At 39.7% G+C, this 57,671-nt stretch carries 48 protein-coding genes, 3 tRNA genes and 2 rRNA genes; 30 read left to right on the top strand and 23 right to left on the bottom strand.

All coding sequences use genetic code 11. The features are described 5' to 3' along the window. Positions 1–10 precede the first annotated feature (10 nt). Both RMZ43_RS28085 and RMZ43_RS28080 read right to left on the bottom strand, forming a co-directional pair. Positions 11–400 (bottom strand): agenet domain-containing protein, encoded by a 390-nt coding sequence (locus RMZ43_RS28085; RefSeq protein WP_322649486.1) that lies wholly within the window; start codon positions 398–400, stop codon positions 11–13. 229 nt (positions 401–629) lie between these two features. Continuing rightward, a complete protein-coding gene (locus RMZ43_RS28080; RefSeq protein WP_322654248.1) occupies positions 630–1,580 on the bottom strand; it encodes a lysylphosphatidylglycerol synthase domain-containing protein in 951 nt (316 codons plus the stop codon). A gap of 128 nt (positions 1,581–1,708) precedes the next feature. On the opposite strand from RMZ43_RS28080, the gene RMZ43_RS28075 reads away from it, so the two are divergent. The 4 genes from RMZ43_RS28075 (at position 1,709) to RMZ43_RS28060 (ending at position 7,261) form a co-directional block, all read left to right on the top strand. Continuing rightward, positions 1,709–2,671: an alpha/beta hydrolase gene (locus tag RMZ43_RS28075; protein WP_322654220.1), complete on the top strand. Its 963-nt coding sequence runs from the start codon at positions 1,709–1,711 to the stop codon at positions 2,669–2,671. Between the two features lie 150 nt (positions 2,672–2,821). Next, positions 2,822–3,724 (top strand): alpha/beta hydrolase, encoded by a 903-nt coding sequence (locus tag RMZ43_RS28070; protein WP_322654221.1) that lies wholly within the window; start codon positions 2,822–2,824, stop codon positions 3,722–3,724. 103 nt (positions 3,725–3,827) lie between these two features. After that, positions 3,828–5,498: a phosphatidylglycerol lysyltransferase domain-containing protein gene (locus RMZ43_RS28065; RefSeq protein ID WP_322654222.1), complete on the top strand. Its 1,671-nt coding sequence runs from the start codon at positions 3,828–3,830 to the stop codon at positions 5,496–5,498. A 371-nt stretch (positions 5,499–5,869) separates the two neighbouring features. Further along, entirely contained in the window at positions 5,870–7,261 is a 1,392-nt protein-coding gene (locus RMZ43_RS28060) for a hypothetical protein (RefSeq protein WP_322654223.1), read from the top strand. 287 nt (positions 7,262–7,548) lie between these two features. Here RMZ43_RS28060 and RMZ43_RS28055 read toward each other — a convergent pair whose 3' ends face one another. After that, on the bottom strand, positions 7,549–8,157 hold the full coding sequence (locus RMZ43_RS28055; protein WP_322649481.1) for a site-2 protease family protein: 609 nt from the start codon (positions 8,155–8,157) through the stop codon (positions 7,549–7,551). 510 nt (positions 8,158–8,667) lie between these two features. Between RMZ43_RS28055 and RMZ43_RS28050 the strand changes: the two genes are divergently transcribed. Then, positions 8,668–8,943 carry a DUF485 domain-containing protein gene (locus RMZ43_RS28050; RefSeq protein WP_292719479.1) on the top strand — a complete coding sequence of 92 codons (276 nt, stop codon included), beginning with the start codon at positions 8,668–8,670 and terminating at the stop codon, positions 8,941–8,943. A 54-nt stretch (positions 8,944–8,997) separates the two neighbouring features. Beyond that, positions 8,998–10,566 (top strand): sodium:solute symporter family transporter, encoded by a 1,569-nt coding sequence (locus RMZ43_RS28045; RefSeq protein WP_322654224.1) that lies wholly within the window; start codon positions 8,998–9,000, stop codon positions 10,564–10,566. Positions 10,567–10,655: 89 nt separating this feature from the next. Here RMZ43_RS28045 and RMZ43_RS28040 read toward each other — a convergent pair whose 3' ends face one another. The 4 genes from RMZ43_RS28040 to RMZ43_RS28025 all read right to left on the bottom strand — a co-directional run bounded on the left by RMZ43_RS28040 (position 10,656) and on the right by RMZ43_RS28025 (position 14,698). Further along, complete coding sequence (locus RMZ43_RS28040) at positions 10,656–11,441, bottom strand: hypothetical protein (RefSeq protein WP_322654225.1); 786 nt, start codon at positions 11,439–11,441, stop codon at positions 10,656–10,658. A gap of 368 nt (positions 11,442–11,809) precedes the next feature. Next, positions 11,810–12,043, bottom strand: a complete 234-nt coding sequence (locus RMZ43_RS28035) for a hypothetical protein (protein ID WP_322654226.1) — start codon at positions 12,041–12,043, stop codon at positions 11,810–11,812. 528 nt (positions 12,044–12,571) lie between these two features. Beyond that, positions 12,572–13,414, bottom strand: a complete 843-nt coding sequence (locus tag RMZ43_RS28030) for a tetratricopeptide repeat protein (protein ID WP_322654227.1) — start codon at positions 13,412–13,414, stop codon at positions 12,572–12,574. 363 nt (positions 13,415–13,777) lie between these two features. Next, a complete protein-coding gene (locus RMZ43_RS28025) occupies positions 13,778–14,698 on the bottom strand; it encodes a ribonuclease D (RefSeq protein ID WP_322654228.1) in 921 nt (306 codons plus the stop codon). Positions 14,699–15,168: 470 nt separating this feature from the next. On the opposite strand from RMZ43_RS28025, the gene RMZ43_RS28020 reads away from it, so the two are divergent. Continuing rightward, complete coding sequence (locus RMZ43_RS28020; protein ID WP_322649475.1) at positions 15,169–15,642, top strand: BON domain-containing protein; 474 nt, start codon at positions 15,169–15,171, stop codon at positions 15,640–15,642. 450 nt (positions 15,643–16,092) lie between these two features. Here the strand turns inward: RMZ43_RS28020 and RMZ43_RS28015 are convergent, their stop codons facing one another. Then, complete coding sequence (locus RMZ43_RS28015; RefSeq protein WP_322649474.1) at positions 16,093–16,353, bottom strand: DUF5615 family PIN-like protein; 261 nt, start codon at positions 16,351–16,353, stop codon at positions 16,093–16,095. After that, positions 16,331–16,681 (bottom strand): DUF433 domain-containing protein, encoded by a 351-nt coding sequence (locus RMZ43_RS28010; RefSeq protein WP_322649473.1) that lies wholly within the window; start codon positions 16,679–16,681, stop codon positions 16,331–16,333. The genes RMZ43_RS28015 and RMZ43_RS28010 overlap by 23 nt, the downstream gene beginning before the upstream one ends. A 367-nt stretch (positions 16,682–17,048) precedes the next feature. Between RMZ43_RS28010 and smc the strand changes: the two genes are divergently transcribed. Together smc and RMZ43_RS28000 are read left to right on the top strand one after the other, a co-directional pair. Beyond that, a complete protein-coding gene (gene smc, locus RMZ43_RS28005; protein ID WP_322654229.1) occupies positions 17,049–20,684 on the top strand; it encodes a chromosome segregation protein SMC in 3,636 nt (1,211 codons plus the stop codon). Positions 20,685–20,883: 199 nt separating this feature from the next. Next, positions 20,884–21,879 carry a PRC-barrel domain-containing protein gene (locus RMZ43_RS28000; protein ID WP_322649470.1) on the top strand — a complete coding sequence of 332 codons (996 nt, stop codon included), beginning with the start codon at positions 20,884–20,886 and terminating at the stop codon, positions 21,877–21,879. A gap of 365 nt (positions 21,880–22,244) precedes the next feature. On the opposite strand, the gene RMZ43_RS27995 is transcribed toward RMZ43_RS28000, so the two are convergent. Then, positions 22,245–24,209 (bottom strand): putative bifunctional diguanylate cyclase/phosphodiesterase, encoded by a 1,965-nt coding sequence (locus tag RMZ43_RS27995; RefSeq protein ID WP_322654230.1) that lies wholly within the window; start codon positions 24,207–24,209, stop codon positions 22,245–22,247. Positions 24,210–24,598: 389 nt separating this feature from the next. On the opposite strand from RMZ43_RS27995, the gene RMZ43_RS27990 reads away from it, so the two are divergent. Continuing rightward, positions 24,599–26,323: an ABC transporter ATP-binding protein gene (locus tag RMZ43_RS27990; RefSeq protein WP_322654231.1), complete on the top strand. Its 1,725-nt coding sequence runs from the start codon at positions 24,599–24,601 to the stop codon at positions 26,321–26,323. A 210-nt stretch (positions 26,324–26,533) separates the two neighbouring features. On the opposite strand, the gene RMZ43_RS27985 is transcribed toward RMZ43_RS27990, so the two are convergent. Continuing rightward, positions 26,534–27,991 (bottom strand): protein adenylyltransferase SelO, encoded by a 1,458-nt coding sequence (locus tag RMZ43_RS27985; protein WP_322649465.1) that lies wholly within the window; start codon positions 27,989–27,991, stop codon positions 26,534–26,536. Positions 27,992–28,113: 122 nt separating this feature from the next. Between RMZ43_RS27985 and RMZ43_RS27980 the strand changes: the two genes are divergently transcribed. Beyond that, positions 28,114–28,791: an SMI1/KNR4 family protein gene (locus RMZ43_RS27980; protein ID WP_322654232.1), complete on the top strand. Its 678-nt coding sequence runs from the start codon at positions 28,114–28,116 to the stop codon at positions 28,789–28,791. Positions 28,792–28,815: 24 nt separating this feature from the next. On the opposite strand, the gene RMZ43_RS27975 is transcribed toward RMZ43_RS27980, so the two are convergent. After that, complete coding sequence (locus RMZ43_RS27975) at positions 28,816–29,271, bottom strand: hypothetical protein (RefSeq protein WP_322649463.1); 456 nt, start codon at positions 29,269–29,271, stop codon at positions 28,816–28,818. Positions 29,272–29,644: 373 nt separating this feature from the next. After that, positions 29,645–30,220 (bottom strand): GNAT family N-acetyltransferase, encoded by a 576-nt coding sequence (locus RMZ43_RS27970; protein ID WP_322649462.1) that lies wholly within the window; start codon positions 30,218–30,220, stop codon positions 29,645–29,647. A 346-nt stretch (positions 30,221–30,566) separates the two neighbouring features. Here RMZ43_RS27970 and bioB point away from each other — a divergent pair, with 346 nt between their 5' ends. Beyond that, entirely contained in the window at positions 30,567–31,574 is a 1,008-nt protein-coding gene (gene bioB, locus RMZ43_RS27965) for a biotin synthase BioB (RefSeq protein WP_322654233.1), read from the top strand. An 81-nt stretch (positions 31,575–31,655) separates the two neighbouring features. Here the strand turns inward: bioB and petL are convergent, their stop codons facing one another. Continuing rightward, positions 31,656–31,751 (bottom strand): cytochrome b6-f complex subunit PetL, encoded by a 96-nt coding sequence (gene petL / locus RMZ43_RS27960; protein WP_109007553.1) that lies wholly within the window; start codon positions 31,749–31,751, stop codon positions 31,656–31,658. A gap of 153 nt (positions 31,752–31,904) precedes the next feature. Here petL and aroB point away from each other — a divergent pair, with 153 nt between their 5' ends. Both aroB and RMZ43_RS27950 read left to right on the top strand, forming a co-directional pair. Then, positions 31,905–32,996, top strand: a complete 1,092-nt coding sequence (gene aroB, locus RMZ43_RS27955) for a 3-dehydroquinate synthase (RefSeq protein WP_322654234.1) — start codon at positions 31,905–31,907, stop codon at positions 32,994–32,996. An 81-nt stretch (positions 32,997–33,077) separates the two neighbouring features. Next, positions 33,078–33,656, top strand: coding sequence for a Uma2 family endonuclease (locus RMZ43_RS27950; RefSeq protein WP_322649459.1), 579 nt, complete (start codon positions 33,078–33,080; stop codon positions 33,654–33,656). Positions 33,657–33,758: 102 nt separating this feature from the next. Here RMZ43_RS27950 and RMZ43_RS27945 read toward each other — a convergent pair whose 3' ends face one another. Then, positions 33,759–34,073 (bottom strand): S-layer protein, encoded by a 315-nt coding sequence (locus RMZ43_RS27945; RefSeq protein WP_322654235.1) that lies wholly within the window; start codon positions 34,071–34,073, stop codon positions 33,759–33,761. Positions 34,074–34,716: 643 nt separating this feature from the next. Here RMZ43_RS27945 and RMZ43_RS27940 point away from each other — a divergent pair. The 4 genes from RMZ43_RS27940 (at position 34,717) to RMZ43_RS27925 (ending at position 36,134) form a co-directional block, all read left to right on the top strand. Beyond that, positions 34,717–34,965: a hypothetical protein gene (locus tag RMZ43_RS27940; RefSeq protein ID WP_322654236.1), complete on the top strand. Its 249-nt coding sequence runs from the start codon at positions 34,717–34,719 to the stop codon at positions 34,963–34,965. Positions 34,966–34,972: 7 nt separating this feature from the next. Next, positions 34,973–35,194, top strand: a complete 222-nt coding sequence (locus RMZ43_RS27935; protein ID WP_322649456.1) for a hypothetical protein — start codon at positions 34,973–34,975, stop codon at positions 35,192–35,194. A gap of 71 nt (positions 35,195–35,265) precedes the next feature. After that, positions 35,266–35,691 (top strand): acyl-CoA thioesterase, encoded by a 426-nt coding sequence (locus RMZ43_RS27930; RefSeq protein ID WP_196529058.1) that lies wholly within the window; start codon positions 35,266–35,268, stop codon positions 35,689–35,691. A 92-nt stretch (positions 35,692–35,783) separates the two neighbouring features. Beyond that, a complete protein-coding gene (locus tag RMZ43_RS27925; RefSeq protein WP_322654237.1) occupies positions 35,784–36,134 on the top strand; it encodes a hypothetical protein in 351 nt (116 codons plus the stop codon). 43 nt (positions 36,135–36,177) lie between these two features. On the opposite strand, the gene RMZ43_RS27920 is transcribed toward RMZ43_RS27925, so the two are convergent. Continuing rightward, positions 36,178–36,957: a TrmH family RNA methyltransferase gene (locus RMZ43_RS27920; RefSeq protein WP_322649454.1), complete on the bottom strand. Its 780-nt coding sequence runs from the start codon at positions 36,955–36,957 to the stop codon at positions 36,178–36,180. 42 nt (positions 36,958–36,999) lie between these two features. Then, positions 37,000–37,081 (bottom strand) — tRNA-Leu (locus RMZ43_RS27915). Between the two features lie 393 nt (positions 37,082–37,474). Here RMZ43_RS27915 and murA point away from each other — a divergent pair. The 11 genes from murA (at position 37,475) to RMZ43_RS27860 (ending at position 49,046) form a co-directional block, all read left to right on the top strand. Further along, positions 37,475–38,842 carry a UDP-N-acetylglucosamine 1-carboxyvinyltransferase gene (gene murA, locus RMZ43_RS27910; protein ID WP_322649570.1) on the top strand — a complete coding sequence of 456 codons (1,368 nt, stop codon included), beginning with the start codon at positions 37,475–37,477 and terminating at the stop codon, positions 38,840–38,842. Between the two features lie 324 nt (positions 38,843–39,166). After that, a complete protein-coding gene (locus RMZ43_RS27905) occupies positions 39,167–40,045 on the top strand; it encodes a M48 family metallopeptidase (protein WP_190733027.1) in 879 nt (292 codons plus the stop codon). A 189-nt stretch (positions 40,046–40,234) separates the two neighbouring features. Further along, the gene (locus tag RMZ43_RS27900; RefSeq protein ID WP_322654238.1) at positions 40,235–41,164 is read left to right on the top strand and encodes a hypothetical protein; all 930 of its coding nucleotides are present in this window, start codon (positions 40,235–40,237) and stop codon (positions 41,162–41,164) included. Between the two features lie 84 nt (positions 41,165–41,248). Beyond that, a complete protein-coding gene (locus RMZ43_RS27895; RefSeq protein WP_322649452.1) occupies positions 41,249–42,373 on the top strand; it encodes an alpha-hydroxy acid oxidase in 1,125 nt (374 codons plus the stop codon). 108 nt (positions 42,374–42,481) lie between these two features. Beyond that, a tRNA-Leu gene (locus RMZ43_RS27890) sits at positions 42,482–42,565 on the top strand. Positions 42,566–42,697: 132 nt separating this feature from the next. Further along, a complete protein-coding gene (locus RMZ43_RS27885; RefSeq protein ID WP_322654239.1) occupies positions 42,698–42,937 on the top strand; it encodes a hypothetical protein in 240 nt (79 codons plus the stop codon). A gap of 521 nt (positions 42,938–43,458) precedes the next feature. Then, entirely contained in the window at positions 43,459–44,256 is a 798-nt protein-coding gene (locus RMZ43_RS27880; RefSeq protein ID WP_322649450.1) for a WecB/TagA/CpsF family glycosyltransferase, read from the top strand. Between the two features lie 468 nt (positions 44,257–44,724). Continuing rightward, positions 44,725–46,206 (top strand): lipopolysaccharide biosynthesis protein, encoded by a 1,482-nt coding sequence (locus RMZ43_RS27875; protein WP_322649449.1) that lies wholly within the window; start codon positions 44,725–44,727, stop codon positions 46,204–46,206. A 129-nt stretch (positions 46,207–46,335) separates the two neighbouring features. Beyond that, the gene (locus tag RMZ43_RS27870; RefSeq protein WP_322654240.1) at positions 46,336–47,451 is read left to right on the top strand and encodes a polysaccharide pyruvyl transferase family protein; all 1,116 of its coding nucleotides are present in this window, start codon (positions 46,336–46,338) and stop codon (positions 47,449–47,451) included. A gap of 148 nt (positions 47,452–47,599) precedes the next feature. Beyond that, positions 47,600–48,445 carry an FAD-binding protein gene (locus tag RMZ43_RS27865; RefSeq protein ID WP_322649447.1) on the top strand — a complete coding sequence of 282 codons (846 nt, stop codon included), beginning with the start codon at positions 47,600–47,602 and terminating at the stop codon, positions 48,443–48,445. Positions 48,446–48,974: 529 nt separating this feature from the next. Further along, a tRNA-Gln gene (locus tag RMZ43_RS27860) sits at positions 48,975–49,046 on the top strand. 88 nt (positions 49,047–49,134) lie between these two features. Here the strand turns inward: RMZ43_RS27860 and RMZ43_RS27855 are convergent. Next, on the bottom strand, positions 49,135–49,614 hold the full coding sequence (locus tag RMZ43_RS27855) for a hypothetical protein (protein ID WP_322654241.1): 480 nt from the start codon (positions 49,612–49,614) through the stop codon (positions 49,135–49,137). A gap of 217 nt (positions 49,615–49,831) precedes the next feature. Between RMZ43_RS27855 and RMZ43_RS27850 the strand changes: the two genes are divergently transcribed. Further along, positions 49,832–51,130 carry a hypothetical protein gene (locus RMZ43_RS27850; RefSeq protein ID WP_322654242.1) on the top strand — a complete coding sequence of 433 codons (1,299 nt, stop codon included), beginning with the start codon at positions 49,832–49,834 and terminating at the stop codon, positions 51,128–51,130. A gap of 100 nt (positions 51,131–51,230) precedes the next feature. On the opposite strand, the gene RMZ43_RS27845 is transcribed toward RMZ43_RS27850, so the two are convergent. The 5 genes from RMZ43_RS27845 to RMZ43_RS27825 all read right to left on the bottom strand — a co-directional run. Next, the gene (locus tag RMZ43_RS27845; protein WP_322654243.1) at positions 51,231–52,376 is read right to left on the bottom strand and encodes a SpoIID/LytB domain-containing protein; all 1,146 of its coding nucleotides are present in this window, start codon (positions 52,374–52,376) and stop codon (positions 51,231–51,233) included. A 508-nt stretch (positions 52,377–52,884) separates the two neighbouring features. Next, the gene (locus RMZ43_RS27840; RefSeq protein WP_322654244.1) at positions 52,885–55,098 is read right to left on the bottom strand and encodes a GumC family protein; all 2,214 of its coding nucleotides are present in this window, start codon (positions 55,096–55,098) and stop codon (positions 52,885–52,887) included. A 548-nt stretch (positions 55,099–55,646) separates the two neighbouring features. Continuing rightward, positions 55,647–56,606, bottom strand: coding sequence for a ribonuclease Z (locus tag RMZ43_RS27835; RefSeq protein ID WP_322649442.1), 960 nt, complete (start codon positions 56,604–56,606; stop codon positions 55,647–55,649). Positions 56,607–57,176: 570 nt separating this feature from the next. Continuing rightward, positions 57,177–57,294, bottom strand: a 5S ribosomal RNA gene (rrf, locus tag RMZ43_RS27830). A gap of 59 nt (positions 57,295–57,353) precedes the next feature. Beyond that, positions 57,354–57,671 (bottom strand): 23S ribosomal RNA (locus RMZ43_RS27825); the annotation flags it as partial.

Here is a 57,671-nt window from a genome sequence, read left to right as displayed (position 1 = left end):
GAAATATTCCCTATCTACTTACCCTTGCAGGTTCAACCCACTCATCCCAAGAGCTATCGTAGCCATCATAAGTAATTTTATAAAGATCGTTACTAACTTCTAAAACCTGCCCTGGATACCATTTTCCTTTCCACAAAATTCTCACTGCATCGCCAACTTGAAATGATGCCCGAAAGCGTGTAGTGCCAACCCATTCATTCCAGGAACTATCATAACCATCGTAGGTAATATAGCATTTCTCATTATTAACCTTAAGTACCGTTGCCGGATACCATTTTTCCTTCCAAAGAACCTCAGCCTTTTGTCCTACAGAACAGGGTGAAGCAGCAAAAGCACTTGGAATCAATGTTCCTACCCAAGTTGCCATGAAAATAGCACCAAACAATACTTTATTTTTCATGATTCTTTCTATCCTCAAACAATAAAACGGGATTTTGATGATTTATGGAAATCTAGTTGAAAAATTTTCCCTAACTGTTACTATTGTTATGGGATTAAATTAGCGATCACCTCAGCAAAAATTATGATTTATCGCTATTCTTTGTGAAGATATCAAAAGGCTCAGATCCCCGACTTATTTGAGAAGTCGGGGATCTTGTTGTTCGTACTCATACTAAAACTGAAATTTACTATTTATCAATATTTTTTAAATTACCAACTCTAAATCTAATTTCATAAATTCCTAGTAACCCTGATGCTACTAGCAAAGGTAAAAAATAATAGATTCCCCGATAAGCTAACATTGATCCCAAAATTACCGCAGCCGAAATTTTAGATGAGAGAATCAGCAAAATTATAGTTTCAAATACTCCCAAACCACCAGGAACATTACTAACAACACCCGCAAACATTGCTAGTAAGTAGATTCCCAAGAAGTCTAAATAGGATAAAAATATATTGCTAGGAAGTAAAGCATAAAGAACTGCTGCTGCTAAAATCCAGTCAAAACTAGAAATTGCTATTTGAGCTAGGGATATTTTAAAGGCAGGAAATCGAAATTCTTGCCCACGAATTATTAACGGTTGTTTAATAAAAATACTTCCAATTAAATAAATAGAAACTAATAGCAAAAAAATCACACCGATGGGACGTACAGTGGTAAAAGGTAAATGTATTTGAGTAGGAATTTTGAGTGGATTGATGAGAAATAATAAACCTGCAACGGCAAACATCCCCAGCCAAAAAGTAAAATTAGCAAAAGCAATTACTTGAGCGATCGCAACTGCTGAAACTCCCCAACTAGCATAAAATCGATAACGGATAGCACTGCCAGTTAGCAAGGCAAAACCGATGGTATTACTAAATGCAGAGCTAATAAAGCTGGTTAGAGCAATCTTGTTCCAACTTAAGGAGCGATTAATGTAGCTAAAACCTAAGATATCGTAGCCAATCATCACAAGATAACCCAACGCTGTCAGCCAAATTGCCCAGCTTAAGCGACTTTTGGGAATTGTTGCAAGGGAGTTGAGGATATCACGATAATTATACTCATGCAATTCGTTAGCGATCGCCCACACGCAAAGCACCAGCAACAACAAGCCAAACAAAGAACTGAAATTGAGTCGCAGCTTTTTAAGCATCATGAAGAAACTTATCCTAACTCTTGACTTTTAATTTATAACCAGTCGTAAATTTTCCATCCTCTTGACACAGCATTGACATATCATTTGCATAAGCTTTTGTAAAGCAAATATCGGCTACCCAATAAATGAACTACAAACAATCTAAAATTCTCTTACTAGTTTTAGTATTAACTCTTGTTGGCTGTAATTTTTCCCAAAGTACCGTAGCAAAACCACCACAACAGGATTTACAAACAAAGCCTTCTGTTACTCCAACCCATTCCAATACTAGCGACTCAGCTACTCCCCTAACCTACAAAATTGAAACCTACGATAGTCAGGTAATGGGCGCAAGTCGCACCTACGGCGTTTCTTTACCCCCTGGTTATGAGCAAAACCCAAAACAAACCTATCCTGTAATATTTCTCCTCCACGGTGGACATGGTAATCCCAGTGATTGGTTTATTCAGAGTAAAGGACAAGCTCTTAAAACTGTAGAACAACTTTATACTAAAGGTAAGTTGCCACCCAGCATTATTATCACACCAGATGGCAACGACAAACGTGGCTCTAGCCCTTACCGAGATCCCGAATATATTGATGGCCCTAACGGTAAAGTCTCTACAGCCGTAGGGGATGAATTGGTAAAAGTTGTGCAAAGCCGTTATCGTACACTAAACAATCCAGATTTTTGGGCGATAGGTGGTTTATCTTCTGGTGGTTGGGGAGCAATGAATGTGGGATTACATAATCTAGATCATTTCTCGATTTTATTTAGTCATAGCGGTTATTTTCATGATAAAAGTGGCCCAATGAATAGCCCAATAAGTTATATCAAAACTATTCCTTTACAAACTCAAAAAAAATTGCGAATTTATCTAGATTCTGGTACATCAGATATTGAAGAAATCGATGAAGCTCAAAAGTTTAGCCAAGTACTAGATAAGCTAAAAGTTTATAATTTGTTTCGTCAGTTTCCTGGTAGCCACACTTGGAAATACTGGCGAGAACATTTATCCGATTCGTTGACATTTGTGGGAGAACAATTTCGAGTTTCTGAAATGGCGCATAGAACGGCCTTTGAGAAAGTCAAAAGTCAAAATCATTAGCAATTCGCAGTAAAAATCATATTGTATGTAGCATAGATTTTATAAATCCTTTGATATTTAAACATCAATGTGGAAAACTCAGCTGCAATTTTTCAGCAAATTAACTATAGTAAGTTCTAGTGGGGGTGATTTTTTAAACATTAAATTAATATGAAGATTTCTAAATTTTTAATTAGTTTAGTAGGAGCGATCGCACTCCTTACCACTGCTGGTTATTATTATGTATTCATCTTAGGTGCGCCACAATTAGACCCGCCTCAAGAAGAGGCAAATACTGGGCTAAAGTTTCAATTAGCCACCTTCAACTCCCAAGCGATGGGTGCAGTCCGCAACTATGGCGTGATTTTGCCGCCTGCTTATAATAAAAATCAGCAAAAGCGGTATCCAGTGATGTTTTTGCTACACGGTGGTCATGATGATGCCCGTGCTTACGCTGATAAATATGCAATTTTAGATGTATTGTATGAACTTTATAAAAGTGGGAAATTACCGCCATCGATTGTAATTACACCTGATGGCAATGATAATCGTGGTTCCAGCCCTTTATACGATCCTGATTATTTTGATGGGCCGAATGGCAAAGTGGGGACTTTAATTGGCTCAGAACTAGTGCAAGTTGTCAAGTCACGCTATCGCACTTTAGAAGAACCCCAATTTTGGGCCTTGGGAGGTCTTTCTTCTGGAGGATGGGGAGCTTTTAATATCGGGTTGCGCCATCTCAACAACTTCCACATTCTATTTAGTCATAGCGGTTATTTTACCGATAATAGCGGCCCGCAAAATAGCCCCCAACAAATCGTGCAACAGCTACCAATTGAAGATAGAAAGCGATTGCGTGTTTACTTAGATGCGGGTTTGAATGATACTAATTTGCTGTCTTCTACCAAAGATTTCAACGAAACCTTAAACAAATTAGGAATTGCTCACGTATTTTATGCGTTTCCAGGAGGTCATGGTTTGTCTGGTGCTGATATAGGCTGGAACTACTTCCACAAGCATCTTAAAGATTCCCTCTCTTATGTAGGGGAACAGTTTAAAAAAGTTAGGAATTAGGAGTTAGGAGACGCAATTAATCGCGTCTTTACAGGAGTTAGGAGTTAAAAGTTAAGAGTTTTAACGCCAAAACAAATGACAAATGACAAATGACAAATGACAAATGACTAATAATTTAAAAACTCAGATTGGACTTTGGAGTGCAGCTTTACTTACAGCTTTAGTTGGAGTAGTAAATTTGTTATCAGCAGTGACACCTAACCTATATGGGCGAAATCACTGGTTGAAGGAATTTTTACCATTTGAAATCCGAGCCAGTGGTCATATATTTGCAGCCCTGACTGGGTTTGTTTTACTAGCACTTGCGACTAATTTATTACGTCGTAAAAGAATAGCCTGGTTACTTACCATTGGTTTACTAGTGATTTCCATTTTCAGCCACTTGCTGAAGGGACTGGACTATGAAGAAAGTCTACTCTGTGGAGTTTTGCTGGTGCAATTAATCTTGATGCGCCATTATTTTACGGCGCAATCAGACCGTCCTTCGATCGCACGGGGAGTTCGAGCGCTGATAGGCGCTTTATTATTTACCCTGGCATACGGAACTATTGGATTTTACTTGTTAGACGGCAAGTTCTCAGAGAATTTTAACTGGCGTGAAGCCATAGTTCAGACTTTGGCGATGTTCTTCACTGAGGATAATTGGGGACTGCAACCAAAAAGCAAATTTGGAGAATTTTTTGCTAATTCGATATATGTTATAGCCGCAGTTACTATTACCTATGCAATGGTAATGCTCTTGCAACCTGTATTTTGGCGGAATCTAGCAACGCCAAATGAGCGAAAAAGAGCTAAAGAAATTGTTGAGCAATATGGATGTTCTTCTTTAGCAGCATTCACACTCTTAAATGATAAAAGTTATTATTTTAGTCCTTCCGGTAATAGTTTAATTGCTTATGTTCCCAAGGGAAGGGGTGCGATCGCATTAGGAGATCCCATCGGCCCCATTGAAGACCGCAAAGAGACAATTGTTGCTTTCCAACAGTTTTGTCAACGCAATGACTGGTATCCTGGTTTTTACCAAACTTTGCCAGATGGTGTTGAACTTTACAAGTCATTGGGGTTCAAGGTACTTAAGATTGGAGAAGAAGCGATAGTTGACCTGAAAAGTTTTACGTTACAAGGTAAAGCCGGTAAGAACTTTAGACCATCAATCAGTCGTTTAACTAAACTAGGATACCAAATCGAGTTTTACCAACCACCCATCGCCAATGATTTATTGCACCAACTCAAATCTGTAAGTGATGAATGGTTGAAGATGGTACAGGGTTCGGAAAAACATTTTTCTTTGGGTTGGTTTGACGAAGCTTACCTGCGAGAGTGTGAGATTGCTGTAGTGCATAATTCTGAAGGTAACATCAGCGCCTTTGCCAACATTCTCCGGGAGTACCAACTTAACGAAGCCACTATTGACATGATGCGACATCGCGCGTCCCTCGAAAATGGCACAATGGACTTTCTATTTATTTCCCTGCTTCAACATTTTAAAGAAGGTGGCTACGACAGCTTTAATTTTGGCCTTTCTGCGCTTGCGGGAGTTGGAGACAACCCAGAATCACGCCGCTTGGAGAAAGTATTGCACTATCTATACGGGCATTTGAATCGCTTCTACAATTTTAAGGGACTGCACGCCTACAGAGAGAAATTCCGCCCCCGTTGGGAACCACGTTATTTGGTTTACCCCAGTTTAACTGCCTTACCAGATGTAGTTGTAGCATTAATTCGCGCAGATTCAGGCGATCGCCTCTTCGATTATTTCAAACCCGGAGCCTAAATTTGAAAAAAATAATGGCTGCAAAGGTTAGAAAGCATCTATTCTGACCTTCAGCAATACCATACACCTCATTGCAGGGCGATGTCTATGACAGGCTACGCCTACACAGCTTGGAGTTTTTGTGATACAATTGTACTATCAAAGAATATCTAGTGAGTATGCAACGCAAAGTTTACTAGGCGATGCCCAAAGTTTGTAGTAGATAAACCCGATATTAGCTAGTTCGTGAATGCAATCACGAACACACAATAGTTGTGTGGTATGTGCCAAACTTAGCATTTTGGCATCAATTTATTGTGGGTTTGCCCTTCAATTTTGCACAGTTTAACAGCCTTTAAAAGATTCTTAACCTTTATATGGAAGGTAGCAATATGACGAATAATAAAATTTCTCTCGTAGAACTAATCCAAATTTTTGCACAGTATCGCGACAATATTATCGTCAATATCAAGCATCTACAAGAACATTATCAAAGAACAGGTATCAAGCGCGTTAAAGGTGTGAGAAACGAAAATGGAGAACTGCTTCAGCCTTGGTTACGAACAGAAAATATCGATAATGCTGAGTATGTTGGTATGGGCGAGTTTCAGTTTAATCGCAATACCGCTACTATCAATATGCTTATCAAACGTAAAGTCAAACTTGCAAAATTTGAAGACAAAACCCCCACTATTGAGGTAGCAGGTTTATTAGTAAATGACCTAAATAGCTTTAATAATTACACAATTGTTAGTGACGGCAAAATAAACGTCAAGTCCTTAAAAGTCAAAATCAGCAGTAAAAAAGCCTTTGATTTGCTCAAAGAAAAAGGTGTGTTGGATGCAGAAGATTTTGACTTCCGTGCTGAGTATAGCATTGAGTTAGATAACTTGCCGCTTGTAGCTGCAAATAGTCATTACAGCAGTATTGATGGACTATTCAATGAGCTTGCAGAAATTAAAATACTGACTAGTATTATTTCTGCTCACTTAAGAAAGGAGTCAGATGTATTTGTAGCAGAACAATTAGATGAGTTTAAAAAGCACTATCTGTCCAAGAACGTTTACATCAATTTTCCTACAACTAATGAATACACAGACATCCATGAAGCATTAGTTAATGGTACTCTTGAGTCAAAATTGAGCTATAAAATTGACATTGGTAGTCAAGATATTCTGAATTTAAGTAAGTTGCCTTCCGCTAACAAGTTTCTAAGTAAGATGTATCGTCTTTTTGACAAAGAGACTGGAGAAATTATCATCAAGCCTAGTTTTGCGATCGCATTGAATGAAAATCTCGCTGTTAGGCATAGGCTACTATCATCACGCACCAAGATTACAAAAGTTGACGAGTTGATGAAACCAATTTTTGATGATTTTCTGGGGCTTGAGCAAAATGGCATAGTCGTAAATATTCTTAAGAAAGTTGATGCTGATAGTTTGGCGCAGTTATTGCAAGATAAACAAGCTGGAAAACAGATCAGCAAAGAGGAAATGATTGCAGCTTTGACAACGGCAAATAATAAGCTAGAACAATATATAGAAAAAATTTACTATGACAAAATTTCTCCCTTAGTATTTTATATTGGTTGTATTGGAGTATTGCCAAATAAGATGGAAGCAAAATCTATGACTGCTGAAGAAGCTGCTATTAAATATCCCAATTTGCAATTTTCTAAAGATGAGCAACAAGGTAATTTTTTTGCAGTTGGTGATAGTATTATCAGTATCTATGCCAAAACTGAATATTATAGCAAACTTATTTTTGTTGGTGTAGAGAATTAGATTGTATATACAAATTAAATAAGATTGGTATACGCAATAAGTAGAACCCCGACTGCCCAAATAAGTCGGGGTTTTTGTCTCTTACGGATGATTCAGGATTGCTATAGCAATTCTATGGGTTTCCTGAAATAAAGTTAGAGTTTGGGCGTATCGCAGAATTAATTGGACTTGTGTATGAAGACATAGTTCTAATAAAACTGGCTATAATCTGTAAAGACAATAATAAAAAAAGACTGTAGTAAATGGCTTTTAAATTTTTATTAAAAATTTGCCTGAAAATTTACTGTTTACATCCCCAAACCTGACCGGATAAATAAATCAGCGATACTACCAAGCCCTCTTCCCAAACCTGGAATTAAAAATAGGAGCATCATGGCAAAGAGTCCGAATTGACTATATTGTAGTGGCTTTAGTTGAGGAAAAATTTCACTGAAGACATGAAAGCCATCGAGTGGTGGAATTGGCAGCAGATTAAATAGAAATAACGTTAAATTAATCCGAGCCGCTAGGTAAAGAAATTCGACACTAAAGAGTCCTGAAAGACTAGGGTTAAAGAAAAGTTTGAGCAATACAATAAATAGAATGCCTAAAGCCAGATTCGACAAGGGGCCTGCGGCTGATACCAAAATATTGCCTAGTTTACCAGAACGAAACTTAGATGGGTTGACGGGCATTTGTCCCCAAGCTATACCCATAAGACAGAGAAAGATTAGCGATTCTTTACCCATGTGAACTACAGGATTAAGCGTCAGATGACCAGTTTGTTGGGGAGTGTTATCTCCCTGACTCATCGCAGCCCAGCCGTGAGCAAGTTCATGCAAAGTAATGGAGAATATGACAATTACAACGATTCTGAAAAAATGAATCGGGTTTGTGATTAGTGTTTCGATAAACATACGTTACTAAATTTTGGTAATGCCCTATCTGTGTAATAACAATCTTTTGGTATAAATTTTATTAAAAATATTACTTAGCTACTACTGTAATTTTTGGTATATTTTATAAATTTAAATTTGCTACTTTTATTAATCTCAGTTGATTTGATAGCTTAAAAAAATCGGTTTATAACACTTTAAAAATTTTAAAACCTGGGAATAACTACGTATTTATTTTGTTTTTTAGTATCTAAAAATTTAATTTATTAAATATTAATTTATTGTTAAAGTATAATTAAGCACTATATTTTGTGATTTTCACAAAGCACAGATAGATGAGCCTTTTTTGTGCCTAATTTGTTTCTCTGACTCAAAACAGAGCCGTTATTGTCTTGTTATTTTGGTATATCAGGCAAAGTTAGTTTTATTACTTGATATGGCAATAGATTTACTAATAATCTTTAAGAAAATTATGCAAAAATCAACTTCAATGAGACAATCTGACCTAATCTTCTCAACCTAAAGGAAGACATGAACGATCGCACAAAGGCTCTCCAGGCTCTCGCAGCTGAACGCTGGCGCGTATCCCTGATTCTCAGTGGAGCCATGATGTTTATTTACTTTGGCTTTATCCTATTAATCGCATTCAATAAGCCCCTGTTGGGGTCATTAGTATTTCCTGGTCTTAGCCTGGGAATTTTACTGGGGGCATTGGTAATTGTCTCAGCATGGGTATTAATTTTTATCTATGTGCGTTGGGCAAATAGTAGTTACGATGACCAAATCGCAAGGCTGACACGCAAGTAAATTAGCTATTAGCAATTTCTAGTCCCAAATCCAAAATATTAAACCAAAAAAAGCATGAATAGTGTGTGGTTGGATCTGCCACTAGCGGCGGATATTACCAGTCTTGGTAAGTTTAACCCGTTGGCGATCGCTTTCTTCTTTCTGTTTGTTGTAAGTTCTCTAGGCATTACCTATTGGGCGGCAAAGCTCACCAAAAATACGGCACAGTTCTATACAGCTGGCGGTAAGATTAGCGGTTTCCAAAATGGGCTGGCCCTAGCAGGAGACTTCATGAGTGCAGCTAGCTTTTTAGGTATCGCTGGGCTGGTGGCACTCAACGGCTTTGACGGCTTAATTTATTCTATCGGCTTCTTGGTGGGTTGGCCGATTGTGATGTTCTTAATTGCAGAACCATTACGTAATTTAGGTAAATACACTTTTGCTGATGTAGTAGCTTATCGCTTACAGCAAAAACCTGTACGTATTGCCTCTGCTATTGGAACCTTGGTAGTGATTAGCTTTTACTTAATTGCCCAGATGGTAGGCGCTGGTGAGCTAATCAAACTATTGTTTGGCTTTGATTACGAATTAGCTGTGGTCATCGTCGGTTGTGTGATGATGGCTTATGTGATTTTTGGCGGGATGATTGCCACCACTTGGGTACAAATTATCAAAGCAGTTTTGTTGCTTGGCGGAACGATTTTGCTAGCTATCTTGGTACTGGCACAATTTGGTTTTAACCCGATCGCTCTTTTCGCTGCTGCATCTGAAAAGTATACAGGTGTATTAGCTCCAGGGAAACTAGTTTCTGATCCCTTGGATGCGATCTCTTTAGGGATGTCGTTGATGTTCGGCACTGCTGGATTACCCCACATCCTAATGCGTTTTTACACAGTACCCGATGCCAAAGCAGCGCGGCTTTCTGTTACTTACGCCACAGCTATTATTGGCATTTTTTATCTCCTTACCTTCATCTTAGGCTTTGGAGCAATGGTATTAGTAGGTCAAGATGCCATCAAGCAAATTGGTACTGGTGGTAATATGGCTGCGCCGATGTTGGCAGAATTTCTCGGTGGTGATGCTTTCTTAGGCTTTATTGCTGCTGTTTCCTTTGCGACTATTTTGGCAGTTGTCGCTGGGTTGACACTCTCAGGTGCAGCTGCATTGTCTCACGATTTGTGGGTGAATGTGGTGCGATCAGGTCATGCTGACGAGTCAGAACAGTTGAAGGTGGCTCGCGGTGCAACAATGCTTTTGGGGTTAGTAGCGATATTCCTGGGCATTTTGTTTAAAGGGCAAAACGTGGCTTATATGGTAGGTTTAGCATTTGCGATCGCTGCTAGTGCAAACTTTCCAGCATTGCTCTTATCCATGCTTTGGCGACGCTTCACGACCAACGGTGCGGTTGCGAGTATATTAGTGGGTACTATCTCCTCTTTAGTGCTGATTTATTTGTCACCCAGTATTCAAGTAACGATTCTCAAGCACGCTTCTGCACCCTTTCCGTTGAAAAATCCTGGATTAATCAGTATCCCACTGGCGTTTATTGTAGCGATCGTCGTTTCACTATTGAGTACTGAACAGCAGGCACAGGAAAAGTTTGCGGAAGTTGAAGATCGCATCCATATTGGTTCTGGCATGTGATTTTGTAAAAGCATAAACAAGTCTAAGCGGCGAAAGCCGCTCAGAACTACTGTAGAAACTGATTTGTTGGGCTAGGTAAACTTAAACAGTTATGAGCGATTTTGTGTCCGTAAAATAGTAGTGCCAACAGAATCTGCTAATTCTATATCTTCTAAAAACATTTCATTAACAGTTTTTTGACGGTAAATCATCATTTCCCGCACCCAAGAGCCATGACCTTGCTCCATGTACTTACCAATACAGTAACCAGAGTACTCAATATGCTTAGTTTCATCGAAAATCAACAAATCAGACATTCGAGTTACTTTTGCTAAATCCTTAGGTGTAGAATATGCTTGCAGTACTGGACGCAACAATAATTGTAGGATCAATGCCCGAATTTCTAAGAGATTGATTTGGATAATCTCATCCATCACCAACAAATCATCCATTATTTTAGCTGAAGAAATAGGTACTAGAGGCGGATGCTTGTGGTGATAGTATTGCGGAGAAAAAGCTTTCAACTGTGTGCGGAAATCTGCTTCTATTTTCGTCGGAAAAATAATATTCAACAGTGCTACAAACATTAGTGAGTGTCGTGACTCATCAATCGAGTGATTTCTCACCAACTGGGCAAACTCCTGATTTTTGATCTGCTCAGAGAATTGCCAAACTTGTTTAGAACCAGTTCCTTCTTCAACGACGTTAGTAACCAGGGAATTAGAGAACCACTCAGCATTACGAGCAAACTGACGATAGGAATTACCGTACCATGCCATACCGTGTGGTGGTGGATGAATTTCACAAGCCTGTCTTAAAACACTTTGATAATCTTCAAGAATTTGGCAGTTATAACGTTGTAAATAATTGAGCGCCAATTCACTAACATTGTTCATATATTTTATCTTAAAAAAACTATATTTAGTATAATTACTACCCATGATTGGATAATTATTAGCAGTACATAGCTCTTAAAGCATAAGTGTAAATACAAACCTTAAAGGATATTTGAAGAGTCTTGGGCGAATTTAATTCGCTATTACACAAACGTTCGCGTAGTGGGGAGCAGACAAGTCAGCTTTAAAGTTCTGAACGCCGGAAGTCGGCGCTCAGACTTCTCTCTACGCAAACTAATAAAAATTAAGGGTTTTAAACCCACAGAGGTGAATAAAGTCTCGTGTCGCCGGGATTTATAATCACCAGGGGTAGTAATAAATTAGACTTGTTCATTCATCCTCTTAAACTTAATTTTTTAATTTAATGATTAATCGTCTTTGGATTTGGATGGTACTGCAACTATTAGAATTCCAAAAGGGTGCTTGGGTGGTACTGCAACTATTAGAATTCCAAAAGGGTGCTTCGGAGGGGATGGACACTTACTACTACTCGATGTATCTAATGGCACGCTTGTACCACCTTTAATTGCCTCCATATCTTCTGGACTTAAATCAAAACTAATTAGTTCGTTATCCAAATTTTCCAGGTTTAGATTTTCCATTTGTTTAACCTCAATTTAATTAGTATCAAGAAGAAAGAATCTCTAAGTACACAAGCTTCTTTCTGAAGTCAAGAACTTAAACAACGTTTTTAAAATAATTTGTTGTTTAATTTATCTTGAATATTGACTATTTTTTACAAACTAGCATTATTACTGCATAGTTTGGCAATCATTACATAATCTAAAAGGGACATAATTAATTTATTTTTAGTCGAATATTAATGGTAACTAGGTCAAAAGCAAATGGCACGCTTGAAAAGCTAAAAGCTGTAAAAGAAAGGATTGCAGCCTTTCAATGCCATTGAGGAGTAGTAGGATGAATCAGGCGATCGCACTCTCATCTGCGCTAGGGGTAGTTGTAAAATAAAAAATTATTTGTCGTCGTTAATACATTAGTGTTGCTCGCTTGATCCACCATTAGTTTAAAAGTTTAACGACATTAATTAATTTGATAACACGACAAATAAATTGTTGTTCGACAAGATAACTCGGCGGTATGTTCGCTTTTAACTAAAACCCTGCTTTTGCTTACTGTCCAAGTTCTTTGATGTTTTTCATCACTTGTTCATATAAGTCGTTGTTACCCTGACTTTGAAAGATGCTTGCTGCTTGTTGTAAGTCCTTGAGCGCTCCCTGCTTGTCTCCATTGGTGGCGCGGGCATTTCCCCGGTTATTATAGGCAGCGCCAAAGTTAGGGTTGAGGCGAATGGCTTGATTGTAATCTTCGATCGCACCCTGTGGCTCTCCATTGGCAGCACGGGCATTTCCTCGGTTATTATAAGCGATCGCATATTTGGGGTTGATGAGAATTGCTTGGTCAAAATCATCTAGCGCCTCTCTTTTTTCTCCCAAGGTGGCGTGGGCATTTCCTCGGTTATTGTAGGCTTCGGCATAATTGGGATTTAGGCGAATTGCTTCACTGTAATCTTTGACTGCTTCTCTGTTATTTCCTAGTGAGGCGCGGGTATTTCCCAGGTTATTGTAGGCTTCCGCGTCGTTAGGGTTAATTTTAAGTGCTTGATTATAATCTGCGATCGCTTTTTCCTTGTCTCCCAAATCAAAGTAGACTAATCCCCGGCCGTTGTAGGCTGCGCCATATTGAGAGTTTTGAGCAATTGCCTTACCATAAGAAGCGATCGCAGCTTGTAAATCGCCGTTTAAATGCTGATTCTTTCCCTGAAGATAAAATTCCCCACCTTTTAATGCTGTAGCTGAACGACGGCTAGGTTGACTGACTCCTATTTCTGTTACCAAAACATTGTCATTCTTACTACAAGAAACACTGCTAATTGCAGTCAATGTAGTAAAAATAGCTATGGTAAATACTTGATTTACCTTTGTTCGCTTTTGTTTAAATAAACGCCGTCTCATAATTTAATATAAACTGCCATAACACCTGAACGCAATTAGTACCAAAATCTAGATTTTAATTCTTTAACTCAATAGTTATTTTAACTTTTGATAGACATTTAAAGCTAAGTTATAAATTTTCCTGATATTCAATAAATTTATTTAATAGTTATATTAAGGAAAAATCATAAAATATAAAGTATAAAACTTGTCATTTTGGCTGTTTGCTATTTTTATCTCTGTAATTCTTGACAATCGATTTGTGAGCAGTAACCTACTGTTGTTCATTTTTTTTTAAATACTCTTTGAAAAAAAATTAAATATTAAGATTTATTCTAAGATAATAACTCTATAAATTTTGGTATTTGTAGCTATCTAAGCAATTTACTCATCCTCAACATCACCTTCTTGATTTTTGGGATTTAGCCGCCAAGAGGTGGTTTTTTCAATATCTACAGAGAGGTGTTCCAGATTTTGCCCTAAATCTTTTTGAAGTTTCTGAGTAAGTGTGATTGGAAAATCTAAATTAATACCTTCATTTTGGGTTAGCCTTGCTAATTCTGTAAAAGTAGCTTTGACTGTAGTCCGCTCATAACTAGTTAGTTTATAATAGGTAGTTTCAGATATATTTTGAGCTTGCATGGCTTTTTTCATCCGTTCTTGCAAATGCTCAAATTCTGAATTCAACAACTTGTATTGTTGCTCAAGTTGCGAGTATCTGCTACATAGTGATATTAAGTCTTCCGTTGCAGGATCGGGACTGGCTTGGGTTTGTAAATCTAACAAATTTGAGTGAATTTGAGCCAGATAAATACAATCTAAGTAAGCATACTCTATCTGTTCTTCAGTCAGAGGACGTTTGCCCCAATCGCTTGTTTGCTCTTGTTTCTCGATATTGTTAAAGCTACAAAGTGATGTAGCTATGGTTTTGAGTTGGTAATTAGGTAATGGTAAAAGATAGTAGGGAATTTTTTTTGCTATATCTAAAGTACAAGTAATATTTTTGGCTTTCTTGTTACCGAGAAGTTTTAGATCATAACTGGCGTTGTGAAAAACTTTTTCAATGGCAGAATTTATCATAATTTTTTCAATAAATTCAGTTATAATATTAGGTTGATCTAGGACATCTAAAAGGTAGACGCGATCGCCACTCATATCTTTGGGATTATCTAATACCTGAATCAGCGATAGTCGGGGATTACGACTTTTGTAGTCAGCAACTTCTGTATCTATCCACAGCGTTTTAGCGTTGGTATATTCAGCGACAATGGCACTAATTTCGCGGGCGGAAGTAAGGTATGGCATTGGCTAATATTTCCTGATATTTGGGGCATTGTAAGTAAGCCATAGTTTTCTAAAGTAACATTTTGTTGGTAATTTTGCTGCCACAAAATTCCAAAAACGCTGAAGTTTTAAGTTGCATAGGCTTAGATATCGCCAAACTGACTTAAATCTGATAACATCGAGTCACTACTGTCAGGCTGCACAGTCTACCACCCAAAGAGCTACTGGGCATCTACATTAAATTCATAGAGAGCTACAGACTGCATGCAGAGGCATACTGTTTAGCAACCATTAGGAAAATTGAATTGACGCTTCTCAAGAATGGCTGCAAAATCTTAGCCTCAAGAAATCGTCTAAGTTTCAATTTCCAATAACCTGAGCAATTGCTTAGGGACTTTTGCTACTTCACATTTAATTACTTTTTAACATCTGCTCCTCACTATCACACACACTTCAATTAATCGCTTCTAGTATTCAATTTGGAGAAGATAATGAAAAAGCTAATTCTATTACTAATTAGTAGCATTTTGGTAGTTGGTACTTTTGGCTGTCAAGAGGCTACTAAAACTGGTTCAGAAACTTCTAGCACTACTAATGAAGCCGCTCAATCACCAGCAACACCAGCTTCTCAGATAAATCAAACTGTGGATAAAACTATTGCCAAAATTCCAGGAACACAAACGACTCCTTTAGCGGCTAGTACAGATACTAAAGTTCAAACCGATTTTGGAAAAACCGCAGCAACAAAAGCTAAGGGCAACTTGAAAACTGAAGTGAGCGAAAAGTTGAATAAAGGCTTACCAGGCAATAAGTTACAAGTTGAAAACAAAGAGGGTGAAATCATCCTCAAAGGCACAGCAACTTCTGCTGAAGAACTCAAGAAAGCTGAAACCTTGACTAAAGAAGTTCAAGGTGTGAAGACAGTGAAAGTAGAAGCAAAAGTTGAAGCTGGGAAAAAGCCATAAAAGAATAACTGAAGTTCTCAGTTAACCGTGAACTAGTTAAATCAGCTTACATCATCAGAAAATTTAAACAGGACTTACGCAGATGTAAGTCCTGTTTTTTTGCTTATATAACAATGCGGTTCAGTTAAGCACTACTTGTACAAAATCTTGGGTTTTTAAGACGCGATAAATCGTCGTCTTTACAAGTGTTTTGATCTCAGGCAGCGAAACCTAACAAAGCTTTGATAATGTTAGGTTGAGGAACTAAATCCAACTTACGTCAGTTTGAGTTTTTAGCCTCAAAACTAGCTTAGACATTGTACTATTACCTGATGAGAATCCGTAGCAGCTAATTCTGTGACATTGTTATTAAAGTAGTGGCAAATTAATAATTTGGTTTTGATATTCATCATTAAAAGATGCTTGAGCAATTAGACTTAATTCACTAATAGTCTGACCGATGGTTAATTTCTAATTCAAAATAAAAATACCTGGTATATTACGGCCTTGCGCGATATGTTCAGCTAAATGTACAGGCATAGATGTACGGTTGTTTGTGACTAAAATAAAGTTATATTCTTCACACCAGCATAATATTTCTGGATCTAATGTGCCTCTAGGAGGAGCGCCAGGATCACCAACCACCCACATCATTAAAGTAGGGTTGCGTTGGAGAAACTTGCGGTTATAGACTTTATCAACATTTTCATCAAGAAGATATTTGAGAGTCATGTATTTTTTTCATTGCTTCTCTTTCAGCTTTCAGTTTTAGCAATTTAGTTACAACTGGTGGCGGATTGCGTCGCTGTTCTTCTCGCATTCGATGACTATGTTCTAGCCAATTAGCTATGTAAGCACTTACTGCTTCTTTGTTATGCAGGTAATAAAGAATGGTTGCATATACTTGCTCTAAAGTTACTGATGGATAACTTTGGAAAATTTCCTCTGGAGTCCGACACCGATGAATGAAATCATAAAGGATAGTTTCAATTCCTACTCTTGTACCTTTGAGTCGAATATCATCAGGACGCTGAAAGTCGAAGTAATCTTCTAGTTGCATAATTTACTTTATTATATTTACCCTTAAAATTATCCTACATACTTGTAAAATATTCTTGCAATAAATAGTAATAAATTGATAGCGATCGCTTTGCCAACAACTTGTTAAATTACTTGCTCGTCTTGGCAGTTAGTTATCTCAACTAAAATTGGAATGATTTGATATAGTTGCTTTTGAGCGCCTGCAATGAAATCTCGTGCTTGTGCTAACTTTAGCAGTATTGTTTTTTCTCTAAACCACAATTCTCCTACCCTCTCTGCGTTTCTCTTGTGTGTAGTGTGAAAATCTCTAATTTTCCCCCTACCCTCTTGCGAATTTTTAATTAGTTGATACACTTGTTCTTCATTAGCCCAGCGAACCACGGCCTATGGTGCATATCAAGCGCGTGGAACTTACGAACTTCAAATCCTTCGGTGGCACTACCTCAGTCCCTTTGCTACCGGGGTGTACTGTCATATCTGGGCCAAATGGTTCGGGTAAATCTAATATTCTCGATGCACTGTTATTTTGCCTCGGACTCTCCAGTTCTAAGGGAATGCGAGCCGATCGCCTCCCAGATTTGGTAAATAACACCCAAACCTCTAAAGGACGGGCTTCTATCGAAGCTAGCGTCACAGTGACGTTTGATTTGTCAGGAGAGGACTCACCCAAAGCCGCAAAAGCGCAGAGTGAGGAAGCAGCGCAAGAAGTAGATGAAGAGCAGGAAAATTCCCACTCCCCACTCCCCACTCCCCACTCCCCAACTGAATGGAGTGTCACTAGAAGGCTGCGAGTCACTCACCAAGGAAGTTACACATCGAACTACTACATCAATGGTGTACCTTGCACGCTGACGGAATTGCATGAACAACTAAGTAATCTGCGGGTTTATCCCGAAGGCTACAATGTAGTGCTGCAAGGAGATGTCACCAGCATTATCTCGATGAATGCGCGGGAACGGCGGGAAATTATTGATGAATTGGCTGGGGTGGCAGCATTTGATCGCAAAATTATCCAAGCCAAATCAACTTTAGATGAGGTGAAGGAAAAGGAAGATAGCTGTCGGATTATTGAGACAGAATTAACTGCACAACGCGATCGCCTTTCCCAAGATCGGGCTAAAGCTGAGAAATATCAAAAACTCCGCACGGAATTTCTAGCTAAACAATCTTGGGAAGCTGTTTTGTCATGGCGATCGCTACAAGCACAACAAGAAAAGTTAGTTCACGAAATTCAAACAGGCGATCGTAATTCTACTGAACTCACTACCCAACTCACAAATCTAAATTCCGAAATCGTCCAAAAAACTGCTGAACTTGAACAACTCAATGCCCACGTCAAAGCGTTGGGAGAAGAGGAGCTTTTGGCAGTACAATCTACCCTCGCTACCCAAGAAGCAGAACGAAAACAACTCCAGCGTCAGCTAACGGAATTACAAACGGCTTCCCAAGAAACAGCCAAACGTCTGCTTCAAACTCAGCAAGAGATTGAAAAACATCGCCATTCCCTAGAAGAAATTGCCGAAACCAAAATTGTAGAAACGCGATTCATCGCCTCTTCCCAGCAACAAAGAAATGAAGCACAGCAATCTCTAGAAACCTCCCGCGAAGCCGCCGCAGAAATCGCCTCAGCCTCGGAAGCCTGGGTGCAGCAACAAACAGCATTCAACCGTCAAATTGAAACTCTGCTGCAAACTCTAGAACCTCAGCGCACCGAACAAGCACAACTCAGGGAACGCAATAATCAGTTACAGCAGTTAATCCAAGAGCAAACCCAGTTAATTGAACGTGACGAACCGCTATTAGCCCAAAAACAAACTGAGTGTAGTCAAATTGAAACGGAATTTAACGCCTCTAGCGAACCCATCCAAAATTTAGCCCAAAATCTCTCAGCCACTGAACAAGAACTGCAAATCCAACAGGAAACTCAAAAACGGTTACTTTCTGAACAACGAGAAAAACAACGCCAGTTGGATAAAATCGAGGCGCAAGCGCAAGCACAGCAAGAAGTCCAAGGAACCCAAGCCAGTAAAGTCATTTTACAATCGGGAATGCCTGGACTTTGTGGCTTAGTTGTGCAGTTAGCAAAGGTGGAACCCCGCCATCAGCTAGCTTTAGAAATGGCTGCCGGTGGACGTTTGGGACATATTGTAGTGGAAGATGACAGCATCGCCGCCGCAGGGATTGAATTGCTCAAACAAAAACGTGCAGGAAGAGCAACTTTTTTACCCCTGAATAAAATTCACGCTCCCAAATTTACTCAAGATGCAACGCTGCGTTTTGCTAGCGGTTTCGTTAATTATGCTGTGAACTTAGTCGATTGCGATCGCCGTTACAAAGATGTATTTAGCTATGTTTTCGGCAACACCGTAGTTTTTGCCAACCTGGAAGCGGCGCGGAAAAATTTAGGGTTATATCGCATCGTTACCTTAGACGGGGAACTTTTAGAAACCAGTGGTGCAATGACTGGTGGTAGCAACACCCAACGTTCAGCGTTGCGGTTTGGCAATGCGGAAGCGGCAGAATCTGATGAAGCGATCGCTTTAAAAACTCGCTTGGTGGATATTGAACGAGTTTTAGAGCGTTGTACAGAAGCGATCGCTACTTTGTCAGCCAGAACCAAAAAACTCACCCAAGAACTCACAGAATCGCGTCAAGCGCGGCGCGAACAGCAGTTGCAATTGGAACAGTTGCAAAAAGATATTAAGAATTTGACAGCGCAACTAGAGGGAACGCGATCGCAACTCACCCAAAACAGCGAAAAATTAGCCACAGTTCAATCCCGATTAGAAATCTTAGAGCGGGAATTACCAGGACAAGAAACCCAGTTGCAACAATTACGACACGCTTTAGCAGAGTTAGAAGCATCCCAAACCCCCAGCGAATGGCAACAAATCCAGGCGACAATTAAAACTCAAGAGCAACAATTGCAACAACGCGAAACAACATTACGCGAAGCTGAACAAAGATTAAAAAATTTAGAAAATCAGCAACAACGTTTACAAGAAAAAATCCAAGAAGCAGAAACGCGAATCACCGAATACGAAACCCAACAAACCTCTTGTAGAGACGCGATTCATCGCGTCTTGAGCCAAACCACAACGCTAGACGACCAAATCACCCAAACCCGCGCCAACCTAAGCCAAATGGAGCAAAATTTAGGAGAAGAAAAACAAAAACGCGACGCTACAGAACAAGAAGTGCGATCGCATCTTTTGCGCCAACAACAATTGCAATGGGAAATCCAAAAACTCCAAGAAACCCAAGAAAAGCGCCGCGAAGAACTAATTGCACTACAAAGCCAGTTGCGGGATGTAGGAGCAGAATTGCCAAATCCCTTGCCGGAAGTTCCAGATAAGGTAGATTTGGAAGAATTGCAGAAAGAATTGCGATCGCTTACCAAACGCTTACAGGCAATGGAACCTGTGAATATGCTGGCGTTGGAAGAATACGAACGCACTCAAAACCGTCTCCAAGAACTGACGCAAAAATTAGAAACATTAGAAGGAGAACGCACCGAACTACTTTTGCGGATTGAAAACTTTACCACATTGCGGCAACTTGCCTTTAAAGAAGCTTTTGATGCTGTTAACGAAAACTTTCAATCGATTTTTGCCATTCTTTCAGACGGCGACGGCTTCTTGCAACTCGAAAACCCCGAAGATCCCTTTAGCAGTGGGCTAAATTTAGTCGCACATCCCAAAGGTAAACCCGTACAGCGCCTAGCTTCCATGTCTGGGGGAGAAAAATCGCTTACAGCCTTGAGCTTTATTTTTGCCCTACAACGCTACCGTCCATCGCCATTTTACGCCTTTGACGAAGTAGATATGTTCCTAGATGGGGCAAACGTAGAGCGATTAGCTAGAATGATTAAACAACAGTCACAACAAGCGCAATTTATAGTTGTGAGTTTGCGTCGTCCGATGATAGAATCAGCCGAACGCACAATTGGCGTTACTCAAGCACGAGGAGCTTACACTCAAGTTTTGGGGATTAAGTTACAATCATCCAATACACCTGCTTGAGTTTTTGTTAATAATAGTGTATAGATAAACCACGTAATGTGCGAGTTTCTCTCAAACCTAACTCCCAAACCCTTCCCTACCAGGGAAAGAGAGCAAAAATTACAGCCTCTCTCCCTGTGGACAAGAGCTTTGGAGAGGGGTTCTAAGAATAAGTTGCACGTCGCGTTAAACCGGATTCGAGATCAGGACTCGGTATAGAATGACCTCCGAACAGATAATTAGGCGTTCCGACATATTAAATACCCAGGTGATTACCCGCGACAACGGCAAGCGGCTAGGCATCATCAGCCAAGTCTGGGTTGATATAGATCAACGAGAGGTTGTGGCTCTTGGTTTGCGAGATAGCCTGATCTCCATTTCGGGCATACCGCGCTATATGTACCTCAACAACATCAGCCAGATTGGTGATGTCATCCTGGTTGATAACGAAGATGTAATAGAAGATATCGAAGTTGAATCTCTCAGTAATCTGATTAACTGGGAAGTAATTACAGAAACAGGTGAGGTCTTAGGCAAAGTTCGGGGCTTCAAGTTCAACGGCGAAAGCGGGAAGCTTAACTCCATAGTTATTGCTTCTTTAGGATTGCCCCAAATTCCCGATCAATTTCTGAGTACTTACGAGTTCTCAGTAGATGAAATTGTCAGCACTGGCCCCAATCGATTGATTGTGTTTGAGGGAGCCGAAGAACGGGTAAACCAGTTGACAGTTGGTTTACTTGAGCGTCTAGGCATCGGCAAAGCACCTTGGGAGCGAGATATAGAAGAAGAATACGGCTATACTCCACCGCGTACAATTGCACCACCCAATCAACTGCCTAGTGGAGTGCCATTGCAGCCACCGAGGCAAAAAGTTCGCGCCCCCGAACCCGTAGCGCGGGAAGAGGAATGGACAGAAGACTATGTGGAAGAAGAAAGGCCACAGCGTCAGGTAATGAAGGCGCGGCAGTATGAATCTATTCAATACGAAGAAGACGAGGAAGAAGATAACTGGAGCGAGGCAACAGGCAGCGACAGGTATCAACAACCGCAGCCGCTAAAGTATGATGCCCAGCCCTATAGCAAGCCTTATGTTGATGAATACGATGATTATGACGACGTAGAGGGCGATGCTTGGGAAGATGCGCCGAAGCCTGTAAATATTCCCAAGAAAGTCAAAGAAAGACAGCCAGAATACGAAGAAGAAGGCGGATATTAGGTTATCCCCACCCTCAACCCCTTCCTTGCGCCAGCGAGGAGGGGGTTTTTTTATGAACGAAAGTAAAACCCATTGTCTAAATAACGTGAGTATTTTGTTAATGCTGCATAATGCCAGGAAAAATTGCAGTTGAAGATAGTACCCTTTAAAGTACTACAAGGAGAGGGCTAATTTTTTAGAACGCAGTATTGTGGACTTGCGAGCTTGAAAACGCGTTTTAATTACTGGCAACTTGCTACTTTATTATCCAACTCCAGTCGCAAACTATCATCAAGGGGCTTATTGGCATCTTGGGATACGTGCTAGCAACATTAGTGTTGATCAATCTCGTCGGTAAATTAGCAGCTCCCTTTGCACAAGGTCTATCACCATTTAGGATTTGTCATAATTAATGCCGTTGCCTGAGAGCTATCTAATGGATAGGAGAAAAAATATCCCTGCCCATATTCACAGCTCAACTTTCTCAACATTGCTACTTGCTCTTCTGTCTCTACCCCTTCGGCGGTAACATCCACGCCTAATTTGTGTGCCAATGTAATAATTGTCTGAACAATATCTAAATTTCCATCATCAAAAATGCTCCCGCTAACAAAAGAGCGGTCTATCTTCAGCTGATTAATTGGAAAGTGGTGGAGACGACCTAATGAAGAATAGCCCGTACCAAAGTCGTCAATTGCCAACTTAATTCCTAAATTTCTCAGTTGCTTTACTCTGATGATGGCTTTATCATGGTTTTCCATAATTACGCCTTCTGTAATCTCCAGCGTCAAATTCGGTGCGGGAAGTCCAGTGTCTTGTAGAACTTTATTGATGTCCGTCAGCAAGTTTTCTTGACTGAACCTAGTAGTACAAAGATTAACACTAATGGTCAAGGGACACTCAGCCAGATCCCCACAGGTAGAGGAAAATTGCTTTCGCCACTGTTGTATCTGACTACATGCCTCATGCAAGAGCCACTGCTCAATAAGGATAATTAGCCCCGTTTCTTGGGCAGTTGACATGAAATACTCTGGCAAAACAATACCGTGTTTTGGATGTAGCCACCGCACAAGCGCCTCAAAACCAGTTATCCTACCGTGACTGAGTGACACTATCGGTTGATAATAAACCCGAAACTCCTGAAGCTCAATGGCTCGGCGCAGCTCGTTAACCAACTGCAAGTGTGCCATTGCTTGAATATGCATATCAGTGTTAAAAATCTCATAGCAGTCTCTGCCTTGTGCCTTAGCTCGGTACATTGCAATATCGGCGTCACGCAAGTAATCTTCTGGTTTACAACCTGTTATGCTTAAAGCAATGCCAATACTTGCTGTAGTGGACACTTCGTGCCCGTCTAGAACCACAGTTCGTGCCAGATTCTTTTGTATTCGCTCAACAACCGCTACCACTTCAAATACATCTCTAATTCCCACTAGCAAGATGATAAACTCGTCTCCTCCCAGGCGTGCAGCTATATCTGTAGAGCGCAAGCATTCTTGAAGCCTTTGAGCAACCGTAAGCAGTAATTGATCTCCAAATGTGTGTCCCAAGCTGTCATTGATCACCTTGAAGCGATCTAGATCTAGAAACAAGACAGCAAATAGATAATCTGAATGCCGTTTGGAATAATTGACCGCATCTTCTAAACGGTTTATAAATAAAGCACGGTTTGGGAGTCCCGTCAGTATATCATGAAACGCAAGGTGCATCAGTTGTGACTTGGCTCGTTTATGCTCTGTAATTTCACTCAGCAATTGTTGATTTGCTTTTGCCAGTTCCACTGTGCGTTTTGCCACTTGTTCTTCAGCTTTTTTAGTTTCGCTGATATTACGCAGCAACCAACGCCAGCCTACCAACTTTCCTTGTGAGTCATACACTGGAGAGGCTCTAATACTAGTAGGAAAGGGTGTACCCAAGCGTGGTTTTAGGTCAATTACGCAGTCCTCTATCTGTTGCGAATTATTTATTAGGGAGCTAAATATCTGGCGGTCTTGTTGAGCAATAAATAGAATTAATGGCTTACCTACCAGATATTTTTGGCGCACAGAGAGCATAGTTGCTGCTGCATAGTTAGCCTCTAGGATCTTGCCTACGGTATTAGTTACTAAGTAACCATCTGGCGCAAAATCGAATAATTCTTTGTAACGCTGGCGTTCTATCTCTGCTCGCGCTCTTGTTAGCTCTAACTCCTCTGAGGTAACCAATAGTTCTTCCAATGCCACTTGGAGTTCATCGAAAGCCGCTATCATTAGCTCTTGTTGTGAGTTTGGTTGAGTTGCAGTACGCTGCCATATTCCTCGCACCCGCGATCGCAATTCTGCTATCTGTTGGCTAAACTCATCTACATCCATATTGCTCAAGCTGCAAAACTATGAAGCGTGGGTGTAAGTAATGATCAAATCTAAGTATTAGTATCAATAAATACTAAATAATTGTCATCTATGGCAGGGTATACTTTATATTACTTACGCACTGTGTTCTTAGTTATTTGTTGTATAGCGTGAATATAAATCTTGAATCTGGTATCTTTTTTGTTAACTTGTACCTAACTGAGGGTTGGATATTTTTAATAGGTTGCCACACTTGCTACTATGAAGCCCTATAAGATACCAGTCTATACCGAGAAACTCTACAATGAACGCTGCGCTAAAACAGTTTATAACTAATTAGTGAATATTCAGAAACTCAGCAAAAACTGCTAGCGTCAAACAAAGGAAAATATCATTGTGGACGTTATAGTTTGAAAACCCGTTCTAATTACTGGCAACTGCTGCCTTATATCCGGCTCCAGTGGCGAACCCTCACCAAAGGACTTATTGGTATCTTGGGATACGTGCTGGCAACATTAGTGTTGATAAATATTGCCGGTAAATTGGCAACTCCTTTTGCCCAAGGTAATGTAGTAGCGATCGCTCAAATAACTGGCAGTTGTGCTTTAGTATTTCTTGTCAGAGGCTTGTTTCAGTCTATACAAGATATGTACATGGCAAAAGCTGCTTTGCGAGTTGCTTTTCATCTCCGTCAACAAGTCTACACACATCTTCAAAAGCTAAATCTCAGCTATTTTGAAACGGCAAAAGCTGGTGATTTATCTTACCGCCTCACCGAAGATGTTGACCGAGTTGGCGAAGTGGTAAATAAAGTATTTCACGACTTTATCCCCTGCATTTTGCAGTTGCTAGCAATTCCGATTTACATGATTTATCTGAATTGGCAACTGACATTAGCAACAGTGATAGTTGCACCACTGATGGGTATTTTAATTGGCTGGTTTGGGGAACGCTTGAGCAAATATTCCTTAAAAAGTCAAAATCGCGTTTCAGGTTTATCAGCCATCCTTGCGGAAGTTTTCAACGGTATTCGTTTGGTACAGGCTTTTGCTGCCGAAAATTACGAAATTGCCCGCTTTGGCCATGAAGCAGAATGCAGTCTGAAAGCCAAATACTCAGCCGAACGCCTGAAAGCGATTCAGATTCCTATTGTTGGATTTCTGGAAGCCTTAAGTGCATTATCGTTACTGATTGTAGGAGCGTGGCAAATTTCCCAAGATAATTTGACAGTGGCGAATTTTTTCAGTTATCTAGCGGCGGCGGCGCTGTTAATTGATCCTATTGGTCATACTACTAATAACTACAACGAATTTAAACAGGGTGAAGCATCTGTTGATCGTGTTTTTGAATTGATGGCAATTCAGCCAACGGTGATCGAAAAGGTAAATGCGATCGCTCTCCCGCCAGTTAAAGGCAAAATAGAATATTGTCATATTTCCTTCGCCTATAAACCGGGTGAAGCTGTATTAAAAGATATCAGTTTATTGGTATCACCAGGTGAAGCGATCGCTCTTGTGGGTGCTTCTGGTGCTGGTAAAAGCACATTCGTGAATCTTTTACCCCGTTTTTACGACCCGGAAGTTGGTCAAATATTAATTGACGGCGTTGATATTCGAGATGTCAAGCTGCATAGTCTGCGGCGACAAATTGGGATTGTTCCTCAAGAAACCATTATGTTTTCCGGGACAATTGCTCAAAATATCGCCTTTGGACAAGATGTTTTTGATATAGAAGCAGTTGAAGAGGCGGCAAAAATTGCTAATGCCCATCAGTTTATTACCAAACTGCCAGAAGGTTATCAGACTTGGGTGGGTGAACGTGGGGTAAACTTATCAGGTGGACAAAGACAAAGAATTGCGATCGCTCGTGCTGTTCTGCTTAATCCCCAAATCTTGATTCTTGATGAAGCGACATCAGCATTAGATTCTGAGTCAGAAGCACTGGTACAGGAAGCACTGGAAAGACTGATGGAAAAACGGACAGTATTTATTATTGCTCACCGTTTATCGACAGTTAGGAGGTGCGATCGTATTTTAGTTCTCGAACAGGGTCAAATTGTCGAATCGGGAACTCATGAAGAATTATTAGCCCTAGAGCGTTGCTATGCGCGGTTTTATGCCCAGCAGTTTAGTTAGCCAGATTAAATACTCGTTAGCTTATTACCCAAATCTAACAATCCTCGCTTCGTTGCTATACCGTCTCGGAATAAAATTCCAAGGCTAATAGCTAAAGCTCTCTAAAGCGGACTGAGTAGATGATTCTAGTCTACTGAAGTGGACTTAAGCTATCAGCCTGGAACTTCAGTTCCGGGCGGGATGTCAGTAAACACGACTATTTAACTTTGACTACCCTTTAGACTGAATTGCCTTAATTAAGTCATAAAAAGGTTGCCAATTATCTTCCTGAGCAATTGATTCCCAAATAGATTCAATCACAGGTCTTAATAATGCCGTTTTGGGATTATTAACAGCTAGAGTTTGGGTAATTATATCGATGCAATTGCTCTCCAAATCATTCAAAATTTTATGATACAGTATGCACCAATCATCAAAAAATCCTGACGCACCCGGTACTGGCACAATATCTGAACTATTCATTACAAAACCTGGATCATCTCGCCATTTCGATGAAAAAGTCCGAGCCATTTCATAAAAGAATTGGTGATAACCAACTTGGCTATCTTTCAAAAATTCAACAGTTAGATTCAACAGTTCCCCAGCTTCTGGATGTGGTAAATTTTCAAAACCTAACTTTTTCAACATCAAAGAACTGTATTCAGCTTGATAATATTCATCAAACATTGCTAATCCAGCTTCCATTTCCTCTTTATCGATAATCGCCTTTAAAGGTTCTTGGAGCATTTGTAAATTTAACTGACAAATACTTGGTTGATTACCGTAACAATAGCGCCCATAATAGTCAAAATATGCAGCTATAAAGGATGGGTTATAAGTTGGGATAAACGCGTAAGGGCCATAGTCAAAACTCTCTCCCGTAATTGACATATTGTCAGTATTTAGAACTGCATGACAAAAGCCAGCCGCCATCCACTGCGCTACTAGTTTTGCAACTCGTTTCACTAGTTCGGCGTAAAACAAGGCATATTTATTTTGTTCAGCACTTAAGTGTCGATAATACTGCTCAATTACATGGTCTAATAACTTCTTAGTTAAATCTGGACGCTGGAAAAAATGCAGTCGCTCAAAAGTGCCAAACCGAATATGAGAGCTGCTCATTCTAATCATCACACATGAGCGAGTAGGCGAAGGTTCGTCGCCTCGCCAGAGGGGTAAACCTGTTTCAATCATGCTCAGACAGCGCGAGGTACGTACACCCAATTGGTGTAATGCTTCCGCAGCCAGAACTTCCCGTACCCCACCTTTAAGCGTCAGCATACCATCGCCACCACGAGAGTAAGGCGTTCTTCCAGAACCTTTCGTGCCAAAATCGTACAATTCGCCATCAGTGGCGCGTACTTGCCCGTAAAGGAAGCCTCTACCATCACCTAACTGTCTGTTATATTCACCAAATTGATAGCCGTGGTAACGCAGCGCCAACAAGGGTTTACGCCCCTGAAATTTGCCAAAAGCTGTGATAAAATCATCATCTTTGACTAGTTGGGGATCTAAACCCAAGCGGGGTAGTAGTGCATCGTTGCGCCAACGCAAGAGGTGTTGAGGAAATTCCTCTGCTGCAACCTCATCGTAGTAGTCATCGCCTAGAGATTCCAAGGCGCTTTCGTAGTTGAGGGAGAGAAAAGGATTGCTAGAATTTTTGTAGTTTGTAGTTTCAGCCAGAGTCATTACGAGCAAAGCTTAATTCATTCTTCCCTTAATACTAGCTCTGGCTTTGGCATCAGCATAGACGCAAAAAGCGACCCATATCTAAAATATGGCAGCGCCCCCGTTAAAATCTAGAGCGCATAATGGATAAAGTTTTGCAATTAAAAAAAAACTTAACTCAATTAGCTATTTTAGACGCTACATTTGAGGTTTTTGGCTCAGAATCACACCAATATCAATTTAAACCTTGCTTGAGTGACAAGAATATTCAAGTGTTTGAATCTAAATATAATATTACGTTACCAAGTGAATATCGAAACTTTCTCTTAGAAATTGGTAATGGTGGTGCAGGGCCAGGATACGGCTTATCTGGACTATCGGCAATTGAATCTAAAGATGTCATCTCAGAAAAACTATACCCTGAAAACTACGAAATTCTCTCTAAATCATTTCCTTTCACAAAAGCATGGAATGATTTGGATTTAATGGTTAAGAATAATACAGATTTTGTTACCAATAATGATGACTACTTCGACAAGAAATTTATCCAGGGTACTCTCACCATTACAAATTATGGTTGTGGAATTTATGCGGTGTTAGTCGTTACTGGGGAGCAGTCAGGAAAAATTTGGATAGATGACCGTACTAATGATAACGGGATATATCCTGCTTCTTTGAGCTTTTGTCATGCTTTCCATGACATCAACCCTGATGATTCTTATCCAAATAGCAATGAGGAGCAGCCTTTAAGTTTTTATGATTGGTATGAAGACTGGCTCAACCGAAGTTTGGATCAAATCCGCCAGTCTTCCGAAACTTAACCTTAATTAAATAAAAACTCCGTTTTATTTTTTAGTTTGTGGTGCTGGTGCAGTAACTGCTGTTGGATTTGATGTTGGTTGTGATGCTTGTGAAGATATAATTTGTTTCACTTGCTGGTTATAAGTTTGCAAAATTGATTGAACCTGTTTCTGTTGATCTGGATTCAGATTCAAAGATGTTAACACTGTTCTGATTCTCTGACGAGATTGTAGCCCTGCCTTAAATTTAGTAGTTTGGGACGGGTTTAATAGAGCCTGAATATCCTTATCTCTTTGCTGACGGGCCGCTTGGATTTGTAGGCGCTGTTGACTTGTTAGTTTGATTTTTTGATGTGATGCAGGACTAGTCTGAGTTTTTAAGGCTGGTGGTGTAGTGGTGGGATTTGAAACTGGTTGTGCTAAGACACTTCCGTGTAAGATGGTAGCAAAAGTAAAGATAGCAGAAAGGACAGATAAGCGCTTTATAGAATTAATAGACATCTTGAAAAACTCCTCAATCATTTAATAGAATCGGGCACATCGGCTTCAGCAAACCTTGATAACTGATCCAATTAGCGAATAAAGATTACTATTGCATTTGGTTGTGGAGTTGTTGTGTATTTATTATGAATTTTCTATGAATTGATAGATGCTTATAGCTAATTTAATAAACTCATGAGAACGAAGCTATTGCATAATTGTAAATACTGTAGTTTGAACAATTTTCACCAAGCAAAAATGAGAATTTTAGCAAATTTTAAGCATTATTCACCCTATATAATTGCCTAATTGTCGTTTACAAGTAATATTTACAAATAAGTAAATTCTTAATTATTTATAGTAATTTAAATATTTTCACAATATATAGCAGTTTTTAAAATTTAGGTACTTGCCAATTAGGATTGATAAGACTTGTCATAATATGATCTTCCCATTGCCCATTAATCAATAAATAATCTCTAGCATATCCTTCAATGACAAAACCTAGTCTTTTGAGTACATTGCCACTACGTCGATTGTGAGGCATGTAATTAGCCATGACTCGATGAAAATTTAACTCCTCAAAAAGATATTGAATGGCGGCTTTTAGCCCTTCTGTCATATATCCTTTCCCTTGTTTACTCTCAGCAAGGCTATATCCCACATAGCAAAAATGAGCGGCTCCCCGGACAAAATTACTAAAATTTACAGTTCCAATAATTACGGTAGGATTTTTTTTGGTAAAAATAAATAACTTTAACGATTGACCATTAATAAATTCTAGAAAATTGCTCTCTATCTGATACTGCCAATACTCTTCAGTGAAAAACCCATCAACCCAAAGAGGGTAAAATGGAGTTAGATAGGTTTTGTTATGAATAAAGTATTTAAGAATTTGGGGTATATCTTCATGGATAGCCGCTCGTAAGAACAGGCGATCGCTTGTAATTAGTGGCAGTTCGGATATCATAAATTACTTAATCGGCAAAATCTCTTCCTAAAACATTCTCTAGATTTTAAATTCTCTCATACCGTGGTTTAGCAGCAGCCAAGGCAAATAGAATTCGCACACCAATTGCATTGCTTAATGCCCAATGCTTAATCTATGAGTATTTTTACTGGTAATCTGCCATTCAACCAAAATATTGATAAGCTGATGTCTAATATCTAGAGCGGAAGGATTGAGAGCCAATGGGTGATAAAGCACAGTAAACGGCATAACTTCGATAAAATCGCTTTGCCCAAACGCTGTACCGCAGGAAATTCAACCAAAATACAGCTCAAGATTTAACCCAGTCTACAAGAAGGATAGTGATGTGGTGGGAATACGCTACGATTGGCAGGAATTAGAGATTCGGGCGATATACAACACGCCATTGCTAGAGCTGATTTATCAAGCTGCTAGCGTGCATCGCCAATATCATGACCCAACAAAAATACAAGTTTGTAAGCTTATATCTATCAAAACCGGGGGTTGCCCAGAAGATTGCAGTTACTGTGCCCAATCTTCCCGCTATAAAACAGAGGTAAAGCCGGAAGCACTCCTTGAAAAGGAAACGGTAGTTAACATTGCTCAGAAAGCGAAAGAAACTGGTGTTAGTCGCATCTGCATGGGTGCTGCTTGGCGCGAAGTGCGGGATAACTCCCAATTTGAGGAAGTCCTGGAAATGGTCAAGGATGTAACCGCAATGGGTTTAGAAGTGTGCTGCACTCTGGGTATGTTGACAGCAAATCAAGCCAGGAAATTGGAAGAAGCGGGACTTTACGCCTACAACCATAACTTAGATACCTCGCAGGAATATTACAGCACAATTATTACCACGAGAACTTATAGCGATCGCTTGAATACAATCAAGAATGTACGTCAGACAAATGTTACTGTCTGTTCCGGCGGTATCCTGGGTTTGGGCGAAACTGTTGATGACCGAGTTGGGATGTTACAAACTCTGGCAAACTTACATCCGCATCCAGAGTCTGTGCCAATTAATATTCTTTCACAAGTACCAGGCACACCTTTAGAAAATCAGCCTGATGTCCCCATTTGGGATATTGTACGGATGATTGCCACAGCCAGAATTTTAATGCCAGCTTCCGATGTGCGTCTGAGTGCAGGTAGGGCTAGACTTTCTCAAGTTGAACAAGCTTTCTGCTTTATGGCAGGAGCCAATTCTATCTTTTCTAGCGACGACAACAAAATGTTGACAGTGACTACTCCCTGTCCAGATTATGATAGCGATCAAGAAATGCTGAATTTACTCGGTTTGGGAATGCGTCCACCTTCCCAAAGACAAGAGAAGGTGGCAAGTCCGGCTGTTGTGGGATAAATCTCTTTTTGTAGGATGGGTGTCTAGCCCGTCCTTAGTAAACTGAGGGCAGGCAAGATGCCCGCCCCACAAGGGCCTTGGTTAAATTATCTTGGCAGTCCGTAGACCGAACAGCAGACCGACAGCCAAACCAAAGAACAAAGCTAAAAATCCGATGTAAGCTGCAATCGCAAACATTTATTTTTCTCCACAATACTTCCTAAATCTATTGAATCATTAGTCATTGGTCATTGGTCATTAGTTATTCTCCCCACACTCTCCACTCCCCACTCCCCACTAGCCAGATTGCGATACAATACAGCCCACGGGCGCTTGTTTAGGGGTTGGGCAATGACTTCTGTAATTAATGTAAATTTACCAGAGCAGTCTTATGAGATTGCGATTTCACCTTCGAGTTTAGATCAACTGGGTCAACAGATGGCCAGTCTGAAGCTAGGCAAGAAGGTATTACTTGTTTCTAATCCTACTATTTTTAAGCATTTTGGGGAAAGAGCAATTACATCTCTAACATCTACTGGATTTGAAGTTGCTAGCTGTACCCTACCACCAGGGGAACGCTACAAAACCCTCAATTCCATCCAAAAACTTTACGATATCGCCTTAGAAAACCGCCTAGAACGTTCCTCTACAATGGTGGCTTTGGGCGGAGGTGTAATTGGCGATATGACTGGCTTTGCAGCCGCAACTTGGCTGCGCGGCATTAATGTTGTCCAAGTTCCTACCACTCTCTTAGCGATGGTGGATTCGGCAATTGGTGGCAAAACTGGCGTGAATCATCCCCACGGCAAAAACTTGATTGGGGCATTCCATCAACCGCGTTTGGTTTTGATTGACCCAGAAGTATTGAAAACTCTACCTATGCGTGAATTTCGCGCCGGAATGGCAGAAGTTATTAAATATGGTGTAATTTGGGATGCCGAATTGTTTGCCCAGTTGGAAGCAAGTAAACGCCTCGACCAACTCCGCTATGTAAAACCTGAACTGATACACGCCATATTAACGCGCTCTTGTCAAGCTAAAGCTGATGTTGTTAGCAAAGATGAGAGAGAAGGCGGATTACGGGCGATTCTCAACTATGGACATACTATCGGTCATGCAGTGGAAAGTTTGACTGGTTATCGTTTAGTAAATCACGGTGAAGCGGTGGCCATTGGTATGGTAGCAGCCGGTCAAATTGCTGTGGAATTGGGAATGTGGCAAAGTGTTGACACGGAACGTCAAAATTCTTTAATTCAAAAAGCAGGTTTACCGACTAAGTTACCGACTGGGGTAGATATTGAAGCAATTATTGACGCGTTGCAGTTAGATAAGAAAGTCAAAGCGGGGAAAGTGCGGTTCGTTTTACCAACAGAGATTGGTGTAGTAACAGTTACCGATGAAGTGCCATCAGATATCATTCGGCAAGTGTTGCAGGGAATGTGAAAAATTTGAAGAAGAATTCAGGAGTCAGAATAAAAATTAGTTACTCTGTGCTTCAAATTACGAATTACGAATTAATGAATCATGATACTCCAAGCCAAGAATCAATTAACCTTGCAAGAGTTTTTAAATCTTTCACCAGGTGAGGGAGATATAACTTATGAACTTGTTGATGGGCAAGCAATTCCTAAAATGTCACCAAAAAAATTCCACTCTAAACTTACCCGTGCCCTTCTGAATTTAATTGAGCAATGCTGTGAGGGTCAAGGAGAAGTTTGCCCAGAATTAGCTGTCGCATTAACCCGTCGAGGGCGAGACTGGATGCCAATACCAGATATTTTATATATTTCTAATGGACGTTTACCCCTTGACTGGGATCAAGAAGGAGCATGTTCTGTTCCTCCTGATTTAGTGATTGAGATTATTTCCCCAGGGCAAACCTTTGGACAAATGGCAGCTAAAGCCAAAGACTATTTAGATGCCAAGGTGTTGCGGGTGTGGGTGGTAGATAGTAAAGCGAGAAGCATTACTGTTTTTTATCCAGATGCAGCACCACAAACTTATATGGGAGAAGAATTACTTAAAGATTCTTTATTTGAGGGATTGGAATTTACTGTTGAGCAAGTGTTTCAAAAGGCAAAAATACCATTAGACACCGAATAGTAAACTTTTTACATTTACCATAATTCTTTATCATCTCAAAGCCCATCAAAATTTTAATCGGCGGTTACTACTCAAACTTTTATATCTTTAGTCAGCAACGCCCTATTTTTGAGGCTGCGGTTCTTTCTGCGATCGCTGCTGGCTATTTGTTGGTTGCAGTTTGTAAAATAAAGCTGGTAGCGTAGCTTTGCGGAAAGCACCGCAGTAGTGCATAGTCATAACCGCCTTAAAAGCCCAATGGTCTGATGGCACATCAGTAAAGGGATTTGGCAAAGTTTCTGCTTGATTATGAACACAAGCATTTAAAACTTGATTCGATCTTGCTGGAGTGTCGGTAGTAGGTTCTTGAGATTTAACAGGGGTTACAAAGCTACTAGTAGCTAGCACTACAAGTGTTGCCAAAAGTTTGGAGTTCATAATTTGAGTTTTCTAGGGATGACTACCCTATGTTAGTTCCCAGGCTGTTGCCCAGGAACTAGAATAAACTTGCTAAGATTAAGCATTAGAAAACATAGTAAGCATTACTAACATAACAACTAATGCACTAATCCAAAGAGCTAACGATCCCCAACTAACTGAATCTTTTTGTACTCTTTGCCAGAAATTGGTAACTAAGTTATTCCGAATTGCCATTTTATAACCTCCAATTTTTATTAAACTTGCACTGATTCAATTAATTAAGTTTGGATTGAGTAAATAAAAGTTAATTTTTAGGGATATCAGCCTTTATTTACTGAATCCCAGAGATTAACCAACAGAGATTGAAATTAATTCATGCAGCCAGTGCCAATGCATTTATCTCAACGCATTACTAAAATCTAAAAAACGCACAAAAATTTACAAAAAGATATTTGTTGATGCTTAAATTAATTTTCCCATACGTAACTGTTTACACTCCAAAATTTGGTAATTTTGAGAAAATTCTTAACGTTATCTTAACTATGTATAAAAGTTAATGTTTTCAATCACAAACTACTTAAGTATTGACAATGTTTCGCTTTGACTCGTGATTTATCTAGACTTGAAAATATATAACTAACAGGAAAAAGGCAGGTAAATAATGGTGCAACAAATAAGACATAATGAACCGCAGTATATCTGTATAATTCCAGTTGAGAGAATTACAGCCAACCAAGACGAAGAAATCATGACCTTTGGTGCATCAGCTGACGAGGCAAAAAAACATGGTGAAGAATTGTTAGCATCTACCTATGGTTGTAATCAATCACAAGTTTTAGAATTAATCCAGCAAGCACGAATTGAAGCAATAGCTCAGTGGTGTGCCCCTCAAGAGCGCAGAGCCATATAAAATCAAGGTGGTAATACCAATTCACAATGGGCTTCGCCCCGCTACGCTAACGCAATGGGCAACTCTTGGAGACGCTAAAAGCGAACGCCCCGCTATGCTAACGCAATTAAAAAACTTAGATACAGCAATGCTTTCAAGGTTTACATCTGTATCAGATTTTTCGTTAAATGATATAACTCGCACTGAACGTGAACAGGCGATGTCTACAACAAGCTATGCCTACGCATGAGGTAGTAAAGGCACTGAAATAGAAAAATTAATATAGAGAAGTGTAAAAAACAGCGCTGCACTACTAACTATATGCTACCTTTCAAAACTCTGCTACGTGTCCGACACTATGAGATGGACGCCCTTGGACATGTAAATAACGCCGTATACCAAAATTATCTAGAACAAGCGGCCATTGAGCATTCAGAATACCTGGGCTTAACTTTGGATGTATATCGGCAAGTAGGTGGCGTATTTGTCATGCGGCGAGTGGAAATTGACTATTTACGCCCAGCTGTAGCAGGCGATACCCTAGAAGTCACTACCTGGTTGAAGGAAATGCGTGGGACTCGTGCCTTGCGATGCTACGAAATTCGTAAACAAAACCAAGATAATTTGTTAGTTACGGCAGAGGCTCTATGGGTTTGGGTAGATGCACAGACAATGCGCCCACGACCAATTCCCAGTGTCATGTTAGACAAATTTTTGCAAATCCAAAACCCAGGTGTTACAAACTAAAAATGGTTTGTTATTCGCCATTTAATGAATCTTAATTCTTCTAATGAAAACAAATGATTGATTTTTTACCCAGGTAATGATGACGAGCAAGAATGCACAACTATGATGTTATAAGTGCAAAATTTAAATTTGTAGAAACTGCAATCAAAATTAGTTTAGTAAATCAGGATTTTCAAGTCAATATTATGGAGCAAAGTCAGCCACAACAGCGCCGTGTCGCCGATCAAGTATTTCAAGAATCCCTCGACCAGTTGGAGGATATTTTACAAGAAAGTTCAACTGAGGATGAAGAAATCCCCCAAGCACAACTGCATACTAGTAGTCTCAGTGAAGTCGAACTCGATCAAGACTTGACAGATATTGATTTAGCGGCTCTTGAGGACGCAGTTGCTGATATTGAACAATATCTCGAAGAAATAACAAACCCTAAAGAAAAGTTATGAGTTTTAACTCCTGTATAGACGCGATTAATCGTGTCTCTCCAAACTATTGACTTATTTGCCGCCGAGCTTCGTACAACATTAAAGCAGCTGCGATCGCCACATTCAATGATTCCACCCCAGGACTCAAAGGAATTTTTACTTGCCTGTCTGCGATCGCTGCTAATTCTGGCGACAATCCAGCACCCTCATTTCCCAGTAAAATCAGACTGGGTTTGCGCCAATCCACCTCCCAATAAGTCAAAGTCGCACTGGGTAAGGTTGCCACTACCTGCATTCCTGCCTGCTGACTTTGTTGCACTGTAGCTTTTAAATCTTCGGTTACAGCTGTTGGTAGGCGAAACCATTGCCCTGCTGAAGCCCGGATAACTTTGGGGCTGTCTAAATCTACACTATCTGCACTTACCCACAACCCGGATGCTCCAGCAGCAGCAGCAGTGCGGATCATCGTACCCAAGTTACCGGGATCTTGCACCGTTTCTAAAGCTAAGATTATACCAGTAAATGGTAGTTGAGTTTGGCATTCGCTTCGTTTTGCCGTTGCAACCACACCATCTGGTTGGACTGTGGTAGCGATCGCATCCAAGACTTCTTTACTCACAATTTCGGCGCGATCGCATCGGCTACAAGCTTCTTCCCAGAGTGAGGAGTGGGCTGCTTGCCATTCTGGAGTACAACACACTGTTTCTAGTGGGTAATTAACCGCACAGGCTTCTTCTAACAGGTGTGTTCCTTCTAGTAAAAATAACTGCTGTTTGTGCCGCTCCTTGGTGGAGTGAAGTTTGCGGATTTGCTTGACTAGGGAATTTTGTAAACTGGTCAACACGATTTTGGATTTTGGATTAATCTAAAATCCAAACTATTGATATGCGGAACCCGGGACTTGAACCCGGAAGCCTTGCGGCACTAGAACCTGAATCTAGCGCGTCTGCCAATTCCGCCAGTTCCGCTGGCAATTTTTTATTATTACGTATTTTTCTATCTCTGTCAAGTTAAAGCATAACGCCTCGTTTAACAGGCTCAGACTAGAAAAAACTTTTTCAAGGTATTAGGTTGAATCAAAATATTAACTGAACAGTACAGCATTGATTTTTAGAAAACACTTAAGTTATTTTACTGAGTATTTAATTTAGCTTAAAACTACTACTTGCTCATTCATCTTTGCTAATTTGCTTAAATTCTCAAAATGCCTGCTGTTGCTGATTTACAGCCTGTATTTCTCACAAAAAAACAATTTTTTTATGCAATATGCCGCTCTAAAATGTGGACATTTTGAATCTTTACTGTAGAATCAAAACCAACTTCAAACATATAAAATACGTATTACTTTTGGAGGTAGGCTTATCAATCCTTCTACCAGCTTACCAGATGTCAAAATTGCTCCAGAAGCAGACTCCTCAGTCTTGCAAATCTGGGGTGGGCATCCTTTGCGAGGTCATGTGAAAATTAGCGGGGCAAAAAATGCAGCACTGGTAATCATGGCTGGAGCCTTGCTGTGTCCGGGCGATTGTCGTATCCGCAATGTTCCCTTATTGGCGGATGTAGACCGGATGGGTCAGGTATTGTCAGCTTTGGGTGTAAGCTTAACGCGGCAAGGCGATATTTTAGACATCAACGCCAGCGAAATTAAAACATCAAAAGCTCCCTACGAACTAGTTACCCAACTGAGGGCGAGTTTCTTCGCCATTGGTGCGATTCTGGCAAGATTGGGAGTAGCGCAGATGCCCTTACCAGGCGGTTGTGCTATTGGGGCAAGACCAGTTGACTTGCATGTTCGAGGACTGCAAGCAATGGGAGCGGAAGTACAAATTGAGCATGGCATTTGTAATGCCTACGTCCCTGGCAGCAGCCGGAGATTACAAGGTGCGAAGATTTATTTAGACATCGCTAGTGTCGGAGCTACGGAAAACTTGATGATGGCGGCTACCCTAGCAGAGGGCGAAACGATCATCGAAAATGCGGCCAGAGAACCGGAAGTAGTTGATTTAGCTAACTTCTGTAACGCGATGGGAGCGAAGATTAAGGGCGCGGGGACTAGCAGGATTATTATCGAAGGAGTCCCCAAGTTGCATTCTGTTGACTACAGTATCATTCCCGATCGCATTGAGGCTGGGACGTTTTTGCTGGCAGCAGCAATTACCCGTTCCGAACTTCTTCTCTCGCCAGTGGCTCCAGAACACCTTATACCAGTGATTGCCAAGCTGCGAGATATTGGGGTAACGATAATTGAGGACAAGCCTGAACACTTACGTATTCTATCGGCGGAAACTCTTAAGGCAACGGATATTGAAACTCAATATCATCCAGGTTTTCCCACAGATATGCAAGCGCCGTTCATGTCTTTGCTGACATTGGCCGAAGGCGACAGCGTAATTAACGAATCTGTCTTTGAAAATCGCTTGCGTCATGCCTCAGAGTTAAATCGCTTGGGGGCAGACATTCGTGTTAAAGGCAATGCTGCTTTCGTTCGGGGAGTACCGAAATTGTCTGGCGCACCAGTATTAGGTACAGACTTGCGAGCATCGGCAGCGCTAGTCATAGCAGGACTGGCGGCAGAAGGAAAAACCACAATTCAAGGATTACAGCACCTTGATCGCGGCTATGATCGACTTGATGTGAAGTTGCAGCAACTGGGCGCTAAAGTCCTCCGCGTGGGCGAAGTATCAGCAGATGCAGAAGTCGCTTCCACCATCAGTAGTCTGTCAACTTGAAATTGATAGGTAAAAGAAGAGGCAAGGGAGCAGAGGGGCAGAGGGGATTGAACTTGGCACATTGAACTCTCCTCTGCTCCCCTGCTCCCCTGCTCAAGGTTTTGAGAGATTTGGTGAGAAATCCGGGCTACTTCTTCATTTCCCCCTGCCCCCTGCCTCTTGGTTGAGACTGAGGCAAGAACAAGGCGAATGAGGGAGACAAGGTAAAATTTTCTCCCCTTGTTCCTTCTGACCAGCTTAGTTAAATCGTTATACTAACTGTGGGAGGCTGTTTATCTAACTAGCCAGATTCCATAGTTGTGTTTTTTTATAGCTTGCTGCACTATGTCCTTCTTTAAAACCCCGCTAATTGGTTTAAAAGCTGACTCATTTCGTCATCCATTAGACCTGGAAGCTACCAAAACGCTTAAGCAAATACCAGGCATAGATATGTTGGTGCGAAATTGGCTTGGGCCAATGGCAGAGCAGGTTTTCTATGTAGAAAATATTGCCTCCAGTATTCTAGTAGGTGAAAAGCAACTGCCCGATTTATACAAGCTGTTGTTAGATGCCTGTAAAATCCTGGATATAGAGCCTCCCCAGTTGTACGTCCGGCAACATCCGGCTCCTAACGCCTATACTTTTGCTGTGCGCGGTAAGCAGCCGTTTGTTGTATTACACACATCCCTAATTGATATTCTTACACCAGAGGAAATACAGGCAGTAATTGCCCACGAGTTGGGACATCTTAAGTGTGACCATAGTGTTTATTTGACGCCTGTAAATTTATTAATATTAGCTGCGGCGATTGTGCCCAATGTCGGAACCTTCGTTGCTCAAGCGATACAGGCACAACTTTTAGAATGGGTACGCTGTGCTGAGTTTACCTGCGATCGCGCTGCATTACTAGCAACCCAAGATCCCAAAGTTGTCATGTCAGTGCTGATGAAGCTAGCGGGTGGTTCCCCTACCTTAGCGCCACAACTGAATCTTGATGCCTTTGTTGCCCAAGCCCGCGCTTACGATGATATTAGCAAGACCGAACTAGGTGAAATGGTCAAAGCTGCCCGTACAGCCCAATTAACCCATCCAGTGCCAGTGCTACGGGCGCGAGAAATCGACCGTTGGGCAAGCAGTACAGAATATCAATCTTTAATCCAAAGTCATGGATTGAAGTCTACAAGTAATGAAGTTGCACCCAAAGGCGGATGGCGAAACTGGTAGAGCGAGTAATGAAATTTGGTTGTTTAAATTGGTTGTTTAAATTAGATGTGTTTTAGCTGACAATACTTCAGATGATTCGCTCATGAGTTGGCGCAGCCCGTCGTAGACATCGCACTTGCTAAAGTTTTTAGCCAAGCTGTGAGAGATTCACTGTAATGTAAAATACTGGTACAGCCCAAAAATCAGCTAATGACCAGGTTTCCTTACGACCAGTTCGCCAAAGACTATCTTAAAGAATTGTTACAACCATTGGGAGAAGTGGAAACAAGTCGGAAAGTTCCGGCTCAAATCCGAGAGATTGATGTTTATTTTGTACCTTCGCCCCAACTGACAAATACAATAGAATTGGGGTTGTTAGGAAAATTTGCGGCTGAACCTGCATTAATTGAACCATTTAGAAATGCAGCTACAATTGCGGAAATCCGCAGTTGCATAAATAAATTGTTTGATATCTTTGCTGAATTAAAACGTCAAGCTAAAATTGATAAAAATCGGCTTGTAGAATCAGAATTACCACGTTTATGGATTTTATCACCCACGGCTTCTGAATCTATATTGGATGGTTTTAGAACTAACCTAGATGAAGAAAATTGGGGCATAGGAGTAAATTTTTTAGGGGATCATTTTAGAACAGCAATTGTGGTAATTCACCAATTACCATGTACAGAAGAAACACTATGGTTGAGAATTTTAGGTAAGGGAAGAGTCCAGCAACAAGCGATAGACGAACTAGAAACACTTCCTCAAGATAATCCCTTACGTTCCAAAGCAATTGATTTATTATTGAATTTAAAGACTACTTTAGAATTCAATCAAAATATAGACGAGGAGGACAGAGATTTAATTATGCGTTTATCACCTATTTACGAGCAGAAATTAGCAGAAGTTAAACAAGAAGGAATTCAAGAAGGAATTCAAGAAGGAATCCAAGAAGGAATTCAAGAAGGAATTCAAGCAGAACGTCGTAATGTTATAGAGAATTTGTTGAGAGTTCGTTTTGGCTCTTTAGATGCAGAACTACAAGAAATTACTGAAGCTTTATTGGCATTATCTCCAGAGGAATTTACTCCTTTATTACTGCAACTATCTAAAGAAGAATTATTAAATAGATTCCTTTAGAAGAACTCAGTCGGAGATACTGGGTTTTACAGCTTTACTAATTGGATTAAAAAACATCCCATTGCTTAACCCACAGCCTCTACCATGACAGTTGTACCCAACGACCATCGTTTTCTTCAACCCATAAATCTGTTTGAGTACGAAAAGCTAGCAAAAGAGCATCTGTCTCAAATGACGCTTGATTACTATAGTAGTGGTGCTTGGGACGAAATCACACTACAGGATAATCGTGCTGCTTTTGAGAGGCTCAAGTTGCGACCTCGTGTACTAGTCGATGTAAGCGATCGCAATCTCACTACCTCCATTTTAGGACAACCCCTGCAACTACCTTTATTAATTGCGCCGATGGCTTTTCAATGTCTAGCTCATCCAGATGGAGAAATTGCCACGGCTTTAGCTGCGGCATCAGCTGGTGTGGGCATGGTGTTAAGTACAATGGCCACAAAGAGCATTGAAGAAGTAGCCAGTGCATGTGATAAATTTCCAGATTCTCTGCGATGGTTCCAGCTTTACATCCATAAAGATCGAGGATTAACTCGTGCTTTAGTAGAAAAAGCTTATAAAGGAGGCTACAAAGCACTTTGTCTAACTGTAGATGCACCTGTTCTCGGACAGCGAGAAAGAGATAGACGTAACGAGTTTGCCTTACCCTCAGACTTACATCTGGCTAATCTCGCCACCATCTCAGGACTAGATATTTCCCATGAAAAAGGCGAGTCTGGATTATTTACCTATTTTGCCCAACAGCTAAACCCAGCAGTAACTTGGGACGATTTGGAATGGTTACAATCTTTATCTCCATTACCTTTAGTCATCAAAGGAATTTTACGGGGAGATGATGCTGTTCGGGCTGTAGAATATGGAGCCAAAGCAATTGTTGTTTCCAATCATGGTGGCAGACAACTTGATGGTGCGATCGCTTCTTTAGATGCTCTAGCTGAAATAGTAGCAGCAGTGGATGGTAAAGTAGAAGTACTGTTGGACGGAGGTATCCGTAGAGGCACAGACATTCTCAAAGCTCTGGCATTAGGAGCAAAAGCCATACTAATCGGACGACCTATTTTATGGGGACTAGCAGTAGCAGGGCAAGTTGGCGTATCTCATGTCATATCACTGCTACAAGATGAGTTAAATTTGGGAATGGCACTTAGTGGCTGCGCCAAACTACAGGATATTGACCTTAGTTTATTGGCCCTGCCACGCCTGTAAGCCTAAAAATTCTTAGACCTACATTATTCCAGCAAAACTTTGAAAATTAATTTTCAGACTTGTTACAAAATCACTTAATTAGAGTATACTAGTTAAGGTTAGATATATGGGCGGGTGGCGAAATTGGTAGACGCACCACACTCAAAATGTGGCGGCCTTGCGGTCATAGGAGTTCGATTCTCCTCCTGCCCACTAGCAAACAAGTACGAGAAAGATAAAAAACTTATGCGGCTGAAAAGATGGGAGTCTCCCCGTAAAGAAGGCAGGAATGAGAAAGGTAGAGGCGGTTCTGCAAGAAAGAGGCAACTCAAAAAACAAAGGCAAATGTTACGGCAAAGACTCAAAGAAGCTAACAAGCCAGAAAATAACAAAAACAATAAAGCAGGGGAAGATAAGTTTATCTTCCCCTTGTTTTTTGGGCTTTTATTTCAGAAAAAAAGAAAATTTAGGGATTTTTCAATATATAGACTAAAGGAAATCCAACAAATAAATTATCCAATCTTGTGGAGTGAGCCGAAAAGCACGCCTAGCTTATATGGCGATCGTGTCGCCACCCCACAATAAAATTATTGAATATTTTCTATTTGTCAGTCCCTAAATTAAATTTGTAATAAGTTTGGAAAGTCACAATAAAAAACTATTAGCCATTCTTTAAAATATACTAATTTTAATTAAACCTCTTAAGCGCATATTTACATATCCAATCGGCAAGCTGAGTGTCTGGTATTTCACCTTATGTAGTTAAAGCGAGTATAAAGCACTACGAATCTTTGTAGAAATTTCTCGCAATTGTAATGCTTGGATGAACAAACTAAAAATTAATTATGAAGGAAGTATGAATTTTGTCAGGTAGCGTCTGAAATCCCTAGCTTAAAACAGTAAACTAGGACACAGCAGCAAAATAGTTCTAATTTAACAGTTAAGTCAAAAAAAAGTATATTAAGAAAGCAATTGCATCTCCATGTGTTAACTTCCAACGATCACACAAGGCTACAAAAAGTCAGGAGTAATTTCATCTGAATTATTAAATATTCGGAATGGTCTAGGTAATCTATGGATTTTTTTCTTGGACACAGGAGTTATTGATGGTGGCAAGAGTGCTTCTACCTACTAAAAAAGTACTGGATTTTCCCATTACTGCTTTACGCTTTGACGCTCAAGTACAAACAATGCTGAAGTGGGCAAGGAGACGTGAAAGTAAAACTGTATATGTAGCCAATGTACACATGCTCATTGAAGCTCATTGGAATCCAGCGTTTGCTAGCGTACTACGAAATGCAGACATAGTTACTCCTGATGGTATGCCTCTGGTATGGATGATGCGAAAGATGGGAGCGCTTCATCAAGACCGTGTGGCAGGAATGGATATCTTTCTAGCATTGTGTCACCTAACTCAAACACAAAATCTTAGTATTTTCTTTGTGGGTTCCCAAACAGAAGTTCTTTCTCGGATGCGAAAAAGGTTAGAACAGGAATTTCCGCAGATGAATATTGCGGCGATGGAACCTCTACCCTTTCGCCCTCTGACAGAAATTGAAGACGAAGCTTTGGTTCAAAAGATTAACTCTAGTGGTGCTAGCGCTGTATTAGTATCTCTAGGATGCCCTAAGCAAGAAAATTGGATAGCTCAACATAAAGGTAAAATACAAGCTGTAATGATTGGACTGGGTGGAGTTTTCCCAGTTTATGCAGGAATTCACAAGCGGGCACCCCGCGTAGTTCGAGACTTAGGCCTTGAATGGCTGTATCGATGGATTCAAGAACCACGCCGACTTTGCGGCCGCTACGCTAAAACTATTCCACTATTTATATGGCTAGCGATGAAGCAACTATTATCATCAAGTCGTATTGCAGCAGTCTTCCTTCACGAGACTGGGGATTAAGAAAAAGCAAAGCTAACATGTATTCTGTGGAACACAACATTATTAAGATACATATAAACTCAGTAACCAAAAAAGCAAAAATTTGATGTTGTCTTAACCACTGATTAGCAAACTTATATACCACTCAAAACTATAAAGTATAAGTAACATGTCGTTTTATATAAAAATTCAATAGGCTGGCTTATGAGTAAATTTTATGCTAATAGTTTCTTGAATTACTGCAAATTTAGGAGAAGATTGTGGTAGACTCTTCTATGAAGAATTACTTAAGCTAAAAAATATTTTCTTCACGATAATCATTGCCTTACTTAGTTTTTATGTTATTTTCTGAGTAAAAAATCTTGATTATAACTAAAACCTAAATAAAATAAGGTGTAGTTGATTAGCGTGAAAATAAATAACTCACATGCTCATAGCTAGCAATATCAAAGCTATATACTCTAGGTTCTTTCATCGGTAAACTAGGTAATGGAATCATCTAAAGATTCATCAAACTTACGACAGAAAGCTGTCAAAAGCGTAATTTGGACAGTTATAGAAAGTTGGGGACGCCAAGGAGTCTCTTTAGTTGTTTTCTTTATTCTAGCTCGTTTACTTAATCCAGAAACTTTTGGTTTAATTGCTTTAGCATCTATATTTATTGAATTTGTACAAATTTTTGTCGATCAAGGATTCTCTGTAGCAATTATCCAACGTCAAGAGATAGATTCAGAGCATTTAGACACTGCTTTCTGGACAACTTTAGGAATCAGTGTACTTTTAACTGTATTAAGTGTTGCTGGTGCTGGATTAACAGCAGATTTCTTTAAACAGCCGCAGTTAGTACCAATTATTCAATGCTTATCTATAAGTTTTATATTTAATGGACTAAGCAGCGTACAGCAAGCGGTTCTTGAACGTAAGTTTGCCTTTAAAAGTTTAGCAATCCGCTCACTATTGGCAGTAATAATAGGTGGAATAGTTGGTGTTTGGATGGCTTTTTTAGGCTTCGGCGTTTGGAGCCTTGTAGGTCAACAACTATCAGGTAGTTTTATACAGGTTATAGTCTTGTGGCGAGTTAGCGATTGGCGACCAGGATTCCAATTTTCTAACATACATGTTAAAGAACTTTTTAACTTTGGAATTAATATATCTGCGTTTAATATAATTAACTTTTTTAATCGTCGAGCCGATGACTTACTAATTGGCTACTATCTAGGACTAGTTGCATTAGGTTATTACTCGGTTGCCTATAAATTGCTGCTAGTAATGATGCAGGTTTTAATCAGTACTACAACTAAAGTTGCACTACCAATATTTTCTAGGTTACAGGCAGAACCAGAACGATTACTAAATGCTTTCTATACAGCTACTCAGTTCACAAGTCTCATTGCCTTCCCAATATTTCTTTGTGTACCAGTATTAGCAACTGAGTTTATAAAAGTATTTTTTGGTGAGCAGTGGATTCAGAGCATTCCAGTATTGCAAATACTATCTCTTATTGGTCCTGTTCATCTAATTTTCTTTTATAACAACTCTGTAATTCTAGCACTAGGCAAACCTTCATGGAGGCTATGGATACAAGTGATAAATACAGTTACTAATGTTATTGGTTTTGCTTTGGTAGTAAGATTAGGTATTGTAGCAGTTGCTTCTGCTTATGTAGTTCGTGGTTACCTCATATTACCTATTTCGTTATTAGCTATTAATAAACTTGTTAAGATAAACTTAAACAACTATCTGCGTTTATACATAGTACCTTTAGTAGCTTCTGGAGCAATGGTCATAACTATATTAACTACTAAATATTTCTTAGGAAAATTTCTTGAAGCATGGATGTTACTAGCTATTGCAGGGATATTCGGAATGTCTATTTATATTCTTACTCTCTCAGTAATATCGCCTAAACTTTTCAGACGTATACTTGAATTAGGAGAAAGTTTGAATATCAAAATCAAAACAAAAGTATAAATTTATTGTGTATAATAACGATTTCAATATATATTTATGAATTAATTTAATATATTTCAAGCTATGTTAATTTAATGAAAAAATTAAATCTATCTAATCTTAATTCGTAGTTTATCAAAGGGAGGAAAAATGAAAATAGGAATCATAACTTTTCACCATGTAGACAATTATGGAGCAACACTCCAGGCTTGTGCTCTTTGGAGTTTTCTTAACAGTCAAGGTTATGATGTTGAAATAATAGATTATCGACCTTTTAAAATAGCATGGATGTATTTCAGAGCTTTACTTCCGATCAAAAGCGTAAAATCTAGCACTAGCAAAAGTAAAAAGATTCGGATTAATGAAAAATCTTTAATTTATATTTCAAGAAAATGGAAAATGAGACGCTTCCTGCTTTCTCATGTTAAGTTAAGTCATAAGAAAATTTATGATAAAAAAGGCTTGAAATACTATCATGATAAATATGATGTAGTAATATGTGGCAGTGACCAAATATGGTGTATAGATTCCTTTAGAGGTTATAATTCTTCTTTCTTTTTAGATTTTGTTAGCAATAAAACTACTCGTAAAATAAGTTATGCAGCAAGCTTTGGTAATACGACAAAATTAGGGCCTTATCAAAAAGAAATATATACATTGATTAATGAGTTTCAAAGCATTTTAGTTCGTGATTCTAATAGTATAGAAATTATTGCTAATGAATGCAATAAAAAAGCGATAAAAGTTTTAGATCCTACTTTTTTAATTAAGTATGACACACTTAAAGATTATCCAAAAATAAAAAATAAATATCTTTTATTGTATGTTCAAGCTGACATACAAGAAGAGGAACAAGAGTTTATAAAATTTCTAGCAGAAGAACAAAATCTAACTATAGTTTCAGTCGGTAGAGATGAACCGTTAGCACAAATAAATTTAGAAACCGCTAGTCCAAAAGAGTGGATTGGATTACATAGTGAAGCATCTTACATAATAACCAATACTTTTCACGGCACTGTATTTTCTATTATTTTCCATAAACCTTTTACAGTATTTCTTCCTAGTGATAAATCGAATAAGGTAAGAGATTTACTTAATGATTTTGGTTTAACAAACCGGATATTTTCGGAGAAGTTAAAATCTCAATTATTCAGTAAGGAAATCTTTGATATTGACTATGAATCAGTATCTAGTATAGTGGAATCGAAAATTATAGAATCAAAAAAGCATTTAATTGAAGCTATTTTACAAAAGAGCGATGAATAGTAAAAGTAATTTTGAAGGAAAGCAAAATAAAGAATAATAAATCTTTTAAAAATAAAGTATTTTATGGCTGTACCGTGTTTGCAACAATGACAAGCAAACTGTTTTGTTTATCTTTATGAAAAATTAAAAAGGAGTAGAAAGAGTTAAGATGTCTAATTTAAAGATTGAGTCTTTAACATCAAATAGTCTTTCGCACTACAGAACACAACATTACTTTGAGCGAGTAGGAGAGATCAATAGCGTAGATGACCTTCAGGAGTACTGTAATTGGGCCAAAGAAAACAAAGTAAAAGTTTATATAATTGGAAATGGTTCTAACACGTTGTTTGTTAAAAAGAATATCCAATCATTGATACTGAAAAATAAACTACCTAAGTACACAAATCTTTTACCTAATAACAGACTTGAAGTATCTTCTTCTACTTCAGTGATGGAAGTATTAAAGTATTGCTATCAAAACTCCCTAAATTCTTTCTATTATCTTGCATCTGTACCAGCAACTATTGGTGGTGCATTAGCAATGAATGCTGGGAGAGGAAAACAACATGGATGTACAATATACGACTTTGTTGAAAGTGTAACCTTTTTTGAGGATGGATGTATAAAAACACTTGAAAATAGTCAAATAATACGAGATTATCGAGAAACTATGTTTACTGGTATACACTCAAAACTGATATTGAGTGCAATTTTCAAGTTTGAACCAACAAAATTCACCGAAAATCCTTTAACTTCAAGGCAAATTTGGGCAAAAGAACATCAAGATAATACAGCACCTAACTGTGGCTCAGTATTCAAAGCTGCTAACTTTGCAATACTTGAAAAGCTCAAAGGTCTATCTATAGGTAAAGCTATGTTTTCAGCTAAAACTAGTAACTGGATACTCGCTAAATCACAAAGTAGCTATCCAATAATTATGCTGATTAAAATAGCTAAAATTTTGCATTTTATAACTCGACAAAAAATTGCTCTTGAACTAATTATCATTGATTAATTAATTGCTGTCAAAATACTACATAATGCTTAAACTTTGAGTTTTTTGCGAAAGTTAAGTTATATCTATAACTTTAACTATCGCTGAAGCTTTTGCCTGTGGTCTAGCTGTACTGATATTCATATATAAATAACATCGTAGAAATTGTAGAGGATGAAGTAATTGCTTTACCTTCTAAAGTAAGTCTAAATATGTTACTGAAGCAAATATATTAGCAGCTAATGGCACTTTAGCAACAAGCTCTGGATAAGATAAGAGAAATCAAAAAATTAATTTTTAGTATAAGTATATACTATTGTTACCTTCCCAAAGGCTTTTATACTTAAACAGAGCAGATTTAGATGCAAAGGTATCATAGGTATTATCCTCGTTAAATTTCCTGCCTTTGCCTGTTTGCATAAACTTAACTTGAACGTAGGAATTTAAACTAATCAATCTTCTGCTGCAAAAATCCTTTGTCTGAAATTAATTATAAAAGTACTTGACAATAACCTATATCTAACTGCTATATTAAGTAGGGTAAAGTCGTTGGGGCGTAGCCAAGTGGTAAGGCAGCGGGTTTTGGTCCCGCCATCCCTAGGTTCGAATCCTAGCGCCCCAGTAAACCAAAAGACAGGCATAACAACCTGTCTTTTAGATGTTTAATTAAATTTTTAAGATGCATCTCAATGCATCTAAGTTTGTAAATGTTACTTGTCAGGCGATTTGAGAGCTTGATCCAGAGTCTGCCGAGCCTGTTCTGCTTTAGATCGTGCTTCTTGATAACGCACATTAGCTTGGGCAAAATTTTTGAGGACTTTAAAACCTTCCTTGAGTCGAGTAATTTCCTCCTCTGTCACCGATTCGTCGGTGAACAGAACATCAACCGCTTTGCGAATTTCCAAAGCTTCAGATTGTGATTCCTGAACTTTCAGCTTGAGTGTGGCCAAGTTACTTAGAACCTGGACAGCTTGTGTAATTGTATCCTCACCGCTAGCAGTATCAATAGTTGACTCTTTAACCTCAATTAATTGTTGAGGGCCAAATCCTTCTTCTAGTTCCGTAGGTAGCTTTCCTGAATCCATGAGTTCCATCAGCTGATCCATTGCTTTATCACGGGCTTTTGCTGAATCTTTTCCAGAAACAGTAAGGATAATTTCTGGGCTTTGAGCGAGAGTATACTGAACCATATTTGAGCAGAAAATTTGCTGGTTAACCAAGCTGAGGCATGTAATTATAACATACTGCGTGTCCGATTATTTATTGGTAAATATACTTGTCGGTTTTCCTAATTTATGTATTTTCTGTATTTAATAATTCATGCTTCATCCCTGCTCCTGGCAAGTCACTTCAAATAAAACTTTATACTTAAGAAAAGGCAATTAAGTTTCAACAGGAGGGAGAGCAATGGCTCCTAGTCCCACCATCATGCAAGCTGTGGAAAAACTGGGCTATCGTGTCACCGTTGGTGATGTGGCAACCCAGGCAGGATTGAACGTCGCTGAAGCTAATCAAAGCTTACTAGCCTTGGCATCTGATGCTGGGGGACATTTGCAAGTAGCAGATTCAGGTGATATCGTTTACCTTTTTCCACAAAATTTTCGAGCAATTTTGCGTAATAAATACTTCCGGTTACGATTGCAGGAATGGTGGAAAAAGGTCTGGAGTGTTTTGTTTTACCTGATTCGCATTTCTTTTGGGATTTTCTTAATTCTTTCCATCACCCTGATAACTATAGCCATCTACATTATCATTACCTCTACCAATTCAGACCGTAACGGGGACAATCGGGGCAGTAGTTACGGCGGTGGGGGGTTCTTCTATTTTCCAAATTTATTTTGGTATTTTAGTCCAAATTATGATGCCCACTATCAGGAACGGCGACGTGAAAGGCGAGAAGAAAGCAATCTGAATTTCTTTGAAGCTGTGTTTTCGTTTTTGTTTGGCGATGGTAATCCTAACGCCAACTTAGAAGAACGTCGGTGGCAAGAAATTGCTACGGTGATTCGGAATAACCGTGGTGCAGTGGTAGCAGAACAAATTGCCCCATATTTGGATGACATTGGCGAAGGATATACAAGAGAGTACGAAGATTATATGCTGCCTGTTCTGACACGATTTAATGGGCAACCATCGGTAAGTCCAGAGGGGCAAATTGTTTATTATTTCCCGGAGTTGCAGGTAAGTGCAGTTAAAAAGCCTCGTTATGCAATATCAGATCATTTGGAAGAATTTCCCTGGCGTTTTAGTGCTGCAAGTTCAGGACAAATTATGCTCAGTGCTGGGTTGGGTGTACTAAATTTTGTTGGTGCTTTAGTACTAAAAAGTTTGTTGGGAGATGGCACTATTGCTGTGCAATTAGGTGGACTAGTAGCTTTTGTGCAAGGAATTTATTGGTTGCTATTGGCTTATGGAGTAGGTTTTTTAGTTATACCGCTATTGCGTTATTTCTGGATTCAATGGCGTAATCGCAAAATAGGCGATCGCAATCGCGATCGCCTTTCCAGAGCAAGGATATTGGCAAGTCCTGATGCAGCTTTGCAACAAAAAATCGACTATACCCAACAATTTGCAGGAGAAAAAGTCATCGGCAACGAAGATTTAGTGTATTCTAGCGAAACTGACTTACTTGACCAAGAAGTTAAGCGTTCCGCAAAAATTGACGCTGAATGGAAAAAACGCTTGGAACGCGGGAGTGGGGAATAGACTGAAGAGTTGAGAGTGAGGAGTGAATAATTAAGATTTATTTAAACTCCTGACTCTTGTACAGACGCGATTAATCGCGTCTGTACTCTTAACTTTTTCTTTACTTCGCCTGAATTGGTGTTAAGGCTACACCTTGATAATAATGCCCCAAGATTTGCAAGTGGTTCACTCCCTGTCGAGCTAGATTGTATGCCCCCCATTGACTCATGCCCAAAGCATGACCGAAGCCAAGCCCTTGAAGTACAAAACTACCATCGGCTCCCTTAGTGACATTAAAGCGGGTACTTTTTAACTTGAGGGCTGTTCGCACTTCTTCGCCCTGTAGTACCTTTGTGCCCCTGTTGCCGACAATTTTCAAGACTTTAACACTGCCAAAAGGTGAGTATGTCCCTGGAATCATCGCCGTCACACTGCCAACTTCAGGAAATTTAGCGCTAATCTCACTGGGGGAGAAAGTTTTTACCCAATTACACTCGCGGATATTTTGATCGTAGTCTTGAACAGCACGTAGATAAGGTTCGCTGCTTCCCCAAACGTCTTCAACGTTTTCGGTATGCCCTCCAGAACAAGCGTGGAAAACTGAGAGAATAATCCGGTTTTTGTAAGTTAGTACCTGTCCTGCTGTTTCATCAACTGCTTTGTAAGTTGCAAGAGCTTCGCTAATGACGCCTTTGTAAATTTGCCAGCGATCAGGGGTATTACCTAAATCGTAAACGGGATTATTCCGTTGTTTTTCTCGCTCATAGAGGGCGTAGGTGCGAGCTGCGATCGCCTGGGCTTTTAAAGCTTCTTGGGGCCAGCTAGCATCCATTTCGCCACCGAGAACGCTGTAGAGATACTCTTGATCGTCAACCCAATTAACAGCCGTTAAGCCTTTGTCTGTGGGAACAACCAGAGTTCTACCCCGATACCAGCGATCGCCAATATAAACGAATCCTTTACCTGTTGGCTCAATCCAAAATAAACCAGATTGCCACTTATCTAAAGCAACTCCGCCAGGAATAGCCTGGGCATAATATGCACTCATCGCTGGCAACTGCCCGAGAGTCCGGCCAGTACTATCCTTCACAATCCCAGTGGTTGAACTACCCACTTTTACCTGATTAACGCCCCTCTCAATTGCCACGCGCAGAATTACAGACGCTTGAGCTGGGGCAACCAAAGCAATCCACAAGAGGACACTTACCCACCAATGACGTACTTTAACCTGGGAAAATAAAAAGCCTAAGTAAAGTTGGAACTTCATGCTGATCATCTAATCACATTAGTATCTAATTGACGCTCCGAACTATAGCGTCTACTACTTTAAGATGAGACAGTTCTCCAACGTAGGAGGTTGCCACCTCCTACTAATTATGCATTTTGCTTAAGCTATAGGGTAATTTTGTTTCACAAACAAATTTGCTTGCCCTTAGACCTAAGTTAAATTTTGAATCTTCAATCCAAGACTTAAAATTAGCTAAAGAAGTCAGTGATCTTACCCTTGAGCAACTGTGTCACCAGCCTGCGATCACAATTTCGTATCAGTATTTAGCAGATTTGTTGCGTAATTAAGGAGTCTCATTTTTTAAGGGGAATTATCGGAGAGAAAACCATATTTAGGCGATCGCATTGAAGAAAAGGCAGAGGTGTATCTGTCTGGTTTTATTCTTGTTTAACTTTTCTATTTCAGTAATTACCGATTATGACACTTCACGGTGCAGGCATCCTCAAAAAGAGGACACAAAGACTAATTTCCCTGAGTCTTCTTCAGCCTAGTATGCCAATAAATTTTTAGAATTGCTCACTTCATTTGCGATAATTCCAATTAAATTCAATTTACTCAAAATTTCTGTTGCTTGAATCAGTTCAGTTTGGGTCACTTTTCCCATGCGTTCTACCATTACGATCCCATTGCAAAAAGCTGCCACAATTCTGGCATCAACTGTACTTAAAATAGATGATGTATCTATTAACACTAAATCATAACTTTGCTCAAACAACTCAATTAGTTCTTTCATCCGTTGAGAACTGAGCAACTTCACCGTGTCCTCTGCTTCAGGCCCAGCAGTCAAAATATCAATGCAAGGGTGAATAGGCTGGATGTAATCTTGAAAATGAGTTGTCGTCTCATCAAGTAATAACAGAGATAGTCCCCAGTCATTGCATAGTTCTAGGATTTTGTGCAAGCTAGGATTATGTAAATTAGCATCAATAACTAATACCCGTCGATGCATTCGGGTAGCGCTAGCTACAAGCCCTAATACTAAAGTTGTCTTCCCTTCCCCTGGTAGTGCTGAAGTCAACATCAATGACTTGAAGGGTAAGGGATATTTTAATATTTGAATATTTTGGTAGATCATGTCCAGGGTTTCATGGACAGGTAATCTACTACTGGCTTCTACTATAGAGTAATCTGAAGTTCGTCGCTCATTCCAAGGCAGGGCCAGCCGTCGCTTTTTAACATTACATGACGGTAGTTTTGGTACTGACCCCAATACACGTAGATTCGTCAGTTTCTTTAAATCTCCAACACAATAAATAGTGTCATTAAACTTTTCTAAAATCAGGGCTGCTAAAATACCTAGAATCGGGCCAATTATCGCCCCTCCAACCAAAAATAATAATTTGTTGCTCCCTATGTAATTACCCAGAGCAGGTTCTGTCAAAATTTGCCAGCTATATCCTTCCTGAGAAATTTTCAAACCCAAAGACTGTTGTGCTTGGAGTAATTGTTCAAGGGTTTTACGACTAGTTTCCACCTTTGGCAGCAGACGGTTATACTCTGCTATTAAGCTTGGGTATTTGTTTAACTCAGAGCGAAGTCGCTGTTCTGACTCGGTTAGATTCTTTTCATTAGCAGTCAGTCCTAAGATAGTTGTCCGTAGTAAAATTAACTCGTCTACTAGCTTTGGCTCAACCCCTAGCATTTGATCTTTTAAAAGCGGTTCTCCCTTACTGCTAGTAGTAATAGTTTTCACTTCTTGTCGTAATAGCAACAGTTGACTTTGGCGTTGCTGCTTGAGTTTCTGTACTGATGGGTAATCGTCTGTATAGCGCAGCCGTTCTTTAGCCAAAGCTAGTTCAGTTTTTTGAATTTCACTTAATAATGTTTGGTAACGACTTGACTGATTTAAACGAGAAGAAAATAGTGCATTTTGCTGAGACGAAGAGGCTATTTGTTGATCTAGATTATCGTAACGGGCGTTTACATCCTGAAGGTGAGCACGAGTACTTTGTAGTTGTTGTTGAATATCAGCTAGAGATTCTAGCAGGATTTTACTTTGGATTTCGGGATCGAGTAATTTATGTTTTTTGCGAAACTGTTCCAAATTTTTCTCAGCTTTACTCACTTCTTTTTTTATTTCAGGTAGGCGAGCATTTACAAAAGCCAATCCTTGATTTAGACGTTCTTTTTGTTGTTCTTTATTGTAGTTTTGATAGACTTTTTGTAAAGCTTGAAGTACTCTCTGTGTTTTGAGTGGATCGTCATCATTGAAAGAAACTTTAAATACTTGACTATAAACTTTATTAGCTCCTATACCTCCCTCTTCTGGAGCCACTTGTAGAGGTGATTTTTTGCTCTGTTCTGTTTGACCATTGATATACTCTAAGGTAACATCAGGATAATCAGGATTAATTAAATCTACGGCTTTCTGAAGCAACTTAGAACTCAGCATGAGTTTCATCTGAGTAGTGGAATCAACAACTTGAGAATTGTGATCGGTAACGTTGGTGTCTTCTATTGGTGGGATATTATTTGACTGTGTGCCTTCAGATAAATTGGAATTCACCAATATCTGCATATTGCTCTGGTAAGTAGGTTTGGCAATGAAAGCTAAGAGGCTAGCAGCTGACATAACTACACAAGAAACCCCCAAGATCAGCAAACGTCGGCGAAGCAAAATAGTAGATAGTTGTCTGATGTCAACTGCGCCTTGTGCTGAAGTAGTAATTTGTTGCTCTTGATCCAGACTAGTCTTAGCCACTATCAAACTCCTCTAATATCGAAACACTATATTGATTTGGAAGATTTATAAGAAATGTTAAATGTTTTTACATCTATAGCCGCAATAGCATACTTAACTATTCTTCCAAGAATGACAAGCTCACTTGGCACAATATTATGCCAACTGGTGCTTTCATGCTCATCAATTCATGCATGTGAATTCTTAATCAGTGTTAGAAGAATAAATTTTTAATGAATATTTTATTTAAGGAGGAAAAATTTTTACTAAAAATTGATTATTTTACCTAAGCATTTAAGTAGAAAGCTCTCTGATATACAACATTAATATACTATTAAAGTTATTTAAATAACTTGTAATACAAGAAAAACATTAAGAAGAATATCTAAACCATAGTATTTGTAGATCATTAATACACTTGGTATACCGTAAATTACTGACTAACTAATTGACATTCTCCTCAAACTAAACTGCTATCTATTTGCTGGACGTTATGAGTTAGACTATTAAACTTCAAGATAGAGCCTGGTTAATCTTAGATTAGAAGGATTTAATCTAAAATCTAAAATTTAAACGCCTACCTTAGTTAACTCTACTTCGCGCCGCCTGGGGACTTCATGAATCATGAAATCATAAGCCATGTCAGTACAAGGAAAAATAGCACGGGCTTCCTGAAGAAGATCCTTCAATTCCAAGGTATTGCCAGGGGCGTAGCGGGGACTGAAATGACTCATAATCAGTCGATGTGCCCCAGCGGTCAAAGCTGTTTGCGCTGCCATTGTGGTTGTGGAATGCAACCTCTGAAAAGCCATGTCTGCATCTTGATGAGCAAAGGTTGCTTCGTGAATTAATACATCTGCATCTTTTGCCAATTCCACTGCCCCATCACAATAAATTGTGTCTGTGCAATAGGCAATTTTTCGACCAATTTCTGTAGGGCCACATAATTGAGTGCCATCAATCACTCGTCCATCCGCAAGCGTCACTCTTTCACCGCGCTTAAGTTGACCATAAACCCGACCAGGAGGAATTTGCAACGCCTTGGCTTTTTCTACATCAAAGCGTCCTGATCGGTCTTTTTCGGCTACGCGGTAGCCGAAAGCTGTAATGCGATGATGCAAATTACCGCAGCTTACGGTAAAGTCATTGTCCTCATAAATTACCCCTGGACGGATGGCATGGACTTTAATAGGATAGGAAAAGTGTGTGTAAGAGTAACGAGAGGCGGCTTGAATGTAATCATTTAATCCAGGTGGGCCATATATATCAATTCGTTCTACATTCCCAGCTAAACCGCAAGTAGCAAGAAGTCCCATCAAGCCAAAGATGTGGTCGCCGTGCATGTGAGTAATAAAAATTCGCGAGAGTTGGCTAATTTTCAGTTCACTCCGGATAATTTGATGTTGTGTGCCTTCGCCACAGTCGAATAACCACAGTTCTGCCCTTTGGGGTAATCTCAAAGCGACACTCGAAACATTACGCGATCGCGTGGGTACACCGGAACTCGTGCCTAAGAATGTTATCTGCACAGCGTTTTTTAATCTTCCTATTGCTCAATTTGCTGCTCTATAGTCTATAGTGACACGCTTAATAAGCAAAATACTTTTAAGAGGAAGTCGCTTTTTTAAAACTAACACCTAATAAAGATTATAGGGCTTACGCAAAAATCCCTAAAAAGCTTAATTTGTCCCTCTTTTGTCACTCTCCGAAAACTTTTGCCATTTATGAATTCTAAAGCTTTTGTATAGCCTGCGATGACTCCGCCCTCTGTAGGCATCGCGCGATTATTTTCTAATAAAAAATACAAGACCGATTTTTTTCTAATAAATATAGGACTTACGCACTGTACAAATTAACCATAATATAAATTACGGTTTTTGGTCGTTTCAGGCGCTTCGGATAACCCCGATTTATTTGCATATTTGCGACGTCGAATAGCCCGTCGTAGACATCGCTGAGTGCTAAACACGGTTACAATACCCAAATTGCGTGTAGTACTTATGTACGGTGCGTAAGTCCTATATTTTTATCCCAATGATTTTCAGGAAAAACAAAAGCCATCTCAAAGTTATTTGAGATGGCTTTAGTTTAAGAATAGAACCTGGCATCGAGCTATTTTTGCGTAGGGCAACCCCTAAACTATCGTGGCCGCAGCAGCGTTTCACCTCTGAGTTCGGGAAGGGTTCAGTGTGGTTCCACCGCGCAATAGACACCAGGAAAAACTGTTGGGTCAGAGACCCTGAAGACTGCAAGCAACGCGAAACCAAATGAGTTGTGAGGTCAAGCCCTCGGTCTGTTAGCACGGCTCGGCTACATACATTGCTGTACTTCCACCTACCGCCTATAAACGGGTGTTCTTCCCGTGACCTTACCCACTTTGTGTGGTGAGAGCACTCATCTTGAGGTGGGCTTCCCACTTAGATGCTTTCAGCGGTTATCCGCTCCGCACTTGGCTACCCAGCGTTTACCGTTGGCACGATAACTGGTACACCAGCGGTGCGTTCCTCCCGGTCCTCTCGTACTAAGGAGGACTCCTCTCAATGCTCTTACGCCTGCACCGGATATGGACCGAACTGTCTCACGACGTTCTGAAC

The organism is Nostoc sp. CmiVER01, from assembly GCF_034531135.2.
Lineage (GTDB): Bacteria > Cyanobacteriota > Cyanobacteriia > Cyanobacteriales > Nostocaceae > Nostoc.
Note: the sequence above shows the minus strand (reverse complement) of the source record. Positions and strands in the feature narration are given on the sequence as shown.

Bases quoted from the DNA above. Each gene is read 5' to 3' on its own strand.
- RMZ43_RS28070 (WP_322654221.1), top strand. From the start codon at position 2,822: ATGAAGATTTCTAAATTTTTAATTAGTTTAGTAGGAGCGATCGCACTC.
- smc (WP_322654229.1), top strand. From the start codon at position 17,049: ATGGTGCATATCAAGCGCGTGGAACTTACGAACTTCAAATCCTTCGGT.
- RMZ43_RS27885 (WP_322654239.1), top strand. From the start codon at position 42,698: ATGTTACGGCAAAGACTCAAAGAAGCTAACAAGCCAGAAAATAACAAA.
- RMZ43_RS28035 (WP_322654226.1), bottom strand. From the start codon at position 12,043: ATGGAAAATCTAAACCTGGAAAATTTGGATAACGAACTAATTAGTTTT.
- RMZ43_RS27880 (WP_322649450.1), top strand. From the start codon at position 43,459: ATGGTGGCAAGAGTGCTTCTACCTACTAAAAAAGTACTGGATTTTCCC.
- RMZ43_RS28050 (WP_292719479.1), top strand. From the start codon at position 8,668: ATGAACGATCGCACAAAGGCTCTCCAGGCTCTCGCAGCTGAACGCTGG.
- petL (WP_109007553.1), bottom strand. From the start codon at position 31,751: ATGTTTGCGATTGCAGCTTACATCGGATTTTTAGCTTTGTTCTTTGGT.
- RMZ43_RS28040 (WP_322654225.1), bottom strand. From the start codon at position 11,441: ATGAACAATGTTAGTGAATTGGCGCTCAATTATTTACAACGTTATAAC.
- RMZ43_RS27975 (WP_322649463.1), bottom strand. From the start codon at position 29,271: ATGTCTATTAATTCTATAAAGCGCTTATCTGTCCTTTCTGCTATCTTT.
- RMZ43_RS28025 (WP_322654228.1), bottom strand. From the start codon at position 14,698: ATGCCATACCTTACTTCCGCCCGCGAAATTAGTGCCATTGTCGCTGAA.
- RMZ43_RS27875 (WP_322649449.1), top strand. From the start codon at position 44,725: ATGGAATCATCTAAAGATTCATCAAACTTACGACAGAAAGCTGTCAAA.
- RMZ43_RS28085 (WP_322649486.1), bottom strand. From the start codon at position 400: ATGAAAAATAAAGTATTGTTTGGTGCTATTTTCATGGCAACTTGGGTA.
- RMZ43_RS27855 (WP_322654241.1), bottom strand. From the start codon at position 49,614: ATGGTTCAGTATACTCTCGCTCAAAGCCCAGAAATTATCCTTACTGTT.
- RMZ43_RS27945 (WP_322654235.1), bottom strand. From the start codon at position 34,073: ATGAACTCCAAACTTTTGGCAACACTTGTAGTGCTAGCTACTAGTAGC.
- RMZ43_RS27925 (WP_322654237.1), top strand. From the start codon at position 35,784: ATGCACAACTATGATGTTATAAGTGCAAAATTTAAATTTGTAGAAACT.
- RMZ43_RS27900 (WP_322654238.1), top strand. From the start codon at position 40,235: ATGACCAGGTTTCCTTACGACCAGTTCGCCAAAGACTATCTTAAAGAA.
- RMZ43_RS27895 (WP_322649452.1), top strand. From the start codon at position 41,249: ATGACAGTTGTACCCAACGACCATCGTTTTCTTCAACCCATAAATCTG.
- RMZ43_RS28060 (WP_322654223.1), top strand. From the start codon at position 5,870: ATGACGAATAATAAAATTTCTCTCGTAGAACTAATCCAAATTTTTGCA.
- RMZ43_RS28045 (WP_322654224.1), top strand. From the start codon at position 8,998: ATGAATAGTGTGTGGTTGGATCTGCCACTAGCGGCGGATATTACCAGT.
- RMZ43_RS28010 (WP_322649473.1), bottom strand. From the start codon at position 16,681: ATGCAACTAGAAGATTACTTCGACTTTCAGCGTCCTGATGATATTCGA.
- RMZ43_RS27995 (WP_322654230.1), bottom strand. From the start codon at position 24,209: ATGGATGTAGATGAGTTTAGCCAACAGATAGCAGAATTGCGATCGCGG.
- RMZ43_RS28030 (WP_322654227.1), bottom strand. From the start codon at position 13,414: ATGAGACGGCGTTTATTTAAACAAAAGCGAACAAAGGTAAATCAAGTA.
- RMZ43_RS27850 (WP_322654242.1), top strand. From the start codon at position 49,832: ATGGCTCCTAGTCCCACCATCATGCAAGCTGTGGAAAAACTGGGCTAT.
- RMZ43_RS28000 (WP_322649470.1), top strand. From the start codon at position 20,884: ATGACCTCCGAACAGATAATTAGGCGTTCCGACATATTAAATACCCAG.
- RMZ43_RS27940 (WP_322654236.1), top strand. From the start codon at position 34,717: ATGGTGCAACAAATAAGACATAATGAACCGCAGTATATCTGTATAATT.
- RMZ43_RS27905 (WP_190733027.1), top strand. From the start codon at position 39,167: ATGTCCTTCTTTAAAACCCCGCTAATTGGTTTAAAAGCTGACTCATTT.
- RMZ43_RS27930 (WP_196529058.1), top strand. From the start codon at position 35,266: ATGCTACCTTTCAAAACTCTGCTACGTGTCCGACACTATGAGATGGAC.
- RMZ43_RS27865 (WP_322649447.1), top strand. From the start codon at position 47,600: ATGTCTAATTTAAAGATTGAGTCTTTAACATCAAATAGTCTTTCGCAC.
- RMZ43_RS28065 (WP_322654222.1), top strand. From the start codon at position 3,828: ATGACTAATAATTTAAAAACTCAGATTGGACTTTGGAGTGCAGCTTTA.
- RMZ43_RS27950 (WP_322649459.1), top strand. From the start codon at position 33,078: ATGATACTCCAAGCCAAGAATCAATTAACCTTGCAAGAGTTTTTAAAT.
- RMZ43_RS27970 (WP_322649462.1), bottom strand. From the start codon at position 30,220: ATGATATCCGAACTGCCACTAATTACAAGCGATCGCCTGTTCTTACGA.
- RMZ43_RS28015 (WP_322649474.1), bottom strand. From the start codon at position 16,353: ATGACTCTCAAATATCTTCTTGATGAAAATGTTGATAAAGTCTATAAC.
- RMZ43_RS27870 (WP_322654240.1), top strand. From the start codon at position 46,336: ATGAAAATAGGAATCATAACTTTTCACCATGTAGACAATTATGGAGCA.
- RMZ43_RS27985 (WP_322649465.1), bottom strand. From the start codon at position 27,991: ATGACTCTGGCTGAAACTACAAACTACAAAAATTCTAGCAATCCTTTT.
- RMZ43_RS27980 (WP_322654232.1), top strand. From the start codon at position 28,114: ATGGATAAAGTTTTGCAATTAAAAAAAAACTTAACTCAATTAGCTATT.
- RMZ43_RS28075 (WP_322654220.1), top strand. From the start codon at position 1,709: ATGAACTACAAACAATCTAAAATTCTCTTACTAGTTTTAGTATTAACT.
- RMZ43_RS28080 (WP_322654248.1), bottom strand. From the start codon at position 1,580: ATGCTTAAAAAGCTGCGACTCAATTTCAGTTCTTTGTTTGGCTTGTTG.
- RMZ43_RS28020 (WP_322649475.1), top strand. From the start codon at position 15,169: ATGAAAAAGCTAATTCTATTACTAATTAGTAGCATTTTGGTAGTTGGT.
- RMZ43_RS28055 (WP_322649481.1), bottom strand. From the start codon at position 8,157: ATGTTTATCGAAACACTAATCACAAACCCGATTCATTTTTTCAGAATC.
- aroB (WP_322654234.1), top strand. From the start codon at position 31,905: ATGACTTCTGTAATTAATGTAAATTTACCAGAGCAGTCTTATGAGATT.
- RMZ43_RS27845 (WP_322654243.1), bottom strand. From the start codon at position 52,376: ATGAAGTTCCAACTTTACTTAGGCTTTTTATTTTCCCAGGTTAAAGTA.